Here is a 54,339-nt window from a genome sequence, read left to right on the forward strand (position 1 = left end):
ACCAGCTGACGGATCAACGTGCCCAAGTCATCACTCGAACCACGCGACTTCGACGTCAGACTCGACAGAACCTGCGCCCCCATATCGAACTTCATTCGCTTCCCCCTGCCATGCCGAGTGATCCCATAGGAGGCCATCCTCGCGAACCCGGCGCGCCCGTTCAACCGGCGATCCCGGCCGCGACCGACGCATGACACAGCCGCGCGTGATCAAAGGCGTGTGAAGCGGATATTCAGGCCATCGCGCGTTCGCGGGTTCGCGGGATCTCCAGAAGATCTTCGCGAGATCTCCGTCGGTCAGTGACGCCCCGCCAGCCGGTCCGCCGCCTTGGCGATGGGGTCGGTGCCGGCGCGGGGGGAGGTGAGTTCCCGGCGGTCCGCGGTGCGGTAGGCCGCGTACATGCCGTGGACGCCCATCCAGCGGAAGGGTTCCGGTTCCCAGCGGCGGACCTTGTGGTTGACCCAGGGGAGGGTCGTCAGGTCGGTGGGGCCCGACTGGCCGGAGTCCTGCTGGATCAGGTCGCGCAGGGTGCGGGCGGCGAGGTTGGTGGTGGCGACGCCGGAGCCGACGTAGCCGCCGGCCCAGCCCAGGCCGGTGGAGCGGTCGAGAGTGACGGTGGCGCACCAGTCGCGGGGGACGCCGAGGACGCCGGACCAGGCGTGGTCGATGCGGACACCCGCCGTGGTGGGGAAGAAGCGGACCAGGATGTCGCGGAGGGCCTCGATGGTGGCGGGCTGGGTGCGGCCGTCGTTGTCGGTGGCGGAGCCGTAGCGGTAGGGGACGCCGCGGCCGCCGAGTGCGATGCGGTCGTCGGCGGTGCGCTGGGCGTACATGTAGGCGTGGGCCATGTCGCCGAGGGTCTCGCGGCCGTCCCAGCCGATGGTGTCCCAGATCTCCTTGGGGAGCGGCTCGGTGGCGATCATCGAGGAGTTCATCGGGAGCCAGGTGCGCCGCTGGCCCTTGAGTCCCGAGGTGAAGCCTTCGGTGCAGCGCAGGATGTACGGGGCGCGGACGGTGCCGTACGGGGTGTGCGCGTGCTTGGGCTTGATCTCGGTGACTGGGGTCGATTCGTGGATGGTGACGCCGAGCGCTTCGACGGCGTCGGCGAGGCCCTTGACGAGTTTGACCGGGTGCAGGCGGGCGCCGTGCGGGGTCCAGGTGGAGCCGACGACTCCGGTGACGCGGATGCGTTCGGCGGTCTCGCGGGCGCCGCGCAGGACGCGGTCGGTCTCGCCGAAGGCGATCTCCACGGAGTGGAAGTCCTTGAGGCGGGCCAGCTGGGCGGGGGTGTAAGCGACTTCGAGGACGCCGCCCTGGTGGATGTCGGCGTCGATGTTCTCCTCGGCGGCGACGCGTACCACCTCGTCGACGGTGTCGTTCATCGCCTTCTGGAGGCGGACCGCGGCGTCGTGGCCGTGGAGTTTCGCGTAGCGGTCGCGGCCCGCGATGCCGTTGTAGAGCCAGCCGCCGTTGCGCCCGGAGGCGCCGTAGCCACAGAACTTGGCTTCCAGAACGGTGATGTTGAGGAAGGGGACGGCCTTCTTGAGGTAGTAGGCGGTCCACAGGCCGGTGTATCCGCCGCCGACGATGCAGACGTCGGCCGTGCTGTCGCCGGGCAGGGGTTCGCGGGCTGTGGGGGTGCCCTGATCCGCGTACCAGAACGATATTCCGCCGTTGACCGTGCTGACGGTGCTCATGTTGCCCCTGCTTGTCCGGTGTGAAGCCGAGTCCGTGAAGCCCGGGGCCGTGTGAAGCCCGAGTTCCTGTGTGGCGGGACGTTACTGGGCGAGGGGTGGTTTCGTCGTCCCCCGGGTGAGCGGGTAGCAGGCGAGACCGATGAGTGCGGCGGTGAAGTGACCGAGGTCGGTGAAGGTGCGGCCGGTGATCAGGGGGACGCCGTAGACGACGAGGACGGCGAAGAGGTACACCAGCCGCCAGGGCCGGGGGACGTGGTACGTGAGGACGGCGACCACACCCGCGAGTGCGTAACTGACCCCGACATCCAAGGTGTTGACCGCGGACACGGGGGCCTGCCCGTGGCGGACGGCCCAGGCGAGGACGCCTTCGCTGACGAGCGTGGCCAGGACGTGCGCGAGCGCGGCGACCGCGAACCACCGCAGCGTGCCGAGCCAGCGTTCGGTGGGGGCGTGGAAGACCGTGAAAAGGAAGGCGTACGTGAGCCAGTGTCCGCCTTCGATCCAGAAGGCGCTGGAGATGAGGACGCGCACCGGGTCGCGGACGAGTTCGTGGATGTTGGTCGAGCGCTGGCGCAGGAAGTCCTCTTCGAAGTCGGGTGACATCTGGTGCACGACGAAGGTCGTGGCGAAGAGGATCGTCAGCCAGATGTAGGTGCCGGGGGCGCTGCGGATCCAGGCGCCGACGGCGCGGACGGCTCGCGCGGGAGCCGGGCGTGCGGGTGGGGAGGGACTGCTCGGGGCCATAGTCGATTGATGCACGGTCCTACGATCGGGTGCGTGATTGACATTCCGGACGCGCTGATCGCCACCCAGTCCAAGTACAACGGGGAGGCCGGGCGGGCGTTTCTGGCCGCGCTGCCCGGGCTCGCGGACCGGTTCCTGGGGGAGTGGGGGCTGCGACGGGACGGGGCCGCGATGTACGGGGTGTGTGCGCTGGTGCTGCCGGTGGTGCGCGCGTCGGACGACCGGCGGGCGGCGCTGAAGCTTCAGGCGCAGGACGAGGAGACAGCGGGGGAGCCGGTCGCGCTGCGGGCCTGGGGCGAGGCGGGTGCGGGAGCGGTGGGGCTGCTCGACCATGACCCCGGGACCGGCACGATGCTGCTGGAACGGCTGGACGAGCGACGGCCGCTGTCGGAGGTGGCCGATGAGCGGGCGGCGGTCGAGGTGCTCGCCGGGCTGCTGGCCCGGCTGACGTCCGTACCTGCGCCGGACGGACTGCGCCGGCTCGGGGATGCCGCGGAGCGGATGCTGGACGGGGTGGCGCGGGCCGTGGCCGGGCTGGCGGACGCTGACGAACGGCGGCTGCTGAGGGACTGCGCCGCGGCGGTACGGGAGGTGGCGGGCGAACCGGGGGACCGGCTGATCCACTGGGACCTGCACTACGACAACATCCTGGCCGGCCGGGCCGACGAGGGCCGGGCGCACGAGTGGATCGCACTGGACCCGAAGCCGCTGGCCGGGGACCCCGGGTTCGATCTGATGCCCGCCCTGGCCAACCGGTTCGACGCGGCGGCGGTGCGGTGGCGGTTCGATCTGATGACGGAGGTGCTGGGGCTGGACCGGGAGCGGGCGCGGGCCTGGACGCTGGGGCGGGCGCTGCAGAACGGCCTCTGGGGTGTGGCGGAGGGCGAACACCGGCTGCCGCCGGACCAGGTGGAGATCGCCCGGCAGCTGCTGGGGCGGGGTGAGTGAGGGAGGGGCAGGGGCGAGCAGCTCACAGGACGGACGCGTGTTTACGCTGCCCTCATGATTCGTACTGCTACCGCTGCCGATGTCCCTGTCATTCACGCGATGGTCCGCGAGCTCGCCGACTACGAGAAGGCGCTCCATGAGGCGAACGCCACCGAGGAGCAGCTGCGCGAGGCACTTTTCGGTGAGCGGCGCGCAGCGTACGCGCACATCGCCGAGTCCGACGAGGACGGCGAGATCGTCGGCTTCGCGCTGTGGTTCCTGAACTTCTCGACGTGGCGCGGGGTGCACGGCATCTACCTGGAGGACCTGTACGTACGACCGGACCGGCGCGGTGGCGGGCACGGGAAGGCGCTGCTGACGGAGCTGGCGCGGATCTGTGTGGAGCGTGGTTACGAGCGGCTGGAGTGGTCGGTGCTGGACTGGAACGCCCCGTCCATCGCCTTCTACGAGTCGCTGGGTGCGCAGCCGCAGGACGAGTGGACGGTGTACCGGCTGACGGACGGGGCACTGGCGGAGCTCGGCGGCTGACCTCTGCCGGACACCTCCTACGGCACGAGGACGACCTTGCCCATCGTGCCGCGCGTCTCCAGGGCGCGGTGGGCCGCGGCAGCTGCGGCGAGGGGGAAGCGCTGGACGGCGGGGCGCAGCCGTCCGGCGGCGGCTTCGGCGAGCGCGCGTTCTTCGAGGACGCGCAGGCCGCCCGCCTTCTGCGTCATCGCCGGTCCGAGGACGCTCTGCGATGTGATGCCGCGTTCGGCGAGTTCCTCGTCGGTGAAGGTGAGCGGGGACCCGTTGTGGAGTCCTTCGCCGGACCAGCCGAAGACGATGTGCTGCCCGCCCTTGCCGAGGAGGTCGACGGCCGCGCGGCCGGTGACGCCGCCCACGGAGTCGTAGACGACGGTGGCGCGGCGGCCGAGACCGTCCAGGTGGGCGCGGACCCGCCGGGGCCAGTCGGGGAGGGTGTAGTCGACGGCGAGGTCGGCGCCGTTGGCCCTGACCGCGGCAGTCTTGGCGGGGCCGCCGGCCAGGCCTATGACGGTGGCCCCGGCGTTCTTGGCGTACTGCACGAGCAGGGTGCCGATGCCGCCCGCGGCGGCCGGGACCAGGGCGATGGAGTCGGGGCCGAGGTCGGTGAACTGCAGGATGCCGAGTGTGGTGCGGCCGGTGCCGATCATGGCGACGGCTTCGGCTTCGTCGAGGCCGGGCGGGATCCGGTGGAGCCTGTCGGCGTCGGTGACGGCGAGTTCGGCGTAACCGCCGGGGACCGTGCCGAGATGGGCGACGACGCGCTTGCCGAGCAGTCCGGGGTCGGTGGACCCGCCGAGCATGTCGACCGTTCCGGCGACTTCCCGGCCGGGGACGGTGGGCAGTTCGGCGGGGGCCGGGAAGGGGCCTGTCATGCCCTCGCGCAGGGCGGTGTCCAGGAGGTGCACGCCCGCCGAGGCGACGGCGATACGGACCTGGCCGGGGCCGGGTACGGGGTCGTCGGTCGTCTCGTACGTGAGGTTCTCGGCGGGGCCGAAGGTGTGGAGGCGGACGGCGTGCATGGCGGGCTCCCCGGGTCGAATGGCTGTGGGAGCTCACCCTCCGACCTCAACTCTGCTTGAGGTCAAGTGGCCGACCGGTCGGCCGTGGCTGTTCGCTCGCTCCGAGTGCGAGCACGGCGGCCTCCATTCCGCTGTTGAACGACACCTCGCTGAGCAGTCCGGGCGCCGCGACCTGGTCGCCCGCGAGGTAGATGCCGTTGCCGCGGTCGATGGCGGGCCGGTCCCGCCAGGTGGTGCCGGGGCGGTCGACCGCGCCCGTACGGCCGGTGGCGAGGGCCTCGCGCCGCCACTCGACGCGGTCGCGCCAGCCCGGGAAGCCGAGGTCGAGGAGGTCTTCGGCCCGTGCGATGCCGGCCGCCTTCGACTCGCCGGGGGCGACGGGAATCTGGCCCTGGACGAGCTGTCGGCCCGCCGGGGCGAGGGTGCGGTCCTGGGCACTGAAGCGTTCCGTCCAGCCGGGGGCGTCCAGGTCGGAGACGGCGAACGCGTCGCCGCGCCGGGTACGCAGCGCCAGGTCGATCAGGGCGGTCCTTCCGCTGTCCCACGTCAGAGTGGGGTCGCGGAGCAGGCCGCGGGCGGCGTCGAGGGAGGTGGCGACGACGACCGGGCCGCTGCGGGCCAGGCCGTCGAGGGCGCTCGGGTCGATCCGCGTCGCCGTCTCGATCCGGACGCTCAGGTTCCAGGCGCGCGCGGCCATCCGGTCGATGACCTGCGCCCAGCCGCCGACCGGGTAGCGGGCCTCGGGCGGCAGTGCGGCGGCGCGGCGCAGCCGCTCCTGGACGAACGCGGCGGAGAGCGAACCGGGGTCGTGGTGGTACAGCGCGACAGCGGCGAAATGCGCGGCCGTGCGGGCGCCCACCTCGCCGACCTGAGCGGTGGCCCAGGTGCGGAAATCGGTGTCGACGGGGGCGTGTTCGGCACGGCGGCGGGTCAGCCGGAGGAGGGCGAGGGGCGGGGTCCTGCGCAGGGCGCCGCCCAGCCGGAAGCGGAGTTTGCCGGCCTGGCGCAGCGGCACGGCAGCGGTCGGGCCGAGGAGGCCGCGCTGCGCGAGCCAGGTCCAGTGCGGTCCACGGCGGTAGAGGGCGTGGGGGCCGTCATTGGTGCGATACGGGCCTTCGGCGGTCCTGGCGCGGCCGCCGAGGGTGTGGTGGGCCTCGTGGACGGTCACCAGGGCACCGGACTCGGCGGCCGTGATCGCTGCGGTGAACCCGGCGAGGCCGCCGCCGATGATGTGGATGCGCTGCATGTCTTCCGGTCCCTTCGGTCGAAAGAAGGCGTCATGGAGGGGACGGCCGGAAGCACCGATGTGTGACATCGGTGCGGGGCGTTGTCAGTGGCGTGGGTCACGATGGGGCCCATGGCACGTAACAGCAGGAGTGACGGCGGGGGCGGGAAGGGCGTCGTGGCGGCGGCGCGGCGGCCGGAGGTGCGGCTGCCGCCGCTCGTTCCGTACGACGGGGAGGGACTGGAGCCGGACGGCGACTACGACGGTGTGCGGTTCGAGGGGGTGGATCTCGCGGACGGGTCGGGGCCGGGCGCGCGGTTCATGGACTGCGCGCTGGAGGGGTGCGGTCTCGACCGGACTCAGCTGGTCAGGGCCCGTTTCATCGACTCGGTGCTGACGGGGGTGCGGGGTGTCGGCACCGACCTCGCGGGGGCGTCGCTGCGCGATGTCGAGGTGGTGGACGCACGGCTGGGCGGGGTGCAGCTGCACGGTGCGGTGCTGGAGCGGGTGCATGTGCGCGGCGGGAAGATCGACTACCTGAATCTGCGGAAGGCGCGGCTGACGGACGTGGTCTTCGAGGGCTGTGTGCTGTCCGAGCCGGACTTCGGGGACGCGCAGCTGGTGCGGGTGGAGTTCCGGGACTGTGTGCTGAAGCGGGCCGACTTCAGCTCCGCGCGGATGGACGCGGTGGATCTGCGGACGGCCGCCGAGCTGGACATCGCACGGGGGGTGGAGCGGCTGGCGGGGGCGGTGATCAGCCCGCTGCAGCTGATGGAGCTGGCGCCGGCCTTCGCGGCACAGATCGGGGTGCGGGTGGAGGTGTAGAAGGTTGCTGCGGTCCTCCGGGGCAGGTCAGACGCGAGGGAAGCGGGCCTGGAGGTCCCAGATCACGGGGTTGTCGGCGAGCCCCTCGTGCATGTCCGCGAGGTCCGCGATCAGGTCGTGCAGGAAGTCGCGGGCCTCGCGGCGCAGGAGGGAGTGGCTGAAGGTGAGCGGGGGCTCGTCGCCAGGCATCCAGTCGGCCTCGACGTCGACCCAGCCGAAGCGGCGCTCGAAGAGCATCCGGTCGGACGATTCGGTGAAGTCGAGCTCGGCGAACTGCCGCCGGTGCGAGCGGCTGCCGCGGGGGTCCTGGTCGATCTGCTCGACGATGTCGCAGAGTGCCCAGGCGAAGTCGAGTACGGGAACCCATCCCCAGGCTGTGGATACTTCGCGGTCCGCCTTGGTGTCCGCGAGGTAGACGTCCCCGGAGAAGAGATCGTGCCGCAGGGCGCGGGCGTCCGCGCGGCGGTAGTCGGTCTGCGGGGGATCGGGGAAGCGTCGGGAGAGGGAGTAGCCGATGTCGAGCACAGTTCGATGGTGTCATGCCCGGGGGTGCGTCGACGCCGGAGCGGTGGGTGCACCACTGCCCCGGGACTGCGGGCGCCAGGGCGCTGCGGCGGTCCTCACCGCGGGCGGCCCGGCTCACGGCAGCAGCCGCTGCTCCTTCGCCACGGACACGGCGCCCGCACGGGTGTCGACGCCGAGCTCCTCGCCGTGCACGGCGACCACGTCCAAGTCGCGCGGCTGCTCGTCGAGGCGGGTGCGGATCCCGATGCGCAGGACCGGCGCGAGGACAGTCCCTGGCCGGCGACCGGCGTCACCGGCAGCGTCGCGATGCTGCACACCCTGCTGCCGGCCGGTCCCGACCTGAAGCTCCGTAATCGGTTCGGCGGCATCCCGCTGATCCCGGCGAGCGAGCGTGGCCACGTCGGTTACGTACGGGAGCTGCTCCGCGTCACGGACATCGACGTCGACCACGTCGACCGGCTCGGCTGGACCGCCCTGCTGGAGGCCGTGATCCTGGGCGACGGCGGCCGGGCGCACCAGGAGATCGTCGAACTGCTGCTGGCGGCGGGGCGCGACTCCCGGTCTGCCGGACGGCGACGGGGTGACGGCGCTGGAACATGCGGAGCGGCGCGGGTTCGCGGAAATCGCGGTGCTGCTGCGGAGCCGGGACCCGAGGTGAGCATCCGCCGATCCGTCAGACCGACATTCCGCACATAGGATCGATGTGTGCGCCCCACCGCCCTGTTCCTGGCCTTCGTCGCCGCCACCGTCGTCTCCCTCGCCGCCGGCTGCACCGGCGGGATCGGTGGTGTGGAGGGCACTCCCGGCGCCGCCGGTCTGCGCGACCCGTACTTCCCGAAGGCCGGCAACGGCGGGTACGACGTCACGCACTACGACCTCACCTTCGACGTCGACCCGACCGCCCGGCGGATCCGCTCCACCGCCGTGATCACCGCGCGCGCCACCCAGGACCTCAGCGCCTTCAACCTCGACCTGGCCGGGCTGACCGTCGAGTCCGCGCAGGTCGAGGGGCGTCCGGCCGCCGTCAACCGGGCGGGCCGCGAGCTGACGCTGCGCCCCGCAGCCGAGGTGGAGAGCCATCTGCGCAAGGGCAGGACCTTCCGTACGGTCGTCCACTACTCCGGTTCCCCGCTGACCCTCACCGACCCGGACGGGTCGAAGGAGGGCTGGCTGAGGACGGCGGACGGATCGGTCGCGCTCGGTGAGCCGGTCGGTTCGATGGCCTGGTTCCCCGGCAACGACCACCCGAGCGACAAGGCGACGTACGACCTCACGGCCACCGTCCCCCGAGGTCTGGCGGCCGTCTCCAACGGCGAACTGACGTCCCGGAAGGCCTCCGGCGCCACCGCCACGTACCACTGGCACACCGCCGAACCCATGGCGAGCTATCTCGCGACGCTCGCCGTCGGCCGCTTCGACACGAAGGCGTCGACGACCCCCGACGGCATCAAGGTGTTCACGGCCGTGGACCCGAAGGCGGCCGCGGCGAGCGCCCGGACCCTCGCCAGGATCCCCGAGGTCGTGCGGTGGGAGGCCGAGCGCTTCGGCCCGTACCCGTTCTCGTCGACCGGCGCGATCGTCGACCGCCTGCATGACTCCGGGTATTCGCTGGAGACCCAGAACCGGCCGTACTTCCCCGGGCCGCCGACCGTCGGACTCCTCGTCCACGAGATGGCCCACCAGTGGTTCGGGGACTCCGTGACGCCCGCCAGCTGGCGCGACATGTGGCTCAACGAGGGCTTCGCGACATACGCGGAGTGGCTGTGGAAGGCGGACAAGGAGGGCGTTCCCGTCCGGCGCAGTTTCGACGCCGCATTCGCGAGCGATGCCAACTGGGCGTTCCCGCCTGCCCATCCGCCGACGGCCGCGGACATTTCCCGGCCCCCGGTGTACGAGCGCGGGGCGATGGTGATCCACAAGATCCGGCAGGCGGTCGACGACGACCGGCGGTTCCTCGCGCTCGTCGCGGGCTGGACGAAGGCCCATCGGTACGGCACCGCGTCGACGGCCGACTTCACCGCGTATGTGGAGAGGACGACGGGGAAGGACCTGACGGATCTGTGGAACACCTGGCTGTACGGCGACGGCCGGCCCGCCCCGGAAAGGAGCTGACCGGCCCCGGGAACCCGCCGGGAACTACTTCACGTTGACGCCCGACCAGGCGGCGTCCACGGCCGCGAGCTCCGGGCTGCCCGCCCCGTACAGGTCGGTCGCCGCCTTCTCCGTGGCCGTGCGCGCGGCCGCGTAGTCGGTGGACGAGGTCATGTACGCGGAGAGCGCCTTGTACCAGATCTGGACTGCCTTGTCCCGGCCGATGCCGGTGACGGTCGAGCCGTCGGCGGTCGGGGAGTCGTAGTCCACCCCGTTGATGGTCTTCGGGCCGCTGCCCTCGGACAGCAGGTAGAAGAAGTGGTTGGCGACGCCGGAGGAGTAGTGGACGTCGAGGTCGCCGACGCCGGCGCTCCAGTAGTCCGCCGAACCGCCGTCCTTGCTCGGCTTGTCCATGTAGCGCAGCGGGGTGCCGTCGCCGTTGATGTCGATCTTCTCGCCGATGAGGTAGTCGCCGGCGTCGCTGCTGCTGTCGGCGAAGAACTCGACCGAGGTGCCGAGGATGTCGCTGGTCGCCTCGTTGAGGCCGCCGGACTCGCCTGCGTAGTCGAGCTTGGCAGTCGCCGCGGTCAGGCCGTGGCTCATCTCGTGGCCCGCGACGTCGAGGCTGGTGAGGGCGCTCTTGTTGTCGGCGCCGTCGCCGTACGTCATGCAGAAGCAGCTGTCGTCCCAGAACGCGTTGACGTACGCGTTGCCGTAGTGGACCCGGGAGTAGGCGGCCTTGCCGTCGCCGGCGATGCCGTTGCGGCCCAGCGCGGACTTGTAGAAGTCCCAGGTCATGGCGGCGCCGTAGTGGGCGTCGACCGCGGCGGTCTGCCGGTCGTTGCCGGTGCCGTCGCCCCAGGTGTCGTCGTCGTCGGTGACGAGCGCGCCGGTGCCGTTCTCGCCCTGGTTCAGGTCGTACGTCTTGTGACCGCCGCGGTCGCCGTCGGTCAGCTCGAAGCCGGAGCCGCTCGCGGTGGTCGACAGGGTGACCTTGCCGCTGTACTGGCTGTTGCCGACGCCGGTCTCGATCGCCTCGTAGCTGTGCAGCGTCCTGCCGGTGACGGCGTCCGTGATGAGGTGACGCCTGCTGGGCGTGCCGTCCTTCTGCACGCCGGTCCGCACCGTCTCGAAGGCGAGGACGGGCTTGCCGCTGCCCGCCCAGACGACCTTGCGGGCGCTCGCCGCGGTCTTCACCTTCGGCGTCGTGGACGGCACCGTTATCCGGGCGTTGTTCGCCTTGGTGACGCTCTTGAGCTTTCCGCTGCCGGTGGTGTGGGTGACGAGGTCGCCGCCGAGGACCGGCAGTCCGGCGTAGGTGCGCTCGTAGCGGGTGTGGACGGTGCCGTCGGCGTCCTTGATCACATCGCGGGCGATCAGCTTTTCCTGGCTGCCGAGCCCGAGCGCGTCGGCCGTCGAAGAGGCGTCCGACTGGGCCGACTTGATCGCGGCGGTCCGCTCCGACGCGGTGTTCGGGTCGATCGCGGTCTTCGCGCCGGACGTGCCGGTGGTACGGGTGGCGGAGGCGCCGTCGTGGGCGTTGCCCGGGGCTGCGGTCGCCGCACCGGACTGCACGCCGACGACGACCATCGCGGCCACGGCGGCCAGGGCTGCGGCGCGACGGGTGTTCATGTGGAGGGTCATGCGTTCTCCGTTGTTCGTTCCGTGGGGGGTTACGAGCGCAGAGCGTGCCACCGCATGACCGAATTTGACGGTGTGCCGACAATTACCTCACATTAATTTGACCACTTCTTGTCCGACTGGGATGCTCTCGTGTCCGTTATTCGGCAGGCTTCAGCGGCTTGCGCAACACCGCGCAGGGGCGGCCCAGTTGGCGGTCGCGCCGGTGGCCTATGACCTCGTAGCCGAGCGCTGTCCAGAAGGCGAGCGCCTTGGGGTTGTTGTCCAGGACGGCCAGCCGGATTCCGTCCCGCCCGACTGCCCGGAACCGCCCCTCGACGAGCCCGGCCAGCTGTCGCCCGTAACCGGAGCGGTGCTGCCGTGCGTGGACCATGAGCAGCCCGATCCACGGGTCGGGGTCGGCCGGGTCCGGATGGCGCGCGAGGGTGATGGCCACGCCGACCAACCGCCCCTGCGACCGGGCGAGCAGCACCTCGGTGTCCGGGTTCGCCAGCTCCTCGGTGAGCGAGGCCGCGACCTGTTCCGACCGGATGTCGTGGGGGTCCGGGAAGTCGCCGCTGATCTGCTGGAACGTCGGATCGGACGCGTAGAGCGCGGTGAGTTCGGCGAGCAGCGGGCCGGGAAGCGCGCCGGCCACCGGCAGCAGCGGTTCGATGATCATGCGGCGCAGCCTATGCGGGCGCGCGGTGCCGCCGTGCGCTGCCGCGCGCACGGCCACCCGTAGGGCGGCCACCCTCAGGGCGACCGGCCGTGGAACGGCCGGACGACGCGCCGAGTCGGACGGGCGCGCGTCAATTGTTCGATCGGGTCCGGTCCGTCGGTGAGGTCATGCTGTCGTCCGTTGTGCGCATGCGGTCGGACGTGGTCGTCTGACGGCATGACAGACGGGAGCCCCCGGCCGAAGGAATCGACCGGGGGCACCCGTCCGTCAGGTCAGGCCATGAACCCTCTTGCGTCAGAGGTTGACGCCGAAGTCCTGGGCGATGCCGCGCAGGCCCGAGGCGTAGCCCTGGCCCACGGCGCGGAACTTCCACTCCGCGCCGTTGCGGTACAGCTCGCCGAAGACCATCGCGGTCTCGGTGGCGGCGTCCTCGCTCAGGTCGTAGCGGGCGATCTCGGTGCCGCCGGCCTGGTTGATGATGCGGATGAACGCGTTGCGCACCTGACCGAAGTTCTGGCTGCGGGTCTCGGCGTCGTAGATCGAGACCGGGAAGACGATCTTGTCGACGTCGGCCGGCAGGCCCGCCAGGTTGACGTTGATCTGCTCGTCGTCGCCCTCGCCCGCGCCCGTAACGTTGTCACCGGTGTGGACGATGGTCTGGTCCGGGGTCGCCTTGTTGTTGAAGAAGACGAAGTGGCCGTCGGAGACGACCTTCCCTCCCGGGTTCACCGCGATCGCCGAGGCGTCGAGGTCGAAGTCGGTGCCGGTGGTGGTGCGGACGTCCCAGCCGAGGCCGACCGTGACGGCGGTCAGGCCCGGGGCCTCCTTGGTGAGCGAGACGTTGCCGCCCTTGGACAGGCTTACTGCCATGGGAAGTCCCTTTCATCGTCGTGTGCGGGCTTCGTGCCATCACGAAGCTACCGTCACACGTCATAACGCAGGCAGAGGACCGGGAGGTTCCTGCTCCCTTTACTTTCTTTACCGAACCGTCGGCCGAACGGGTGACCGGATGCGGCAAAAGGAGGTGACGGGAGGGGCGGCGGCCAGGGAACATGGGTGTCATGTCCGGGCCCTATGTCATCCGCGGTTCGGTCTCCCTGCCGGAGGCCGAGCTCATGTGGCGATTCTCGCGGTCCTCCGGGCCCGGCGGTCAGCACGTCAACACCAGTGACTCCCAGGTGGAGCTCCGCTTCGACCTCGCGGCGACCGACGCGCTTCCCGAGGTGTGGAAGGACCGGGCACTCCAGCGGCTGGAGAGCCGGCTGGTGGGCGGCGTGGTCACGGTGCGGGCGTCGGAGCACCGCTCCCAGTGGCGCAACCGCGAGACCGCCCTCGTCCGCCTCGCCTCCCTGCTGGCCGAAGCCACGGCGCCGCCCCCCAAGCCGCGCCGCAAGACCAGGATCCCGCGCGGGATCAACGAACGCCGGCTGCGCGAGAAGAAGCAGCGCGGCGACACGAAGCGCGGCCGCTCCGGCCGCGATTGGTGAACCCGGACGCCGGGGTTCAGCCCAGCTGCCGGTAGCGCCCCTGGAAGTACGTCAGCGGCCCGCCGTCCGCGCTCGGCAGTGCCGCGCTCAGCACCCGTCCGATCACCAGCGTGTGGTCGCCCGCGGGCACCCGCTGCTCCGTGCGGCACTCCAGGCTGGCGAGCGCCCCGCCGACCAGCGGTGAGCTCGACACCTCTCCCCTTACATAGGGGATGTCCTGGAACAGCAGCCGGTCGCTGATCCGGCCCTTCATCGCGAACCGTCCCGCGATGTGCCGCTGGCTCTCCGACAGCACGGAGACCGCCCACAGCGGCTGTTCGTCGAGCAGGTCGTCCATCCGGGAGCCGTTGCGCAGGCTCACCAGGACGAGCGGCGGGTCCAGCGACACGGACATGAAGGCGGTCGCCGTCATGCCGACGTCCTCGCCGCGCCCGTTCTCGTCGAGCGGCGGCTCCTGGGCGGTGATCAGGACCACGCCGGCGGCCAGCCGGGCGAGGGCGCCGCGGAACTCGTCGTTGCTCACCCCCTCAGCATGGGGGATGGGCTCGGACCGCGGGGTGGGGGGCTTCGTCTGCAACACAACGGGAACGCTAGCCGCGGGTCGCGGGCCACCGCATCGGGCCAGGGGACCAGAGGGGTCCTAGGACTGCGGGCCGATGGGACATGCCGGGACGGCGCGGTGCAACGTACTGCAACGTACAGATTTGCGTTCAAGAAACGGACGGGTCACCTCGGTGCGCTGCTCACAACCCTTCATCATCTGTTGTGACTTGAGTCACAGGGCGCAATATTTGTTGACCCTGTGTACCGGGTGCACAGCTCACTGTGATTCAGTGGCGGTGACACTGCGAACAAGTACGTCGATATGAAACCTGGAGTGCTGTCGAGGTCTCGGGGAGTGCGCGCAATGGAGGCCGAGTCGGAGCCGTACGTCCGTCTAGCGACGATGCGGCAGCTGCATCAGGCCGTCGCCGATCTCAATACGGCGCGGAGCCTGGCCGACACACTGCAGACCGTGGCCGACGGAATCGTCGCCGGTCTCGGATACGAGCTGGCCTGCGTCAACCTCGTCCGTCCCGACGGTGATCTCGTCGTCGCCGCCTTCGCGGGCAACTCCGCCGCCGAAGCCCTGATCACCGGCCGCGTCGGCTCCCGCACCTCGTGGGATCGCCGCCTGGCCATGGGGGAGTGCTGGGACGGGCTCCGCTTCATACCGCACACCGACGGCTGGGTCCTGCTCGACGACGACGTGCCGCAGTGGCACACCGAGGGGCCGGAACCCCGCTTCGAGGACGAGTGGCACCCGCAGGACCGGCTGTACGCCCCGATGTACGCGTCCGGGGGCGGTCAGGACCTCCTCGGCGTCATCTCCGTCGACCGCCCGCGCAACGGCCGCCGCCCCGGCGCGTGGGGCCGCGAGGCTCTCCAGATGTACACGTCGCAGGCGGCCATTGCGATCGGTAACGCCCGACTCCGAGCAAACATGCAGCGCGCCCTGGTCCGGCTCGAACGCGAACAGCAGGCGCTGAGGGCCAGCGAGGAGTCGTTCCGCCAGGCCTTCGAGTACGCCCCCAGCGGCATGGCCATCGCCGAGATGGGGGGTGACCAGCACGGCAGGCTGCTGCGCACCAACGACGCCCTGTGCCGGCTGCTCGGCCGCCCCGCCTCCGTGCTGCGCCGCTACTCCTTCGCCGACCTGGTCCACCCCGAGGACGTCGGCACCCTGCTGCGGACGTCCGCCGAAGGCGGCCGCGCGGAGCTGCGGCTCGGACGCCGGGACGGCTCGTACCTCTGGGTGTCGCTGCGCAACTCCGTCGTCGCGGACACCGCCGACGGCCCGCGTTTCCTCCTCACCCACGTGGAGGACATAGAGGAGCGCAAGCGCCACGAGCTGCATCTGGCGCACCGCGCCTCGCACGACGCGCTGACCGGACTGCCCAACAGCGCCGAGCTGCGCGCGCGGCTCAGTGCCCGGCTGTGCGAGCGTCCGCACGCGGCGGCCACCACCGCCGTGGAGGCGCTGGACGCGGCGTACGGCGACGTCGAGGACGCGGAGGGCCGCGTGCACGGCTTCCGTGCCGACGGCTTCGAGGCCGACGCGGTGGCCGGCGGCCCGTACGACCACCATGTGCACGCCGTGGCACCCGACGGCGAGAGCGACGACGGGGCGAAGGGGCTCGCGGTCCTCTTCTGCGACCTCGACGGCTTCAAGTCGATCAACGACCGTTTCGGGCACCACACAGGTGACGCCGTCCTGATCGAGGTCGCCCGCCGGCTCACCACCTGTGTGCGCGACGGCGACACCGTCGCGCGGCTCGGGGGTGACGAATTCGTCGTCCTCGCGGACGGGCTCGGTGCCGCAGACGCCGCGGATCTGGCGGTACGTCTGCGAAACGCCATTATTCCGCCCATTCGGGTGGATGGCCGCGCGGTGCGGGTCGGGGCGAGCTTCGGGATCGGCTGGGCCGGCTGCGGCATGACCGTCGAAGAGGTGCTGCGCTCCGCCGATCAGCGGATGTACGTGGAAAAACGGTCCCGGTCGAAGGTTCACCGCAGGGCCGGCTGACGTTCACGACAGGTCCGTTCCGGCATCCGTTGTCGTACCCCCGCCACGGTCCGTGAGTGGCCCCGGAGGCCGACGGCAATTCTTGGTGTGCTCCGTTCGAGGTAGGCTCGGCCGGTCGGCCACGGCTGGCGATTTTCGGCGACGGCTGGCGACATGGTGAGGAGTGACCCAGGGATGACGGCCGGGAACAACGGCGCAAGCACACCCGAGGACGACGATCCGTTCGGCTACCTGTACGAGGACGGACAGGCGGCCGGCGCCCAGGCGCCACGGCAGGGCGGATACGGCTACCCGGGTCCGGCCTCGCAGCCGGGCGTGCCGAGGACCTCGTACAACCAGGTGCGGACCGTCGGCGAGCGCCAGTACGGGCAGCAGGTGCCGCAGCAGCAGCCGTACGGTCAGCCGCAGGCACCGTACGGTCAGCCCCAGGCGCCCTACGGCGGGCCGAACGCGCAGTACGCCGCCCCCGAGACCTACCCCGGCGGCGCGCCCACCGCACCGGTCGCGGCGCAGGGCGGCCACGGCCGGACCGGTGGCACCGGCAAGGGCGGTCCGAACAACAGGGGTCTGCTGATCGGTGCGGTCGCCGTCGTCGCGGTCGTGGTCATCGGCATCGGTGCCGCGCTGATCACCGGCGACAGCAACGACGACAAGAAGAACGAGGCCGCCACCTCGGCCGGTGCCGCCGGTCAGGTCGACGAGTCCCCGAACCCGGAGGACACCGGCGCGGCCTCCGAAGCTCCCGTGGAGCTGCCGAAGCAGGACGCGGCGACGCTGAAGCTGGGTGGCACGGCCACCGTCGAGAAGACCATCAAGGGCGCCGAGGGCGCGGACGGCGTGTACGTCACCGGCTTCAACCAGCCGGGGTCCTCGGTGACCTGGAAGGCGTCCATGAAGACGGCGGGGTCCTACCGGCTGACTGTGCGGTACGCCATCCCGGCCAAGGACGCCAACGCCACGCTGACGGTCAACGGCAAGGCCAACAGCCAGCCCATCGGTCTGAAGAACTTCGTGAAGTCCTCGGACCCGAACTGGGAGAAGAACTGGCAGACCACGTGGGCGCCGGTGACGTTGAACCAGGGCGACAACGAGATCAAGATCTCGTGCGAGACCGGCAACCAGTGCGACGTGATTCTCGACTGGCTCGAGGTCACGTCGGCGAAGGGCTGAGCACTCCCGGAACCGATCTGCCCTACGCCTTCTTCCGAACCACGACGGTTCGGACAAGGACGTAGGGCAGTTTCTTCTGTGCCGGCTCTTCCGTACCGGCCGCCTCGTGGCTCCTCAGCCCATCAGCGCCAGGAATCCCGCCACCGTCGCGGCCATCGCCTCGCGGCCCGGGACGAGGTACTTGCGCGGGTCGACGCCCGTCGGGTTCTCGTCCAGGTAGGCGCGTACCGCGCCCGTGAAGGCCGTGTTCAGGGCCGTGCCCACATTGATCTTGCGCATGCCGGACGCGACCGCCTGGCGGATCTCGTCGTCCGGGACGCCGCTGGAGCCGTGCAGCACCAGCGGGACCGTGACCGCGTCGCGCAGCTGCCCGATCAAGGCGTGGTCCAGGGCGGCGGTGCGTTCCGTCATGGCGTGCGAGGAGCCGACCGCGACGGCCAGCGCGTCCACCCCGGTCGCCGCGACATAGGCGGCGGCCTCGGCCGGGTCCGTGCGGACGCCGGGGGCGTGGGCGTCGAGCGGGGCCTCGCCCTCCTTGCCGCCGACCTTGCCGAGTTCCGCCTCGATCCAGATGCCGTGCTCGTGACCCCAGGCCACCGCGTCGGCCGTGACCTGCACGTTCTCCTCGTACGGGAGCTTCGAGGCGTCGAACATCACCGAGCCGAAGCCCTCCGCGTGCGCCTGGTGCAGCAGGTCGACGGACTCGACGTGGTCGAGGTGGAGGGCCAGCGGCGCGCTGGAGGCGCGGGCGACCGCGGCCGCCGCGGCGGCGACGGCGGAGAGCCGGCCGCCGTGGAACTTCACGGCGTTCTCGGAGATCTGCAGGATGGCGGGCGCCCCGGCGCGCTCCGCGCCCGCGGCGATGGCCTCCGCGTGCTCCAGCGTGATGACGTTGAAGGCGGCGATCCCGCGGTGGTCGGCCTGGGCCGCCGAGACGAGTTCACCGGTGCTGACGAGCGGCATGCTGCCCCCTGAGACTTCTGATGGTGCGGGATGGTGCGGGATGGTGCCGGGCGGTTCCGCGGCTCAGGCCGTCGTCGGTGCGTACTCCTCGACATCGACGCGCGACAGCAGCTCCTCGTACGCCGCCCGGTCGAACTCCCCGGCCGCGGGGGCCAGCACCGTCGCCGTTGACAGTGCCACCGCCCTGCGCAGCCGGTCCGGCCAGCTCAGGCCCTCGACGAGCCCGGACAGCAGCCCGGCCACCGCGGAGTCGCCCGCTCCGGTCGGGTTGCCCGCGACCCGGGAGGGCGGTGCGGCCCGCCAGGTGCCGTCGGGTGTGACGGCGAGCATGCCGTCCGCGCCGAGCGAGGCTATGACGCCGTGCGCGCCGCGGCGACGGGCGTCGCGGGTGGCGCGCAGCGGTTCGCGGGAGCCGGTGAGCTGGGCCAGTTCGTCGGCGTTCGGCTTGATCAGGTCGGGGCGGGCGGCGATGCCCCGGCGCAGTGGTTCGCCGCTGGTGTCGAGGAGGACGGGGACGCCGGCGGTGCGGGCCAGGCGGACCAGTTCGGCGTATGCGCCGACGTGGATGCCCGGCGGCAGGCTGCCGCAGAGGGCGACCGCGTCGGCTTCGGCGAGGAGCTTTCGGTACGTGGTGAGGAAGGCGGCCCATTCGCCGGCGGTGACGAGCGGGCCCGGTTCGTTGAGCTGGGTGGTGTCGCCGGTGGACGCGTCGACGACGGCGATCGTGCGGCGGGTGTTCCCGGCGACGGCGACGAGTGCGTCGCGCGGCGGGAGGCCGGCCAGCAGGTCCCGGAGGACGGCTCCGGTGGCGCCTCCGGCGAAGCCGGTGACCACGGTCTCGTGGCCGAGCGCGGAGAGCACCCGGGCCACGTTGAGGCCCTTACCGCCGGGACGTTCGGAGATGTCGCCGACGCGGTGGCTGGTGTGCGGGACCAACGCCGGTACGCCGTAAGTCAGGTCGAGTGCCGTGTTCAGCGTGACCGTGAGGATCACCTCGGTCACCCCTTCGATCCGTGCCGGAGCGCGGATCCCTTGCCAGAACGCGCTTTCCCTGCTGTTTACGAAGCGATCATGCCAAAGAGACGGCGGTCGGCCCAGACCTCGGGGCCAACCGCCTTCTCTTCGTTACGTATTCGACCGGTCGTCAATAATGGGCCGAATCACCCAAGATGGGGCTCAATGATCCAATCGCCCTTGCGCATGACGCCCTTCAGTGTGAAGTCCGCGTCCAGAACGACCAGGTCGGCGTCCTTGCCCGGCTCCAGCGAGCCGACCTTGTCGTAGACGCCGAGCAGGCGCGCCGGGTTGGCGGAGATGGACTGCACGACGTCGTCGACCGGGATCCTGTCGAGGGTGACGGCCCGGCGGAACGCGGTGTCCAGGGTGAGCGTGGAGCCCGCGATCGAGCCGCCCTCGACGAGCCGGGCGACGCCGTCCTTGACCTCGACGGCGAGCGGGCCCAGCTGGTACTGACCGTCACCGAAGCCGGCCGCGTCCATCGCGTCCGTGATCAGCGCGACGCGGGCGGCGCCCGCGTGGCGGTAGGCCAGCTCCAGGGCGGCCGGGTGCAGGTGCGTACCGTCGTCGATCAGCTCGACGGTGATCCGCTCGTCCTCCAGGAGCGCGGCGATCGGGCCGGGCTCGCGGTGGGCGAGCGGCGGCATCGCGTTGAACAGGTGGGTCGCGACGGTGGCGCCCGCGTCGATCGCCTCGACGGTCTGCTCATACGTCGCGTCGGTGTGCCCGATCGCGGCGATCACCCCGTGCTCGGCGAGCAGCCGTACCGACTCGATGCCGCCCGGCAGTTCGGTGGCCAGGGTGAACATCTTCGCGGTGCCGCGAGCCGCGTCCAGCAGCTTGCGGACCTCGGCCGGGTCCGGGTGGCGCAGCAGCTTCTCGCTGTGCGCGCCCTTGCGGCACGGCGAGATGAACGGGCCCTCGAAGTGGATTCCGGCCAGATCGCCCTGCTCGACGAGCTCGGAGAGGATGCCGGCCCGCTGGGCGAGGAAGTCCATCTCGCCGGTGACGGTGGAGGCGACCAGGGTGGTGGTGCCGTGCTCGCGGTGGGTGCGGACGCCGGTGAGGACCTCGTCCACGGTGCCGGAGGTGAAGGACGCGCCGCCGCCGCCGTGGTTGTGCATGTCGATGAAGCCGGGCACGACCCAGTGGCCGGTCAGATCGACGGTCCGGGCGCCTTCGTGTGCACTGCCGACGATCCGGGTGCCCTCGACGATCACCCGCCCGTTCTCGACGGTCCCGGTGGGAAGAACCACCCTGGCCCCTGCGAGAACCGTGCTGTCTGCGCGTCCGGCCATCAGGCGGATACCTCCGTGGAGAGAAGATCCCAGGCGAGCAGCCCTGCGCCCAGGCATCCGGCGGTGTCCCCGAGGGCCGCCGGGACGATGTGGGGCAGTTTCTGGAACGTGACGCGTTCCTCGACGGCCGCACGGAGTGGTACGAACAAGGTTTCCCCCGCCTCGGCGAGCCCGCCACCGATGATCAGCGTGCGCGGGTCGAGCAGGGTGAGCGCGGTGACCAGCCCGGCGGCGAGCGCGTCGACCGCGTTCCGCCAGACCCGCACGGCCGCGGGATCGCCCGACTCGACGGCCTTCGCGCAGTCCGCCGCATCGGCCTCCGGGTCGCCGGACGCTGCGGCCCAGGCCCGGCTGACCGCGGAGGCGGACGCCAGGGTCTCCAGGCAGCCGCGCTGTCCGCAGCCGCAGTCCGGCCCGTCCGGCCGGACCACGATGTGCCCGATCTCGCCCGCGTACCCGTGCGCGCCCGCCTCGATGCTGCCCGCGATGCCGATGGCCCCGGCGATACCGGTGCCCAGCGGCACGAAGAGGAAGCGGTCGGCGCCCTTGCCCGCGCCGATCCGGCCCTCGGCGAGGCCGCCGGTCCTGACGTCGTGGCCGAGCGCGACGGGCACCCCGCCGAGCCGCTCGCCGAGCTTGTCCCGCATCGGTACGTCGCGCCAGCCGAGGTTCGAGGCGTAGACCGCGATCCCGTTCTCCGCGTCGACGATGCCGGGTACGGCGACACCGGCCGCGGCGGCACTCTCGCCGAGCTGTTCCTCGCCGTGGGCGCGCAGCTCCGCGGCGAAGGCGAGGATGGACTCCACGACGGCGTCGGGTCCGCGCTCCCGGCCGGTCGCGCGCCGGGCCTCGTGCAGCAGGGTGCCGTCGGCCCCGACCAGGGCGGCCTTCATTCCGGTGCCGCCCACATCGAGGGCGATGACGTGTTTCACGGAAAACAGTTTCGCCCGCCGGACCCCGATAGGTCTAGTCCACTATCGCTGTTTGTTGCGCATCCATACAAAGTGACGCGGGCGGTCGGCGCGGCCGACGGCTCAGGGCGTGAGGATCACGCTGCGGGAAAGATTGCGCGGGTGGTCCGGGTCGTACCCCTTCGACTCCGCGATCTCGACCGCGAGCCGCTGGGCCCGGATCAGGTCGGCCATCGGGTCGGCCGTGGCATGGGCCACCAGCGTGCCGCCGACCCCCGCGACCTCGCCCGCGAGCCCCTCGGGCAGTGCACCGAACACCCACGCGACCCGGTTCGGCCCGGTGATCGAGATCGGTCCGTGGCGGTACTCCATCGCCGGGTACGACTCGGTCCAGGCGCCCGCTGCCTCGCGCATCTTGAGCCCGGCCTCCTGGGCCAGCCCGTACGTCCAGCCGCGCCCCAGGAATGTCCACTGCTCGGCCGCGACGACCGCCTCCGCCAGCGGTTCCGTCACCGCGAGCTCCGCGTCGACCGCTGCCTCGGCGACCGTCTTCACCCCCGCCGGAAGCGGACCCGCCGCCTCCAGGCCGGCCCGCAGGAAGGCCAGCGCGGTGGTGGCGAACCGGGTCTGGACGACCGACTCCTCGTCCGCCCAGTCCAGTACGGCCACGGCGTCGGCGGCATCCATCACGGGCGTCCTCGGGTCGGCGGTCAGCGCGACGGTGGCCACCTTGCCGCGCAGCTCACCGAGGAGGTCGAGGACCTCGGTCGTCGTGCCGGAGCGGGTGATCGCCACGACCCGGTCGTACGGACGCCCCGCGGGGAACTCCGAGGAGGCGAACGCATCGGTCTCGCCCTGCCCGGCCGCCTCGCGCAGCGCCGCGTACGCGATCGCCATGAACCAGGAGGTGCCGCACCCGGTGACGGCGACCCGCTCACCCGGCCGCGGCAGTCCGTCGAACTCGGCCCCCGCCTCCGCGGCGCGTCGCCAGCAGCCGGGCTGGGTGGCAATCTCTGATGCGGTACGGGACATGCTGGACGGCTCCTCGGTGCGTGGGGGAACGATAACGACGGGGCGGTGCAGAACAGCCGGCACGGAAAGGTACGGACCATGAAGTGCCGTGTGCCGAGATGTACTTAACAGCGGGTCCCGTTCCCGTGCAATGACACCCCGGACCATCCGGACACAGGTCCGGTTACGTTGCAGAAGCGATACTTCTCTGGTGTAGACCTCCCTTGGCGACATGGGTAAAAATCGCAGCTCATCCGGACGGTCGGGTGGTCACCGAATCGATGAGGATGGACTGGCTGTGCAGCGGCACTACTTGGGACTGACCGCGGCGGTAGCCGCACTCGGCATGGCGGCGACGTTGTCGGGCTGTGGCACCGGCAGCGCAGCGGGGGACGTCACCCTCAAACTCGTCGCGGCCGACTACGGCAACAGCGCGGCGAACAGCTCCAAGAAGTACTGGGACGAACTCGCCAGGAACTTCGAGGCGTCCCACGAGGGCATCAAGGTCGACGTCGACGTCTATTCCTGGAAGGACGTCGACCGCAAGGTCGCCGACATGGTGAAGAAGGGGCAGGCCCCGGACATCGCGCAGATCGGTGCCTACGCGGACTACGCCAAGGCCGGGAAGCTCTACAGCGCCGACGACATGCTCGCCATCCGCACGCAGGCGAACTTCCTGCCGCGGCTGGCCGATGCGGGCCAGTACAACCAGACCCAGTACGGACTGCCGTTCGTCGCCAGCACCCGGCTGCTCTTCTACAACAAGAAGTACTTCAGCCGGGCGGGCCTGGACGCCCCGAAGACCTGGGACGACATCCGTGACGACGCCGTGGTGCTCAAGCAGCGTGGCGTCACCTACCCGTTCGCGCTGCCGCTCGGCCAGGAGGAGTCCCAGGCCGAGACCATGATGTGGCTGCTCAGTGGAGGCGGCGGCTACACGGACGACGTCGGCTCGTACGACATCGACTCGCCCGAGAACGTCAAGACGTTCGACTGGCTGAAGACGAACCTGGTCGACAAGGGGCTGGTCGGCCCCGTGGCCCCCGGAAAGCTGGACCGGGCGCAGGCGTTCGACGCGTTCACGAGCGGCAAGGTGGGGATGCTCAACGGGCACCCCACGCTGATGCAGGAGGCCGAGAAGAAGGGCGTCCAGGTCGGCATGGTGCCGCTGCCCGGCATCAACGGCCCGACCGAGGGGTCGATGGGCGTCGCCGACTGGATCATGGGCTTCAAGCAGAACAACCACCACGAGGCCATCGGCAAATTCTTCGACTACATGTTCGAGGACAAGAATGTGGTGGCCTTCGCCGACGAGTACGACCTGCTCCCGGTCACCGACAGCGCGTCCGAGTTGATGGAGACGGACGCCAAGCACAAGCCGCTTCGGAAGTTCCTGGAGGCGCTGCCGAACTCGGAGTTCTACCCCGTCGGCAAGACGTCGTGGGCGCGGACGAGCGAACTGGTCAAGCAGGACATCGGTAAGGCGGTGGAGCCGGGCGGCAGTCCGGCGGGTGTGCTGGCCGAGATCGCCCGGGGGGCGGCGACGGCGGAAGAGGCGGAGTAGCGGGATGAGGCGCGGGCGTTATGTTGGCTGATATGACCGCCTCCGAGAACGACTCCGCCGGTGCGGAGACCCCGGACACGACGCAGCCGGGGCTCTCCGAGCGGGAGCGTGCGGTGCTGGCCGTGGAACGGCGGTCGTGGCCCGGGCCAGGGGCGAAGGAGCGGGAGATCCGCGAGGGGCTGGGGATTTCGCCGACGCGCTACTACCAGCTGCTGAACGCGTTGCTGGACGACCGGCGGGCACTGGAGGCGGACCCGGTGACGGTCAACCGGCTGCGGCGAGTGCGGGAGGCCCGGCGGGCGAGGCGGTAGCCGGGGCGCTGCCCCGGAAAGCCCGGCCCCTGTGGTGTTCGAGGAGCGGGGGTCCGGGGCGGAGCCGCGGGTTTCGGACAGGGGCGGGGGCCGGACGACAGGCCCGCCGCAGGCGCACCCGTAGCCGCGCTCCGGCACCCCCGATAGGCTCGGCACATGGGCAGCAACCCAGAGCAACCCCTCCCCACCCCCACCACGCCGGCCGGCCGCGAAGGCCTCGCCGCCATCCTGGCCCGCCCCGACCGCGCCTTGGTCGCCCTCGATTTCGACGGCACCCTCGCCGACATAGTCCCGGACCCGGAGCAGGCCCGCGCCCACCCCGGCACCGTCCCGGCCATCGCCGCGCTCGCCCCGAAGGTCGCCTCCGTCGCCGTGATCACCGGCCGCCCGGCCGGTGTCGCAGTCCGGCACGGAGGTTTCGCGGGTGTCCCGGGCCTCGACCACCTCGTCGTCCTCGGTCACTACGGCGCCGAACGCTGGGACGCCGTCTCCAGCACCGTTCACGCGCCCGCCCCGCACCCCGGTGTGGCGGCGGTCCGCGCCGAACTCCCGGGCGTGCTGGACCGGTTCGACTCATGGCACGGCACATGGATCGAGGAGAAGGGTCAGGCGCTCGCCGTCCACACGCGCCGCGCCGCCGACCCGCAGGCCGCCTTCGACGCGCTGCGTGGCCCGCTGGGTGAGCTCGCGGCCCGGCACGGACTGATCGTCGAGCCGGGGCGCCTCGTCCTGGAACTGCGTCCGCCCGGCATGGACAAGGGCGTGGCGCTCGCGAAGTACGTACGGGAGACGGACGCCGAGTCCGTCCTGTACGCCGGGGACGACCTGGGCGACCTCGCCGCGTACGCCGCGGTGGAGAAGCTCCGCACGGAGGGCCCCGAGGGCATCCCGGGGCTGCTGGTGTGCAGCGGAAGCGCCGAAGTGCCGGAACTGGCCGAGCGGGCGGACCTGTTGCTGTCGGGTCCGGCGGCCGTGGTCGACTTCCTCGCGGCCCTCGCCCGGCGCCTCTGAACGATCGCCGCCGGACGGTCAGTCCCGCCGCAGCGCCTCCAACTGTTCCAGGAACCACCGCTGCGGCGGCAACGCGGTCGCCGCCGCAGCCAGCCGCTTCGATCGCTCCGCCCGCTCCCCGTCCGGCATCGTCAGCGCCTCGTGCAGCGCGACGGCCGTCGCCGACACGTCGTACGGGTTCACCACGATCGCGTCCGCGCCCAGCTCCTCGTACGCCCCCGCCTCCCGCGACAGCACCAGCGCGCAGCCCTGGTCGGAGACCACCGGAACCTCCTTCGCGACCAGGTTCATGCCGTCGCGGATCGGGTTGACGAGCGCCACGTCCGCCAGCCGGTACGCCCCCAGCGAGCGCGCGAAGTCGTCGTTCACATGCAGCAGGACCGGGGTCCAATCGGGCGTTCCGTACGCCTCGTTGATGTCGTCCGCCAGCCGCTGCACCTCGGCCGTGTACTCCCGGTACACCGCCAGGTCCTGCCGCGACGGGTACGCGAACGCCACATGCACCACCCGCTCGCGCCACTGCGGGCGGGTGTTCAGCAGCTCCCGGTACGCCAGCAGCCCGCGGACGATGTTCTTGGACAGTTCCGTACGGTCGACCCGCACGATCGTCTTCCGGCCGGGGCCGCCCACCTGCTCCCGCAGGATCGCCATCCGCTCGTCCACGTCCGCCTCGTGCGCGCGGCGGCGCAGGAAGTCCGCGTCCGCGCCCAGACCGTGCACGCCGATCCTCGTCCGGCCGGTGCCGCCCAGGACCTCCGTGCAGCAGGCGGTGAACGCGTCCGCCCACCGCCGGGTCAGGAAGCCCGCCCGGTCCGCGCCGAGCATGCCGCGCAGCAGCTGCTCCGCGATGTCGTCGGGCAGCAGGCGGAAGTAGTCGACCGGGGCCCACGGGGTGTGCGAGAAGTGGCCGATCCGCAGGTCGGGGCGGAGGTCGCGGAGCATGCCGGGGACCAGGGCCAGGTGGTAGTCCTGCACCAGCACCGCCGCGCCCTCGCCCGCCTCCTCGGCGAGCGCCTGCGCGAAGGCCAGGTTGTATGCCTCGAACGATGCCCACTGCCGGCGGAACTCCGCGTCGAAGACCGGCTCCAGCGGCGTCTGGTACAGCATGTGGTGGACGAACCAGAGCACCGAGTTCGCGATGCCGTTGTACGCGTCGGCGTGCACATCGGCGTCGATGTCGAGCATCCGTACGCCCGGCTCGGCGATCCCGCGCCGGACCGCCTCCCTGTCCCCGTCGCCGAGCGCCGCGCAGACCCACAGCTTGTCCTCGACGGCGCTCAGCCCGGAGACGAGTCCGCCGCCGCCCCGTTTGGCGCTGATCGAACCGTCCTCGCTCAGTGCGTACGAGACCGGGCCGCGGTTGGACGCGACGAGTACCTGGGCAGCAGACGTGATCACGTGCTCGGAGACCATGTTGCGGAATCTAGCCCGATCGCGAACCGCCCAAACGTGCGAAGTCAGACCACCTCAGGCGGCGCGGCGCGAAACGTACTCCCTGATCTCCTGCATCGGCGGCCGCTCCTCGGTGTCCACGGCGTGCGTGCGCGGTACGAAGCCGGTCTCGCCGCGTTCGAACTGGGTGAGGGATGGTCGTACCAAGTGGCCGCGCGAGAGGCGCAGTTGCGCCGTCCGGTAGATCGCCGCCGCCATCCGGCCCAGTGCCTGCCCGTCCTGATGGCGGTGCTTCCTGACCCCCACATCGACCTGTGCCAGCGCGTCCAGCCCCACGGTGTGCAGCGCATCCACGAGCAGGCCCAGTTCCACTCCGTAACCGACCGGGAACGGCAGCCGCTCCAGCAGCGAGCGCCGCACCGCGTACTCGCCGCCCAGCGGCTGGACGAAGCCGGCCAGCTGCGGCCAGTGCAGATTGAGCAGCGGGCGGGCCACCAGTTCCGTGACGCGACCCCCCTGGCCTGCTGTGTCTCCGAGCGGGCGGTCGTACATCGCCTTCACGAACTGCACCTCGGGATCGGTGAGCAGCGGGCCGATGATGCCGGAGACGAAGTCCGCGGAGAAGTCCTTCAGGTCGGCGTCTATGAAGCAGACGATGTCACCTTCGGTGACCAGGAGTGATCGCCAGAGAACCTCGCCCTTGCCGGGCACGGCGGGTATCCGCGGGAGTATGTCGTCACGGTGCACCACCCGGGCGCCCGCCTTCCGGGCGACCTCTGAGGTGGCGTCCGTCGACCCGGAGTCGATCACCAGCAGCTCGTCGACCAGCTGGACCTTCTCCATCAGCTCGACCCGAATCGTCTCGACGATCGCGCCGACCGTCGCCTCCTCGTTGAGGGCGGGCAGCACGACGCTCACACTTCCGCGCTGCGGATCCCTGGCCCTGGCGGCGACGAGCCGGTCCAGCGGGCGGTCGGCGGCCGACCAGGAGCGCCTGGTCAGCCAGCGTTCGACCTCTTCCAGCACGACCGATACTCCCTGTATGTGATCCATCTCGCGGTTCGGACGGCTATCTCAACCGTCCGATGCTTCGGTTACAGTCTTGAACAACGCGGATGACCCTCGCATGCCGGGGTCCTCCGCCGATAAATGCCTGGATCGATGATCCAGTGCCACAGCGCTCATCCAGAGGGACTGAGGGAACGGCCCGTTGAAGTCCCGGCAACCCTCCTGCCGACCGCGAGGTCAGGTGGGGAAGGTGCCAATTCCGTCTCGTGGCGAAATGCGTCGCGAGGAAGATGAGGAGAAAGGGCCTCGCCATCATGGCTACGCAGACCGTTGCAGTGAGCACCAATTCTTCCGCCGACGCTGTCGACCTCGGTCCCGCCGCGGCACTTTCCTGCCGCGAGTGCGGAGAGCGTTTCGAGCTCGGTCCCATTTTCGCCTGCGCGACCTGTTTCGGGCCGCTCGAAGTGGCGTACGACCTGCCGAGCGGCTCCCCGGACGAGCTGAAGAAGCGCATCGAGGCCGGCCCGAACAACATCTGGCGTTACGCGCCGCTGCTGCCGGTCCCCGCCGATGTCGCGGACAAGCCCAACATCAACCCCGGCTTCACCAAGCTGGTCAAGGCCGACAACCTCGCCCGCGAACTGGGCGTCACCGGCGGCCTGTACGTCAAGGACGACTCCGGCAATCCGACGCACTCCTTCAAGGACCGCGTCGTCGCGATCGCCGTCGAGGCCGCCCGCGCCTTCGGTTTCACCACTCTCTCCTGCTCCTCCACCGGCAACCTCGCCGGCGCCGTGGGCGCGGCCGCGGCCCGGGCCGGCCTGCGGTCCTGCGTGTTCATCCCGCACGACCTGGAGCAGGGCAAGGTCGTCATGGCCGCGGTGTACGGCGGTGAACTGGTCGGCATCGAGGGCAATTACGACGACGTCAACCGCTTCTGCTCGGAGCTCATCGGTGACCCGCTCGGCGAGGGCTGGGGCTTCGTCAACGTCAACCTGCGCCCGTACTACGGCGAGGGCTCCAAGACGCTCGCGTACGAGATCTGCGAGCAGCTCGGCTGGCGGCTGCCGGACCAGCTCGTCATCCCGATCGCGTCCGGCTCGCAGCTCACGAAGATCGACAAGGGTCTGCAGGAGCTGATCAAGCTCGGTCTCGTCGAGGACAAGCCGTACAAGATCTTCGGCGCCCAGGCCGAGGGCTGCTCCCCGGTCTCCACCGCCTTCAAGGCCGGTCACGACGTCGTACGCCCCCAGAAGCCGAACACGATCGCCAAGTCGCTGGCGATCGGCAACCCGGCCGACGGCCCCTATGTCCTGGACATCGCCCGCCGGACCGGCGGCGCCGTCGAGGACGTCGACGACGAGCAGGTCGTCGACGCGATCAAGCTGCTGGCACGCACCGAGGGCATCTTCGCGGAGACGGCCGGCGGGGTGACGGTCGGTGTGACGAAGAAGCTGATCGAGGCCGGCCTGCTGGACCCGACGCTCACCACCGTCGTCCTCAACACCGGTGACGGTCTGAAGACGCTGGACGCGGTCGCCCCGACCACCGGTCCGACGGCGACCATCCGGCCCAGCCTCGACGCGTTCCGCGCCGCCGGCCTGGCCCGCAGCTGACCCGACCACCGGGACGTCCATCCGTGACGTCCACCCGAGACGCAAGGAAGGCACCCACATGAGCGTCAAGGTCCGTATCCCCACCATCCTGCGCACCTACACGGGCGGTCAGGCCGAGGTCCCGGCCGAGGGCGCGACCCTCTCCCAGGTGATCGAGTCGCTGGAGCAGAACCACCCGGGTATCGCCGCGCGCGTCCTGGACGATCAGGGCAAGCTGCGGCGGTTCGTGAACGTGTACGTCAACGACGACGACGTGCGCTTCGAGGGTGGCCTGGAGGCGGCCACCCCGGACGGCGCCGGCATCTCGATCATCCCGGCCGTCGCGGGCGGCTGCTGACCCTCCGTCGCCCCGGCGCGGACTCTCCGTGGCCCCCGCGGCCGACTTCACAGCGTCACCGGAATTGCCCCCTCTGCGAGGTAAGCGGAGGGGGCAATTCTGCATGGTTAAGCGCGGTACAGTTGGGAAGTCCCCTCCGCTGCCCGTGCCGACCGCATATGAGAATGCGCCCGCCCGCGACAAGATGCAGCCAAAGTGTTCGAACTCCTTGTGTCATAAGTGGCCTTTGCCCGGCCCGAGTTGCCCTGGAATCGCATAAATTCCGCATATTCGGGCGTTCGGTGCTGCCCAGAATTCTCGTCCGATTGACCTGTTGCAGAGGGCAGTTGGGCAGATACATTCGGCCGCGGTCGACGCGTTCCGGCGCACGCACCCTCTCCTGTCGGAGGGTGAGTTCTGACCCGGGCCCGCGAAGTGCGGTCCTGTGCAAGGGCCAGTAATAGGGGAGTTAGGCATGGCTCAGGGCACCGTCAAGTGGTTCAACGCGGAGAAGGGGTACGGCTTCATCGCGGTCGACGGTGGTGCGGATGTTTTCGTCCACTACAGCGCGATCCAGATGGACGGGTACCGCACCCTCGAAGAGGGTCAGCGAGTTGAATTCGAGATCTCGCAGGGCCAGAAGGGGCCGCAGGCGGACATGGTCAAGCTCGCCGTCGGCTGAGCTCGGCGCGGTCGGCCAACGACACCACTCACGCATGTAGGGCCCGTACCCCCAGGGGGACGGGCCCTTCACGCGTCGTGCCGGCCGTCACCCCGCGTGGCATCCCCACGACATCCCACGCGGCGTCGCCCGGTCGGCGCCTTGTCCACAACCGCCGGGGGCGCTTGCACTCGTGGGGGTCGAGTGCTAATCATTGGCGTTAGCACTCTCCAGGTGAGAGTGACAGAACTTGGACCGGGCCGGTGAGGCCCGCAGGCCCGGTGGGGCAAGGAACCACCGGGCAGGCAGGCCGTCCGTCGCGGGCGCCACTCGGTCCGGAGAAATCCACCCCTGTCCGGGAGGACCACTTCACATGGCCAAGATCATCGCGTTCGACGAGGAGGCACGGCGCGGTCTCGAGCGCGGGATGAACCAGCTCGCCGACGCCGTCAAGGTCACCCTTGGCCCCAAGGGCCGCAACGTCGTCCTCGAGAAGAAGTGGGGCGCGCCCACGATCACCAACGATGGTGTTTCCATCGCCAAGGAGATCGAGCTCGAGGACCCGTACGAGAAGATCGGCGCAGAGCTGGTCAAGGAAGTCGCCAAGAAGACGGACGACGTCGCCGGCGACGGTACGACCACCGCCACCGTTCTCGCCCAGGCGCTCGTCCGTGAGGGCCTTCGCAACGTAGCCGCGGGTGCAAACCCGATGGCCCTCAAGCGGGGCATCGAGAAGGCCGTCGAGGCCGTCTCCGCCGCTCTGCTGGAGCAGGCCAAGGACGTGGAGACCAAGGAGCAGATCGCTTCGACGGCCTCCATCTCCGCCGCCGACACCCAGATCGGCGAGCTCATCGCCGAGGCGATGGACAAGGTCGGCAAGGAAGGCGTCATCACCGTCGAGGAGTCCCAGACCTTCGGTCTGGAGCTCGAGCTCACCGAGGGTATGCGCTTCGACAAGGGCTACATCTCGGCGTACTTCGCCACCGACATGGAGCGCATGGAGTCGTCCCTGGACGACCCGTACATCCTGATCGTCAACTCCAAGGTCAGCAACGTGAAGGACCTCCTTCCGCTGCTGGAGAAGGTCATGCAGTCCGGCAAGGCACTGCTGATCATCGCCGAGGACGTCGAGGGCGAGGCTCTGTCGACCCTGGTCGTCAACAAGATCCGTGGCACCTTCAAGTCCGTTGCCGTCAAGGCCCCGGGCTTCGGTGACCGCCGCAAGGCCATGCTCGGCGACATCGCCATCCTCACCGGTGGCACGGTCATCTCCGAGGAGGTCGGTCTCAAGCTCGAGAACGCCGGCCTGGACCTGCTGGGCCGCGCCCGCAAGGTCGTCATCACCAAGGACGAGACCACGATCGTCGACGGTTCCGGTGACAGCGACCAGGTTCAGGGTCGCGTCAACCAGATCCGTGCCGAGATCGAGAACTCGGACTCGGACTACGACCGCGAGAAGCTCCAGGAGCGCCTGGCGAAGCTGGCCGGCGGCGTGGCCGTCATCAAGGCCGGTGCCGCCACCGAGGTCGAGCTCAAGGAGCGCAAGCACCGCATCGAGGACGCCGTTCGCAACGCGAAGGCGGCCGTCGAGGAGGGCATCGTCGCCGGTGGTGGCGTGGCGCTGCTGCAGGCCTCCGCCGTCTTCGAGAAGCTGGAGCTCTCGGGTGACGAGGCGACCGGTGCCAACGCCGTCAAGCTGGCGCTGGAGGCCCCGCTCAAGCAGATCGCCGTCAACGGTGGTCTCGAGGGTGGCGTCGTCGTCGAGAAGGTGCGCAACCTGCCGATCGGTCACGGTCTGAACGCCGCGACCGGCGAGTACGTCGACATGATCGCCGAGGGCATTCTCGACCCGGCGAAGGTCACGCGCTCCGCTCTGCAGAACGCCGCGTCGATCGCCGCGCTGTTCCTGACCACCGAGGCCGTCATCGCCGACAAGCCGGAGAAGGCCTCTGCGGGCGCTCCGGGCGGTATGCCGGGCGGTGACATGGACTTCTGATCCTGACGGATCAGTAGTTTCGGTCGCACATCGGCCCCCGGGACCTGTACAGGTCCCGGGGGCCGATGCCATGTCCGCGGCGGTGACGGCCGGTCAGCGGTCAGGAGAGCTTGCCGTCGTAGTCCGGGAGCTTGAACGTCCGCTCGGCGTGGCCGCCGACCAGGTCGCTTTCGTTGTTGCCGATGTTGGCGATGATCGTGTAGCCCCGGGCCTCGATCTCGGCACGCTTGGCGGTCTTGTACGTGCTGACTTCGTCGAAGAGGTCGGGCAGGTCGCGGACGTAGAGGCCGGTCACCGGGTAGCCGACCGCGGTGAGGTTGTGCTGCGTCAGCGAGGCGATGATGCCCGGGCGGGCGGTGACGAAGAAGATGGCGACGCCTTGGGAGTCGGCGTACCGGACCAGATCGCGGACCTGGGCGATCGCGGGGGTCGGGAACGTCCAGAAGTAGTGGAAGTCCGTCTCCAGCGACGAGTTGTCGATGTCGAGGACGATCGCCGGTTTCTGGCCCGCGGGGGTCTGCGCGATGCGCTGTTGGATGTAGGGGCGGGCCACGTCGATGACCGCGGCGACATCACGCTGCCAGGTGCCGTAGTCGATGCCCAGGATGGCGGCATTGCCGCCGGGGGCCCAGGACGTGGCGGTTGCCCCGGCGGTGGGCGACGACACGGGGGCGGCCTGGGCGGCTGTGGCGGGCGCGACGAGGGCGAGAACGGCGGCCGCGGCGGCGACGCCCGCCGTACGGGCGAACCGGGTACGGCTTCGGCTCATGAGGGTGTCTCCTGGGTCGATGTTGACATGCACGCGTTCAACACTCGGTGAGGCCGAGCCTCATGTCTACCGGCCGGTAGGAAACTTTTCATGGACGCTGCCGGCGGCTGATGGTCATCAGGCGCTCACCGCAATCGTGTAGGTCGGACGCCACGTGATGACGCCCCTGAGTCGGGGGTCCCACGGCCGCGTCCAGGGTGTGTGGCATTCCTCACAGCGAAAGTGCAGGGAGTGAAAGCAACTGCACCCATTCGTCTCTTCTGTCTGTCCCGGTGTGGTGGTGTGGGCCGGAGCGGGTGAAAAACTCGTGACGGTATACGGCTGCCCCGGTCATACGATCACCTCAAGTCGCATATGCGTGTCCCATTCCGCTGCGACCCTTCTTCTCTTTTCGGACCCCGAAGGGCTCTTGTGAAGATTCGCCGGATTCTTGCCACAGCTGTTGCCGCCGCAGTGACCACGCCTGCCCTCCTGCTGTCGGTCACCCCCGCGTTCGCCGACGACAAGCCGGCAGCGCAGACGCAGGAGAAGCCGTCCATCGCGGAGTTGGAAAAGGCCGCCGAGGCAGCGCAGGCGGCGTACGACGACGCCGTAGCGGCCCAGAGTGCCGCCTACGCGGCTCTGGAAGCGGTCCTGTCCGACACCGCTCCGCTGGCCGTTGCGGCCGAGGCGGCCGAGGCCGCGGCAGCCGACGCCGCCACCGCGAAGACCGATGCCGACCAGGCGGTCGTCGACGCCAAGGCGGCGGTCGACGCCCTCCCGGAGACGGCCACCGAGGAGGAGAAGGCCGCGGCGGCGACGACCCTCACCGAGGCGGAGGCCGCCGCCGCAGCAGCCGCCGATGCCAAGACCGCCGCGGATGCCAAGGTCGTGGAAGCCCTGGACGCGCGTGACGACGAGCGGGTCGCCGCAGCCCGGACGCTGAACCAGGCGCAGAAGGCCACCGAGGCGGCGCTCGCCGACAAGACCGCCGCCGACGAGGCGCTGGCCAAGGCGAAGGAGGAGGCGGGTGAGGGCGGCGAGGACTGCGTCCCCGAGGCCAAGCTCACCACGGTCGTCACGGGTCTGCCGTCCACGGTCGTCGCCGGCACGAAGGTCAACTTCGATCTCCGGGTGACCAACGGCACCGACAAGACGATGGACGAGGTGCTTCCGTTCGCCTACGTCCACGCGACCGACAAGAGCGGGCTCAAGGACATCGACGACCTGGTGCACCTGCAGTGGTCGTCCGCCTCGTCCTCGACGTGGAAGACCGTCGACAACGAGCACTACATGGACGCCATCAGCCCGCTGAAGGCCGGCGCCCACGCCGACGTCAAGATGCGCCTCACGGTCGACGCCTCGGCCCCCGCCGGCAACGGCGTCACCTTCGTCGCCGGTGACTACTTCAACGACAACGGCACCTGCGGCGGGAACCCGGACCTCGAGGGCTACGAGTTCCTGATCGCCGCCGCGGGCAGCAAGCCCGGCAAGGTCGACGACGCCAAGCCGAGCACGACCGAGCCGAACACGTCGGACCTCACGCCGCAGGGCGGCGCGTCGGCCAGTCCCGTGAGCGGCAGCCTCGCCGCCACGGGCACGTCCTCCGCGACGTCGCAGCTCGCCCTCGCGAGCGGCGCAGCTCTGGCGATCGGCGCGGGCGCGGTGTTCGTCGCACGCCGTCGCAAGGCCGGCGCCCACGCCTGACGCATGAGACGGGGTGCCGATCCGGCACCCCGGCCCACGCGCTGACCGCCCAACGGGCCCGACACCGAGCGGTGTCGGGCCCGCTGCGGTGACACGGCCGCCCTGATGACCACGCGGCGCTCATCGCAATCGCGCAACTCGGGCGTCAGGTGATTGCGCCCTGCCTCTTGGGGCGGGGGCCATCGCGGCCCGCACCTCGGCCATCCGGTCGCTGACTCCGTCAGCCGGGATCCCGCGGCTGCTCGCCGGTACGGAGGTCTGCTCACCCCGGCATGGCCCGCACTCGCCGCCGGGCAGCGTCTCCGCCCGGCCCGGTGTGCCGCATTTCGCGCACTCCAGGACCCGCAGCGCGGCGGACGGTGTGGGCGGAGCGACCCGTTCGGGTGGCATCTTGGTGGTCAGGCGGCTGCGGACCAGTGCCGCCGCGTGATGCACCGGGACCGGCAACCCGTCGGTCAGTGCGTGCAGCAGCTGTACTTCGGTGGCGCCCCGGTCGAACCACGCCGTGACGTACGGTTCCAGCGCTGTGCAGTCCGTCGATGACAGGCTCAGCGCGGGTGCGCTGCGGCCGAGTGCGGCCAGCAGGACGAATGCCCGGGAGCGGGTCGGCCGCCGTTGCTCCGGCGGTACGTCGCCCCTGGTGAACGCCGCCCACCAGCTGTCGTCGCGAGGCGTGCGGGAGAAGAACGTACGCGTCACCCAGCGCGCGCTGCCCGAGCCGATGACGTGCTCGCTGCCCCGGCGCAGATGCCCGGCCCGCTGGAGGTTGTTCAGCGCGGTCCGCAGCGCGCACTGCCCGTACGGCAAGACCTTGGCCAGCGTCTTCACGGCGATGTCGGCGCCGTCCGGCAGCCGGTCGACATAGGCGGCGACGGCGGCCTCACGCGGCGGAAGGTGTGCGAAGTCGTGCGCGGTACGAGGGCGTTGGCCGGAGGCGGACCGCTTGCCGTAGCCAGGGTTGGCCATCGGGTGCGGCGGCGTGTGCGGGCTGTGCGGGGGTACGTGCGGTGCGCACGAGGCAGCACTAAGCTGGCTGTCAGCCATGGGATCGCTCTTTTCGATCTTGCTGGTCAGACCCCTGTTCGGTGTTCCAGCACCGGCAGGGGTCGTTCGTTGTTCGGAACGCTAGAGCGTCCGCACCATGCGTGGCAAGCCGGTCACGAAAAGTGAACTTGCCTGCTGGGGAGGGTGGGTGGGTTGAGGCCCGCCACCCATTCCTTGAAAGAGCGCTCGGAGTACGGGGCTTGAGCCCCGGAGCACACAGCCCCTGACTTCACCCCGCATGAACCATCGACCGGCGAACATCCCGGTCGGCTTCGGCGGCCACCACCGGACCGCCGTGGACGGGCGTGGGCCAAGGCGCTGTTCGGCGCGGCAACGCCGGGTTTTGCCGTGACTTGAGGGAATCTTGTGGCGATCAAGGTGCGGGGTTTCCCGACAAGAGGGGACGCGTCGGTTACGGTGCGAAACGCCCCGGACGCCAGGGGTCGCACGCCTTCTCTCGGTGTGGTGGATGGGCGTCGTGTCAGGGGCTCAACTTTCTTTGGTTCGCACGTCACGCATGCCGTGGCGCGTCTCATGAATGGGGTGGGGATGTCCAAGCACCGGATATCGAAGAAGGGCCGTTACATCGCCTGGGCGACGGCAGGCGCCGCCGTGGTGGCCGGAGCCGGGATCGCCGCGCAGACCTCGATGGCCGCCACGACGTGGCCCGCGCAGAAGACGTACACCGGCCGCGCCTTCGACACCTGCGCCGCGCCCTCCCTGTCCGCGATGAAGGCCTGGCACGGCGGGCTCTACGGCGCCGCCGCCGTCTACATAGGTGGCAAGAACCGCGGCTGCAGCCAGCCCAACCTCACCGCATCCTGGGTGAAGTCGGTCAGCACGGTCGGCTGGAAGCTCATCCCGTTGTACGTCGGCGCCCAGCCGAGCTGCCAGACCGGCTCGAGCCCCGAGAAACTCACCGCTTCCACCGCCGCCTCGCTCGGCGCCACCGACGGTGCGGACGCGGTGACCAAGGCGTCGGCTCTCGGCATGAAGGCCGGCAGCCCGATCTACCTGGACATGGAGTCGTACGACATCACCAACACGGCGTGCAACAAAGCGGTATTGACGTACGTACGCGCCTTCGACAAGGCGCTGCACGCCAAGACCTACCGGACCGGGTACTACGGCTTCACCAGCTCCAGCGCCAAGGCCATCGCGACCGCGACCGACAAGACCGACCTGCCGGGCAATCTCTGGTACGCCCTGTGGGACAAGACGAACACCACGACCACGGATTGGCCGTGGGGTTCCACGCAGTTCACCAACCACAGCCGCGCCCACCAGTACATGGTCAACAGCAAGGAGACGCGGAACGGTTTCACGATCACCGTGGACCGCGACGCGTGGGATGCGCCGGTCGCCATCACTGGCTGAGCCGACCGATACAGGACGACCTGCTGCTGATCCTGACGTCGATGTCCACCGCCCATTCCCGTGCGCCCTGCCGGGTCTCCTCCTCGACGGCCTCGGCCAGTTGGCCGTCGAGGTCGGCGGCGTCGGTCTCGATCTGTGACTCGGCCAGGATCTGCTGCCGCTGCGCATCTGCCAGTTCGTGTCGCCGCACCATGGAAGGCTGCTGCCCGGCAAACCCCGAAACGGCCTAAATGCGCTTGAGGCTCGCGACGAAGGACGACCACGCCGCCGTCTGGAACAGCAGCGCCGGGCCGTCCGGGACCTTGGAGTCGCGGACGGGGACGATGCCGGGGTGGCCGTCGGCGACCTCGAGGCAGTCGCCACCGCTTGCGCCGCTGTACGAGGACTTGTGCCAGGTTGCTGTGGTCAGGTCGTAGTCAGAACTGCTGAGCTTCATGCGCGTAATCCTCCGCCGCTGACTCGATCAGGGCCAGGGACGCTTCCGGTGACAATGCGCTGGCCGCCACCAGATCGTAAGTCAGTTCGTAGTGTCTGACGGTTGCGAGATCGTCGTATAACTTCCCTGTGCCCAGGCCCTGAAGGTAGGCGAGCGGGGGAGCGTCATCGAAGGACATCAGTTTGAGCTGACCTTCCATGGCCATGTGGGCGCCCGCGTTGAACGGCAGTACCTGCACGATGATCCGGTGTTCACGTGCCAGCTTCAGGACGTGGTTGAGCGCCTCTGCCATCACTGTCATTCCGCCGACCTTCCGACGTAAAACCGCTTCATCCAGCACCGACCACAACAAGGGCGTTGTTGGATCGGAAAGCAGCTGCGCGCGATCCAGCCTCACCATGGTCAGGTCGTCGACTACGCTCTCCGCGGCCATCGGCAGTCCGCCCCGGAAGACTGCGCGTGCGTACGCCTCCGTCTGCAAGAGCCCAGGGATCAGCTGTGGCGCGTACTCCTTGATGGTTTTCGCGACGGCCTCCGCCTCCGCCGCCTCCACGAAGTGGTCCGGGTACTTCGACTTCTTCAGAGCGGTGCAGTTCCGCACGAAGAACCCGTCCGCATGCAGGATCTCGTCGAACTTCTGGGCCTGGTCCCACTGCATCCGGCGCGTACCGGACTCCAGTTGGCCGATGAACGAGCCGCTGACGAAGAGCGGGAGGCCGAGCTCTTCCTGGGAGAGGCCGGCCCGGTCCCTTCGGTGGCGAAGTTCCGCGCCCAGGAGGGCGCGTGGAGACGAGGACGGGTCGAGCTTCTTGGGGCTCGGCATGGCAACTCCCTGTGACACAACTGCGGTTGTTGGACCTGCGCCACTTCCAGGCTAGCCGGGCTTCGGACACGCTGGGTATGCATCGTGATTACCGAGCGTGGAAGGTGTGCAGGATGACCACTACGGAGCGACGACGGGTTGCCGCCGGAAGAGTGCGGGAGGCGGAGGACGCGGTGGAGACGCTGAGGCAGGGGTTGAAGGGCGTGGGGCTCACGCTGCCGTCGTTGCGGATCGATCCGGTGTCGTGCGCGGGGAACGAGCCCGCGCCGCTGGTGGATCTCGGGCGCTGCAACATCGACACGGCGCTGCGGCTGAGCGCCGTACTAGAGAAGAAGTGCGACGGGAAGGCCGGTCATGACGGGTGAGGGACTCGAACCGTGTACGCCGGAGCCCGGGACGTACGCGGTGGACTCGCGGGACGGTCGGGTGGGGCGCGTGATGGGGTGCGTCGGACCGTACGTGCAGCTGCGGCCGCCGGGCGGTGGGGCGGAGTGGGACTGCCCACCGGAATCGGTGCAACCGGCGCCGCCCGGCGTGGTGCTGCGGGCGCGGGTCACGGAGGCCAACCGGGAGGGGCGGTGGCCGAGATGAGGCGGCGTTGTCACTGGTGGGTGGGACGGTGAGGTATGGCGCTTTCGATTCGTTTCAGCCGTGACGAGTCCACCGGCCGGTGGACGGCGGTGGCCGATGACGGCAGCGGGAGGGCCACCGTGACCGCGGATACACACGATGAGGCCTCGGCGTTGGCGCACGAGGCCTTCGGCCTCGATGCGTACCGCCCACCGCCGCCCCTACCGGCAGGGTGGCACCGATTCACGCTCGCCCACTGCCCGGTGGCGGAGTATCCACATGCGGATGATCCCCGCTACGACGGAATCAGGGCGCGCCCACCCGAGGGGTGCGCAGTGGAGGACCTCGGTTCGTATTTCGGGCTCAGATGTGAGCGCCCCGCGGCCACGCTGCTCGAGGCCGTCGCCGACGTGTGCGCCGAGATCAGGGCCGAACATGGGCTGCTGATGACCGACCTGGGGATCGAGAAGCTCTGGGAGTGGGCCTCGGACGGCAGCGACGGGTGGGGCGCCGAGATCGTCGGTCAGCTGCTGCTCATGGCGGCGGAACGTGGGCCGAAACTCGGTTACAGCACGGACGACTTGGAGCGGTTCCTGCGTACTGCGGCCGGGGAAGCGTGAGAGGGCGGCACCCGTGCGGGTGCCGCCCTCTGTCGCGTCACGGGATCAGGCGCGGGCCGGCTCCCGTGCCGGGTCGGTGACCGGGGCGGCCGGGGTGCCGGTTGCGGCGACCGCGGAAGCCGCCGGCTCCTGCGACACGTTGAACTCCGCCAGCAGGTCCTTGCTGAAGCCGAAGAAGTACGTGGCGACGAAGCCCGCCAGGTAGCCGACCAACAGGCCGCCCGCGTAGATCGCGATCGTCGTGCCCAGGCCGTGGTTGCCGTCCAGGAGCGGGAACAGGGCCCAGCCGGATGGGCCGATCGCCGTGGAGCCGACCGCGCTGCCCAGCTGGTTGAAGAAGCCGACGAACGCTCCGCCGAACGCACCGCCCACGCACGCCGTGATGAACGGGCGGCCGAGCGGGAGCGAGACACCGTAGATCAGGGGCTCACCCACGCCCAGCAGACCGGCCGGGAGAGCCGACTTGATCGTCCTGCGGATCGACTCGTTGCGGGGGAGACGGAGGTAGACCGCGAGGGCCGCGCCGACCTGGCCCGCACCCGCCATGGCGAGGATCGGGAGGAGGACCGTGTAGCCCTGCTGCTCGATCAGGGTGGTGTGGATCGGGATCAGCGCCTGGTGCAGACCCAGCATGACCAGGGGGAGGAAGAAGCCGCCGAGGACCAGACCCGCGCCCGCACCGCCGTTGGACAGCATCCAGTTGGCGAAGTCGCCGATCGCGGTGGAGACCTCACCGGCCACGTACATCAGGCCGAAGATCGTCACCAGGCCGGAGATCAGCACCGTCAGCGTCGGGGTGACCAGGACGTCCAGTGCCTCCGGGACCCAGCGGCGGCACCACTTCTCCACGTACACCGCGAGGACCGCCGCGCCGAGCGCGCCCAGCACACCGCCCTGGCCGGGGGAGAGCTTCTGGCCGAACGCCGTGATGTCCGCGACGCCGGGGAAGACGATGATCGCGGCGACCGCACCGCCGAGGATCGGCGTGCCGCCGAACTCCTTCGCCGTGTTGTAGCCGACGAAGACGGCGATCAGCGCCATGAAGCCGGACGCCATTGCGCCGAGCGCGGGCGTCACCGACGTCAGCCAGCCCAGGTTCTTCAGCAGGCCGTTGAGACCGGCGATGATGCCGCAGCCGATGAGGGCCGGGATCAGCGGGACGAAGATGTTCGCGATCTTCCGGAGGAAGAGCTTGAACGGGGTGGCGTTCTTCGCCTTCCGCGCCGCCTTGATCGCGGCGCCCTGGGCGGCGAGTTCGGCCGCGGTGGTGGTGTCGGTGGCGGTGGCCGGTTCGGGGGCGGCTTCGCGGCCCTCCCGCACCAGCTGCTCGAACTCCGGGGTGACCCGGGCGACGGTGCCCGGACCGAGGACGATCTGGTACGTGTCGTCCTCGACCACACCCATGACGGCGGGGAGCGCCTTCAGGGCCTCGTCGTCGACGAGTGAGCGGTCGTGCAGGCCCAGCCGGAGCCGGGTCATGCAGTGGACGACGGAGCTGACGTTCGCGGCGCCACCGACGAGCGGAAGGATCGCGGCGGCAGTGGCGCGGTTCTTGTCTTCTGTAGCCATGGTGCGTGGTGCCTTGCTGTGCGGGGGGTGCGGAGCAGTTCCCCGGATGGGGTCAGGTGGTGGTGCGTGGTGCGGCCGCGAGGGCGGCGCGAAGGTGGCCGTCGGACGCGGACAGGAGGGTGGCGGCGGTGGGACCGTCGACCTGGCCGAGGATGGTGAGGATCGCGTTCTTCACCTCGCCGTCGGTGGCGGCGAGCGCGGCCTCGATCTCCTCGTCGGAGGCGCCGGTGGCGAGGGCGACGATCCGGCGGGAGCGGGCGCGCAGCTTCTCGTTGGAGGCGCGGACGTCGACCATGAGGTTTCCGTACGTCTTGCCGAGCCGGATCATCGTGATCGTCGACAGCATGTTGAGGACGAGCTTCTGCGCCGTACCGGCCTTCAGCCGGGTCGAGCCGGTGAGCAGCTCGGGACCGACGACGATCTCGATGGGGTGCTCGGCCGCGGCGCCGAGCGCCGAGTCCGCGTTGCAGGACAGGCCGATGGTCAGCGCGCCCTTGGCGCGGGCGTGCTCGACGGCCCCGATCGCGTACGGCGTACGGCCGGAGGCGGAGATGCCGACCACCGTGTCGTCGGGGGTGAGGCCCAGGGCGTCGAGGTCGGCGGCGGCCAGCTCCGTGCTGTCCTCGGCACCCTCGACGGCCGTGATGATCGCGGACGGTCCGCCCGCGATCAGGCCGATGACCTCGGACGGGTCGGTGTTGAACGTGGGCGGGCACTCGCTGGCGTCCAGGATGCCCAGCCGGCCCGGGGTACCCGCGCCCGCGTAGATCAGCCGGCCGCCGCGGGCCATGCGAGCGGCCGTGCCGTCGATCGCCGCTGCGATCTCGGGCAGCCGGGCGGCGACGGAGGTCGGGACGGTCCGGTCCTCGCCGTTCATGATGCGGGCAATCTCCAGCGTGCCCAGCCGGTCGATCTCGGCGAGCTCGGGCCGGAACGCCTCGGTGGTGAGGGTGGCGAGCTCGGCGCGCAGCTCCCCGTACTCGGAGTCCCGGCCGGGCGTCGCGGCGTTGGCATCGGTGGTGGAGGTCATGGACAGCGGCTCTGCTTTCTCGATCTCGTGTCTCGTGCGGTTCAGCGGGTACGGCGTGGTGGTCAGCGGGTGCTGCGAGGGGTATGTCGGTGGGCGAGCGCCTCGTAGGAGGCGGCCAGCGCCGGGGCGGCCGTCTCGTACGTCCGCTGGGCGACGCCTATGAACAGGCAGTCCACGACGAGCAGCTGACTCGTACGACTCGACATCGCGGCGGGGCGCAGTTCGCTCTCACGGGCGGTGGACGTCGTCAGCACGTGGTCCGCGTACTGCGTCACCGGACCGTCGGGGCGGCCGGTGATCGCGATCGTCGTCGCCCCTTGGTCGAAGGCCACCCGGAGCGGTTCGATCACATCGACGGTGGAGCCGGAGTGGGTGATCGCGATCGCCACATCGCCGGAGCGGAGCTGCACGGCGTTGGTCACCGCCAGGTGCGGGTCCATGTGGGCGTGCGCGATCAGGCCGATCCGGAGCAGCTTCTGCCCCAGGTCCTGGGCGACGAGGGAGGAGGCGCCGGCGCCGTAGATGTCGATCCGGCGGGCGGTCGACGCGGCGGCGACGGCGGCACCGAGCTGCACCGTGTCGAGCCCGGCGGCGGTGTCGGCGAGGGTCTGCTGCTCGTCGAAGGCGAGCTTGGCGACCACATCGGCGATCGGGTCGTCGACTGCTATGTCCGCCGTGACGGCGGGGGCGCGGCCGGACTGCTGGTGGGCGGCGAGCCCGGCCAGGGCGAGGCGCAGATCCCGGTAGCCGGGGTAGCCGAGGAGGCGGGCCGTGCGGACCACGGTCGCCTCGCTGGTGCCGGTGAGCTCGGCGAGACCGGTGACCGTCAGGGCGGCGCAGCCGGCGGGGTCGCCGGCGACGGCTTCGGCGACCCGCTGCATGGAGCGGGTCATGGACGGCGCGAGTGTCCGCACCTTGGCCGCGAGGGCGGCCGGTGCGGGCGGGGAATCACCGCTGAAACTTTCCTTCAGGTCATTGGTCACCTTTGAAAGATATTTTCAACCCTGTGGCCCGTCAACCCCCCTTTGGTCCCGACCTCTGGCGGAACCGAGAATCTGTCGGTGCCGAAGGTCTTCCTACGGCGAAGGCCGGTCGGGTACGGGGTGAGAATGGCTCCATGGAGCTGAACCGCCTGGAGCAGGCGCTGCATACCGCCCGCGCGCTGGTGATGGCCGATCTCACTGCCGGCGACGTCGCCGAGGCCGAAATCGTCTCCCTCGTCGAGGACGCGGTGACGCACCGGCGCTGGTGGGTCGAACAGTGGCCGGACGGCGTGGAGTACCTGGTCGGCCTGGTCGCCCAGGACGTCCAGGACGCGCTGCTGGAGCGTTACGGCCGGTGGCCGCTCTGCCCGGTCTGCGACGCCGGCGACCCGCACGCCCTCGACGTCGAACCGGAACTGGGGCCAGACCCGCGCTGGGTATGCACCAAGGCGACCGTGATGGTGGCGCGCGTCGGCGCGCTGAGCGGGGTGCTGCGCCGGTGACGGTCTATATCGACCCGCCGGACTGGCCGGGTCACGGACGCCTCTGGTCGCATCTGGTCAGCGATGTCTCGTTCGAGGAGCTGCACGCCTTCGCCGCCTCGATCGGCTGCCCGCCGAAGGCCTTCGAGCGCGACCACTACGACGTACCGGAAACCCGGTACGCGGACGCGGTGCGGGCCGGGGCCCGGCAGATCGGCTCCAAGGAACTGGTGCGACGGCTGACGGACGCCGGACTGCGACGCCCCAAGGGACGCCCGGTTCCCGGCAGCTGAACGGATGCGGCCGACCCGGCTGCCGGGGTCACACCGCCGGGGCAGCCGCTTCCGCGGACGCCTCCGAGGAAGACGCCGCCGCTGCGGGCGAGCCGGCCACCCGGCGCGACCTGCCGCCGCCCTGCAGCCGTAGCGACCACACCACCCCCACCAGCGCCAGCACCGTCATCGCCGCGCCCGCCCAGGCCGTCGCCGCGAACCCGAAGTCCGCGTCGATCACCGTGCCGCCCAGCCAGGGGCCGCCCGTGTTGCCCAGATTGAACGCGGCAGTCGTCGTCGCACCCGCCAGGGTCGGGGCCGCACCCGCGATGTTGAACATCCGGGCGTTCAGCGCCGGGGCCGTGTAGAACGCCGACAGGCCCAGCAGGAACGCGAGCCCGACCGCGGCGACCTGGTTCGAGGCGAACAGCGCCAGCGCGACCAGGAAGACCGTCGACGCCGCGATGCCGCTCATCAGCACCCCGAAGAGGTGCGCGTCCGCGACCCGGCCGCCGATCGTCGTACCGATCAGCGCACCGACCCCGAACAGCGCGAGGACCGTCGGCACCCAGCCCGAGTCCAGCCCGGCGACATCCGTCAGCAGCGGCGCGAGATAGCTGAACGCGCAGAAGACCCCGCCCGCCGCCAGCGCCGTGACCGAGATCGACAGCCACACCTGACGGTCACGGTAGATGGACATCTCCCGCTTGAGCTGCGGCTTCTCCGCAGGGAGCGGGATGCGGGGGATCAGCGTCGCCACACCGGCCAGAGCCACCGCCGACGCTGCGCCGACCGCCCAGAACGCCGACCGCCAGCCGAGGTTCTCACCGAGAAACGCCCCCAGCGGTACGCCGAGGACGTTCGCGATCGACAGCCCGCCGATCATCACGGCCATCGCTCTGGCCCGCGCGTTCACCGGCACCATCGCGATGGCGACCGCCGCACCGACCGCCCAGAACCCGGCGCACGCGAAGGCGCTCACCACACGGGACGCGAAGAGCACCTCGTACGTCGGAGCAAGCGCACCCGCGACCTGCCCGAGGCCGAAGACCGAGATCAGTGTGATGAGGGTGGTCCGGCGCGGCAGCCGGAGCGTGGCCACGGCGAGCAGGGGTGCACCGATCACCATGCCGATGGCGAAGGCGGATATCAGGAGCCCGGCCCGCGGGATCGACACGTTCATGTCGTCGGCGATCGGCGGCAGCAGCCCGGAGAGCATGAACTCGCTCGTACCGAGGGCGAAAACCGAAAGGCCCAGAATGTATACGGCCAAAGGCATACGGGTGCGATCACGAACGGCAGAGTCGGGCATGACAGGTGCCAACGACGATGTAGGCCGTTACATTCCCGTATCGGCGGATCGTGCCGACTGTCTCAACGGGTGAGCAGCTCGAGCTCCGTCAGCAGGTTCTGCCGGGCGCGCGGCTCCCACTCCGCGATCCCGTGCGGCGTACGGAACAGTCTCGGCAGCCCCAGCAGTTGACGCAGTACGGCTGCCCGGCCGTCCCGGAACGCGTCGTCGGGGACGAAGCCGTACTCCTCCCGTACCTGTGCCGCGTACTCCGCGTACTCCTTGGGGGCGGCCGCCAGGATCGCCAGATCCGCGTCGCACAGCACCTCGCCGTTGGTGTCGCCGGCCACCGGGTCGTGGGTGACGGTGAGCCGGACCAGCCGCGCCACTTCGGCGCTGATGTCGTCCGGGACACCGGCCTCGGGCAGGGCGCGCTCGGCCAGAGCGGCGCTGCGCTCCTCGTTCTCGGAGCGGTCGGGGCGGTACACCGCGTCGTGGAACCACGCGGCGAGGCGGACGGCGTCCGGGTCGGCGGCGTGCCCGGCGAGTGTGTCGATGCGGTCGAGGACCGCCGTCAGATGGGCGGTGGTGTGGTAGCGGCGCTGCGGTTCGGCCCAGCGGATCAGCAAGTTGTCGGCGTACGGCACGGGGTCAGGACCGTCGGCGCCGCCCCGGGCGCCGGCGAGTGCTTCCTGCCAGCGGCGCCGGAGGACGTCGGCGGCTTCGTGAACGCTGCCCGCCTCGTGGGCGGCCCCGGAGGCACTGCTTTCGCGCGAGCTGTCGGTCATGGGACGACCCTAATTGCCGGCCGGCCGCCTGAGGACCGGGTCGGGCGTCGCCGGGACCGGAGCGGACCGTCGAGGGCCGCCCCGGTCGTTGTGCGGTGTGCGGTGTGCCGGACCGGTCAGTGGCCGGGCGGGGTGTCCAGGGCCAGTGCGGCGAAGGTGGCCAGCCAGTGGTCCGTGCTGAAGTCACCGGAGGAGACCGACGGCAGGCCGACGGCGAGATGAGCCTCGGCCGAAGCGGTCAGAGCGGTGTGGGCGGGGCCCTCGCCCAGCGCGTCGGCGATCGTACGGAGGGCCGCCGCACGGCTCATGGTGAGGCCCAGGAGGTGGCCGATCTGCGGGTCCGAGTGGTCGGAGATCACGGGCGGGGTGAGCAGCGGAGAGTCCGTCAGCCCCGGCAGGAACCCGGCCAGCCAGGCCCGGAACTCCGCGACGGGGAGCACTCGGCGCATCGCGTCCGCCTCGGTCAGGGCGGGGGAGAGGAAGTCCTGCCCGGACGGCTCCCAGTGGGCGGGGGCGTCATGGTCCTCGGCGAACCAGGTGCGCAGCCGTTCCGCCACCGCGTCGAGCACCGGGCGGGGCAGGCCGGCGCGCTCACCGGCGTCCAGAACCATGCCCAGGCCGAAGGCGCTGTTGGGGTGGATACCGTGCCTGATCGGGTACGTCGCCTTGGGCAGCCAGGCGGTGAGGAGTTCGCCGACCGTCTGCACGGCGGGGGCGAGGGCGTCGGCCCAACGGTCGCCCTCGGGGGTGGCGAGCGCACGGCACTCCGCCGCCAGCGCCACCAGCCACGCCCAGCCGTAGGGGCGTTCGAAGTGCGGGCGCTTGCGGAGATACGCCGCCTCGACGGCGAGGTTCTCCGGGGTGAGGTGGGAGTTCAGTACCTCGTGCACACGGGTGGTGACCGTGGCCGGGAGGTCCCCGGTGGTGGAGAAGCGGCGCAGCAGGCGGACGAGCAGCCAGTGCATGTGCACGGTGGAGTGCCAGTCGTACCCCCCGTAGAAGGCGGGGTGCAGGGTGCGGGGCGCGACCAGCTCCTCGGGGCCGGTGTACAGGTGGGCAGGGGCGTTGGGGTACTCGCGTACGACGTTGGCGAGGGCCAGTTCGGCGAAGGGGACGGCGTACGTGGCAGGGAGCGCGGGGGACATCGGGGTCACTCCAGAGGGGTGGGCGAGCGGCTCGGGTCAAGGGGCGGCTCGGGCCAGGGGGGCAGAAGGGGAGGGGGCTCGGGTCAGGGGCGGTCCGGGTCAGAAGGCGAAGAGGGCCATGATTGCGACGTTGCAGACCAGCAGGGCCGCCGCCGTGGGGAGTTGGGCCTTGATCGGGCCGTACTGGTCCTTGAGTTCGAGCAGCGCGGCGGGAACCAGGTTGAAGTTGGCGGCCATCGGGGTGACGAGGGTGCCGCAGAAGCCGCAGAGCATGCCGATCGCGAGGATCGCGGGCGCGTTGCCGTTCATCTGCTGGATGAGGACGGGCCAGCCGATCGCGGCGGTCATCACCGGGAACGCGGCGAAGGCATTGCCCATGACGATGGTGAACAGCGCCATGCCGCAGCAGTAGACGGCCACGGCCACGAACTTCTGGCCGTCCGGCAGCACCGCCTCAGTGATCCTTCCGACCTGCTCGCCGACACCGGCGGACTGGAAGATCGAGCCGAGGACTGCGAGCAGCTGAGGCAGGATCAGCGCCCAGCCCATCGATTCCAGCATGTTGCGGCCGGAGTGCAGTGGTACGGAGATTTTCCGCTCGCGCAACAGCACCATGCCCACGATCAGCGCGGCGATGGCGCCGACGCCGAGGCCGAGGATGGTCTCGTACCCCGGTTCCAGGACCGGTTCGCCACCGATCTTCCAGTTCTTCACGAGCGTCGCGCAGATCATCGCGACGACGGGGATGGTGAGAGCCGGAAGGAACAGTTTGTTGCCGAAGCGGGCGGCCGAGGCTGCGCGCTTCTCGCGGGGAGGAGTGTGTGATGCGCCCTTGCCGGTGAGACCGCAGCCGCCCAGGACGATCAGGATCAGGACGGCGACGCCCAGCGGTTCGGCGGGGAGGGACTTGTCGACGACTCCGGTGGAGTAGAAGAACGCGGCGCCCAGCAGACCCCAGAACCCGGCCGATCCGAAGCGCTTGGGGTTGCTGCGGTCCATGACCATCTGCGCGGCCATGACGAGGAACACCGCGCCGACCAGCCAGAAGAAGTACTCGGACTTGATCACTTGGCGTCCTCCGTCCGGAGCCCGGCGCGTGTCGTCAGGTCGTTCTCGGCGGCGGCGACGGCGAGTTCGCGCTCCAGCTGCCGGTCCAGGTTGAGCAGGCGGGCCCCGTGGATCAGGAAGGCGCAGATCGCGGAGGGGATCGCCCACAGGGCCAGGTGCAAGGGTTCGAGGTGCTGGTCGTACGTGGAGTTGACGAAGCCGGTGATCAGCAGGATCGATCCGATGGCGATGAAGCAGTCCTCGCCGAAGAACACTCCGATGGTGTCGGCGCCGGACGCGTGCGAGCGGACCTTCTCGCGCAGCTTCTGCGGCAGCGGACGACCTGCCTTGGCCTCGGCGGCGGCCTCGGCCATCGGGGCGATCAGCGGCCGCACACTCTGCGCGGGGCCGCCGATGCTGGTGAGGCCGACGGAGGCGGTGAGCTGCCGTATCAGCAGATAGAGCGCCAGGAAGCGGCCGGTGGTCAGCCTCCCCAGCTTGCCGATGAGCGTACGGGCCTGCTCCTGGAGTCCGTACCGCTCGAGAAGCCCGATGACGGGCAGGGTGATGACGAAGACGGTCACGGAGCGCGCGGAGGCGAAGCTGGTGCCGAATGTGGCCAGCACCTCCTGCGGGGAGAGCTTGCCGAGCAGCCCTGTGACGATGCCTGCGACACCCACCACGAGGAGGGGATTGCGGCGGGTGGCGAATCCGAGGATCACCACGAGCACGCCGAGGAGAACGATCACGCGTCGGCCTTCTTCCGCGCATGGACGTGCAGGCATGCCTGCACGATCCAGATCGGACGGGGGTAGTGCGCGAGACATTAAGCGATTGTTCAACAAACCCACAAGGGTGTGGGCTGCATGGATAGCAAAGTGTGAGGTGGGGCCGGGGTGGGCGGGGCGCGTTCGGCCGGTACGGGCGACAGATGGTGCGATTTGGCCCTGATCTGCAGTTTCGCCCGGAAGGAGTCCGGCGCGTGGCGTGAGGGATGAGGTTCGGGGGATGGCGCGGATTGTGGAACGTTCCATGCGCGACTCGGTCCGGCGCGGGGTGGATCGCCGGGCCGTACGGAGTGGGGTCGCCGTGCGGCGGGTGTCCGGAGCGGGGCTATCGCGCGGTCAGGCGCTCCGCGTACGCCTCCGCCAGCTGGCGCCGTGAGTCCTCCAGGTAGAAGGCCAGCATCCGCTCGGCTCCCGCCGCGTCGCCCTCGGCGAGTCTGTCCGCGATCTCCCGGTTCCGGGTGAGGTAGGGCTCGTGGAACCGGCGCGGGTCGGCCATCACGTGGAAGGCCAGCCGCAGTTCGGCGAGGACGTTGCGCATGAGCTCGTCCGTGCGGGGGCTGTTCGCGAGACCGGCCAGGGCCTGGTGGAAGCGGATGTTGGCGGTCGAGCAGCCCGGCCAGTCGCCCGCCAGCGCCGCCTGCTCGCCCGTCGAGACGGCCGCCTCGACGGCCGTCAGGTCGTACGGCGGCTCGCCCAGTGTCCGCAGGGCGGCGCACTCGACGAGCAGCCGGACCCGGTAGATGTCCACCAGGTCGTCGACGGCGAGGACGCGGACGAAGACGCCCTTGTTGAGCCGGTGTTCCAGGAGGCGTTCGTGCGACAGCAGGCGGAACGCCTCGCGCAGGGTGTTCCGGGACACCGCGAGGGCTCCGCTGATGCTCTCCTCGGAGAGCCGGCTGCCCGGGGGGAAGTAGCCTTCGGTGATCCGGTCCCGCAGGATGGCGGCGACCCGCTCGGCGGTGCCGGACCGGGCCAGGGAGGCACTGTCCGCCGCCAGTTCCGAGAGATCCGGAGAAGTCCGGCCGCCCGCATTCCCCGCCATGCCCCGTCCTCCGCCTGTTGCCGTGCGCGTCGTCCGGTGCGCACTCTGTGCCCAGTGAACCGTACGGGCGTCTCGCTCCCCAAGCCAGGTCTTGTCAGATTGTTGAACAATCGCTAGCGTGCGCCCGTGATGGATCTGACGAACCCGACGAACCCGGCGAGCCCGACGAACCCGATGGATCTCAACGCGGATCTCGGCGAAGGGTTCGGGCACTGGACCCTCACCGATGACGACGCGCTGCTCGACTGCGTCACCAGCGCCAATGTGGCCTGCGGGTTCCACGCGGGCGACGCCTCCGTGATGCGGCGGGTCTGCGACATCGCGGCCGCCAGGGGCGTCCGGATCGGCGCCCAGGTCGCCTACCGCGATCTGGCCGGCTTCGGGCGTCGCTCCATGGATGTGCCACCCGCCGAACTCACCGCCGAGATCGCCTACCAGATCGGCGCCCTGCGGGTCTTCGCCGAAGCGGCCGGCTCCACGGTCGCGTACGTCAAACCGCACGGCGCCCTCTACAACCGCGCCGTCTGGGACGACGACCAGGCCGCAGCCGTGGTCGAGGGCGTCAGGCTGGCCGGCGGGGACCTGGCGGTGCTCGGGCTCCCCGGGTCGCGCCTGCTCGACCACGCCCGGGCCGTGGGTCTCACCGCCGTCGAGGAGGCCTTCGCCGACCGCGCGTACACCCCGCAGGGCACGCTGGTCCCACGGAGCGAGCCCGGCGCGGTGCTGCACGACGAGGACGAAGTCGTACGCCGCAGTGTCGGGATGGCGGTGGACCGGGGCGTCACCGGCGCGGACGGCAGCCGGATACCCGTCGCGGCACGCTCGCTGTGCGTGCACGGGGACACCCCGGGCGCGGCGGCGCTGGCACGCAGGATCAGAGCGGCGCTCGAAGAAGCGGGCGTGGCCGTGCGGGCATTCGCATGAGCGCGGGCGCCGGCGCCGCGCGTGGCGTCACGGCCGAGCGGAGCGTCCTCACGGGACGGTCCCGTGACGCGCGTACGTCCGGGGCGCCGGGGACGAGCGCCCGCCCGTCCCGCGACGCGAGCACCCCGGCCGGCATCCGCGTTCTTCCCGCCGGGGCCGGAGCACTGCTCGTCGAGCTGTCCTCCGGTGAGCACGCCGAGGCCTTTCATGCCGAACTGCTGCGGCGTCGCGCACGCGGTGAACTGCCCGCCGTACGCGAGATCGTTCCCGGTGCCCGGACCGTCCTGCTCGACGGCATCGCGGACCGCACCCCGGACGGCAGCGCGCGGCTCGCCCGGGAACTCGTCTCCTGGGAGGTGCCGCCGCTGCGGCGCGACACCGGGGAGGCCGTCGAGATCCCCGTCGTCTACGACGGCCCGGACCTCGCCGACGTCGCAGCGGCCTGGGGCGTCACCGTCGCCGACGTGCCCCGCATCCACGCCGGGACCGAATTCCGCGTGGCTTTCTGCGGGTTCGCCCCCGGTTTCGGCTACCTCACCGGCCTCCCCGAGCATCTGCACATGCCGCGCCGCGCGACTCCGCGCACCAGGGTTCCGGCCGGCGCGCTGGCCCTCGCGGGGGCGTACACCGGGGTGTACCCGCGCCCGTCGCCCGGCGGCTGGCAGATCATCGGGCGGATGCCCGAGCCGGGCGAACTGTGGAACCCGGCCCGCGAACCGGCCGCCCTGCTGAGCCCCGGGGCGCGGGTGCGCTTCGTCGCGGCGGAGGTGCGGCCATGACCGGTGCCATCGAGGTGGTCAGGGCCGGAGCCCTGACCACCGTTCAGGACGCGGGCCGTATCGGCTGGGCGCACCTCGGGGTGCCGCGCGCCGGCGCCCTGGACGCCCCCTCCCGCCGCCTCGCCAACCGGCTGGCCGGAAACCCCGCGGACGCGGCGCTGCTGGAGACGACCGCCACCGGCTGCGCGGTCCGCCCGGACCGGCCGGTGGTCGCCGTCGTCGGCGGTGCGCCCTGCCAGGTCTCGGTCGACGGCCGGCCCGTGGCCTGGGGGACACCCGTGCACGTACCGGCGGGCGCGGTGCTCGACGCCGGCCCCGCGGTGCAGGGGCTGCGCAGCTATCTCGCGTTCGGGGGCGGCCTCCTGCCGGAACCGGTACTGGGCAGCAGGTCCGCGGACCTGCTCTCCGGGCTCGGCCCGGCCCCGCTGCGGGACGGCGACGTACTGCCGCTGGGGCAAGGGGCGTCGCGGCCCGCGGCCCCCGACGCCGTGCCCTGGCCGGGCGCGCCCGCCGAGCTCGTTCTCCCGGTACGCCTCGGCCCCCGCCACACCTGGTTCACGGATCAGGCGCTGCGCACGCTCACCACGGCCACGTACCGGGTCTCGCCGCACAGCAACCGGATCGGCCTGCGCACGGAGGGACCGGCTCTGGCACGCGCCCACGAGGGCGAACTGCCCAGCGAGGGGATGGTGCTCGGCGCCATTCAGGTGCCGCCGGACGGCCGCCCGGTGGTGTTCCTCAACGACCATCCGACAACCGGGGGTTATCCGGTCGTCGGGGTCGTGGACGAGACCGCACTCGCGGGGGCGGCACAGGCGGTGCCGGGCACCCGGGTGCGGTTCGTGAGCGCGGGCTGAGCACCGGCCCCGTCGGGCCGGTCCTACGCCGCCGCGCGGAACCCCCGCAGCCGCAACGAGTTGCCCACCACGAACACCGACGAGAACGCCATCGCCGCCCCCGCGATCATCGGGTTGAGCAGCCCCGCCGCGGCCAGCGGCAGCGCCGCCACGTTGTACGCGAACGCCCAGAACAGGTTCGTACGGATCGTCCCCAGCGTCTTCCGCGACAGCCGGATCGCGTCCGCCGCCGCCCGCAGGTCCCCGCGGACCAGGGTCAGGTCGCCGGCCTCGATGGCCGCGTCCGTGCCCGTGCCCATCGCCAGGCCCAGGTCCGCCTGGGCCAGCGCCGCCGCGTCGTTGACACCGTCGCCGACCATCGCGACCGAACGGCCCTGCTTCTGCAGCCGCTTGACGACATCGACCTTCTCCTCGGGCATGACCTGCGCGTACACGTCGTCCCGGTCGATCCCGACCTCCGCCGCGACCGACTCCGCCACCGCCAGGTTGTCCCCGGTGAGGAGGAGGGGTGTCAGGCCCAGGGCCCGCAGCCACGCGATCGCCTCGGCGCTGGTGTCCTTCACCTCGTCGGCGACCTCCAGGACCGCCCGCGCCTCGCCGTCCCAGGCCACCGCGACGGCCGTCCGTCCGGCCGCTTCCGCCGCCGCCTTCTTCCGGGCCAGCTCATCGGGCAGGTGGATCTCCCACTCGGCGAGCAGCTGCTCACGGCCGACGAGGACGGCGTGGCCCTCGACAACACCCTGGACGCCGAGGCCCGCGATGCTGGTGAACTCCTCGGGGACGGGCAGTGCCGCCCGGGTCCGTTCGCGGGCGCCGGTGGCGACCGCTTGGGCGATGGGGTGTTCGGAGGCGTGCTCCAGGGCGCCTGCCAGCCGCAGCACCTGTGATGCGTCGGTGCCTGCCGCCGTGTGGGTGTCCTGGAGGGTCATCCGGCCGGTGGTGACGGTACCGGTCTTGTCGAGGACGATCGTGTCGATACGGCGTGTGGTCTCCAGGACCTCGGGTCCCTTGATCAGGATGCCGAGCTGTGCGCCGCGCCCTGTGCCGACCATGAGGGCGGTGGGTGTGGCGAGGCCGAGGGCGCAGGGGCAGGCGATGATCAGTACGGCGACGGCGGCGGTGAACGAGGCCGTCACGTCGTCGGTGAGAAGCAGCCAGACGACGAGAGTGGCCAGCGCGATCAGCAGGACGACCGGGACGAACACCGCCGAGATCCGGTCGGCGAGGCGCTGCACCTCGGCCTTCCCGTTCTGGGCGTCCTCGACGAGCCTGGCCATCCGTGCCAGCTGGGTGTCGGCGCCGACCCGGGTCGCCTCGACGACGAGCCGGCCGCCCGCGTTGAGCGTGGCACCGGTGACGGCGTCACCGACCCCGACCTCGACCGGCACCGATTCGCCGGTGAGCATGGACGCGTCCACCGCCGAGGCGCCCTCGGTGACGGTGCCGTCGGTCGCGATCTTCTCGCCCGGACGGACCAGGAACCGGTTCCCGACCTGCAGATCGGCCGTCGGCACGGTCACCTCGCGGCCGCCCCTCAGCACGGTGACCTCCTTCGCACCCAGCTCCAGGAGCGTCTTGAGCGCTGCGCCTGCCTTCCGCTTGGAGCGGGCCTCGAACCAGCGGCCGGCCAGGATGAACGCGGTGACTCCGGCCGCGGCCTCCAGGTAGATGTTCCCGGCGCCGTCGCTGCGGCCGATGGTCAGCTCGAAGGGGTGCGTCATGCCCGGCATCCCGGCCGTGCCGAAGAACAGTGCCCACACGGACCACAGGAACGCGGCCGATGTGCCGACGGAGATCAGTGTGTCCATCGTCGCC

Annotated in this window: 55 protein-coding genes, 1 pseudogene and 1 riboswitch (1 of these 57 only partly in view); of the genes and pseudogenes, 25 read left to right on the forward strand and 31 right to left on the reverse strand. The window is 70.7% G+C overall.

Annotation, left to right across the window (positions count from 1 at the left end; translation table 11 throughout):
- Window positions 1–296: 296 nt before the first annotated feature.
- On the reverse strand, window positions 297–1,697 hold the full coding sequence (locus ACIA8E_RS26275; RefSeq protein ID WP_399301767.1) for an NAD(P)/FAD-dependent oxidoreductase: 1,401 nt from the start codon (window positions 1,695–1,697) through the stop codon (window positions 297–299).
- Window positions 1,698–1,778: 81 nt separating this feature from the next.
- Entirely contained in the window at window positions 1,779–2,441 is a 663-nt protein-coding gene (locus tag ACIA8E_RS26280) for a rhomboid-like protein (protein WP_399301768.1), read from the reverse strand.
- A 9-nt stretch (window positions 2,442–2,450) separates the two neighbouring features.
- Between ACIA8E_RS26280 and ACIA8E_RS26285 the strand changes: the two genes are divergently transcribed.
- Together ACIA8E_RS26285 and ACIA8E_RS26290 are read left to right on the forward strand one after the other, a co-directional pair.
- Window positions 2,451–3,389 carry an aminoglycoside phosphotransferase family protein gene (locus ACIA8E_RS26285; protein WP_399301769.1) on the forward strand — a complete coding sequence of 313 codons (939 nt, stop codon included), beginning with the start codon at window positions 2,451–2,453 and terminating at the stop codon, window positions 3,387–3,389.
- A gap of 54 nt (window positions 3,390–3,443) precedes the next feature.
- A complete protein-coding gene (locus ACIA8E_RS26290; RefSeq protein ID WP_399301770.1) occupies window positions 3,444–3,917 on the forward strand; it encodes a GNAT family N-acetyltransferase in 474 nt (157 codons plus the stop codon).
- Window positions 3,918–3,934: 17 nt separating this feature from the next.
- Here ACIA8E_RS26290 and ACIA8E_RS26295 read toward each other — a convergent pair whose 3' ends face one another.
- Entirely contained in the window at window positions 3,935–4,936 is a 1,002-nt protein-coding gene (locus ACIA8E_RS26295) for a zinc-binding dehydrogenase (RefSeq protein ID WP_399301771.1), read from the reverse strand.
- Window positions 4,937–4,982: 46 nt separating this feature from the next.
- Window positions 4,983–6,182 (reverse strand): NAD(P)-binding protein, encoded by a 1,200-nt coding sequence (locus ACIA8E_RS26300; RefSeq protein ID WP_399301772.1) that lies wholly within the window; start codon window positions 6,180–6,182, stop codon window positions 4,983–4,985.
- 102 nt (window positions 6,183–6,284) lie between these two features.
- On the opposite strand from ACIA8E_RS26300, the gene ACIA8E_RS26305 reads away from it, so the two are divergent.
- Window positions 6,285–6,986 (forward strand): pentapeptide repeat-containing protein, encoded by a 702-nt coding sequence (locus tag ACIA8E_RS26305; protein ID WP_399301773.1) that lies wholly within the window; start codon window positions 6,285–6,287, stop codon window positions 6,984–6,986.
- Window positions 6,987–7,013: 27 nt separating this feature from the next.
- On the opposite strand, the gene ACIA8E_RS26310 is transcribed toward ACIA8E_RS26305, so the two are convergent.
- Entirely contained in the window at window positions 7,014–7,511 is a 498-nt protein-coding gene (locus tag ACIA8E_RS26310) for a hypothetical protein (protein ID WP_399301774.1), read from the reverse strand.
- A gap of 6 nt (window positions 7,512–7,517) precedes the next feature.
- On the opposite strand from ACIA8E_RS26310, the pseudogene ACIA8E_RS26315 reads away from it, so the two are divergent.
- Window positions 7,518–8,169: pseudogene (locus tag ACIA8E_RS26315) on the forward strand (ankyrin repeat domain-containing protein).
- A 47-nt stretch (window positions 8,170–8,216) separates the two neighbouring features.
- The gene (locus tag ACIA8E_RS26320) at window positions 8,217–9,623 is read left to right on the forward strand and encodes a M1 family metallopeptidase (RefSeq protein ID WP_399301775.1); all 1,407 of its coding nucleotides are present in this window, start codon (window positions 8,217–8,219) and stop codon (window positions 9,621–9,623) included.
- Between the two features lie 24 nt (window positions 9,624–9,647).
- Here the strand turns inward: ACIA8E_RS26320 and ACIA8E_RS26325 are convergent, their stop codons facing one another.
- The 3 genes from ACIA8E_RS26325 to ACIA8E_RS26335 all read right to left on the reverse strand — a co-directional run bounded on the left by ACIA8E_RS26325 (window position 9,648) and on the right by ACIA8E_RS26335 (window position 12,774).
- Entirely contained in the window at window positions 9,648–11,246 is a 1,599-nt protein-coding gene (locus ACIA8E_RS26325) for a M4 family metallopeptidase (RefSeq protein ID WP_399301776.1), read from the reverse strand.
- 136 nt (window positions 11,247–11,382) lie between these two features.
- Window positions 11,383–11,904 (reverse strand): GNAT family N-acetyltransferase, encoded by a 522-nt coding sequence (locus ACIA8E_RS26330; RefSeq protein ID WP_399301777.1) that lies wholly within the window; start codon window positions 11,902–11,904, stop codon window positions 11,383–11,385.
- 294 nt (window positions 11,905–12,198) lie between these two features.
- On the reverse strand, window positions 12,199–12,774 hold the full coding sequence (locus tag ACIA8E_RS26335) for a TerD family protein (RefSeq protein ID WP_399301778.1): 576 nt from the start codon (window positions 12,772–12,774) through the stop codon (window positions 12,199–12,201).
- A 191-nt stretch (window positions 12,775–12,965) separates the two neighbouring features.
- Between ACIA8E_RS26335 and arfB the strand changes: the two genes are divergently transcribed.
- Window positions 12,966–13,391 (forward strand): alternative ribosome rescue aminoacyl-tRNA hydrolase ArfB, encoded by a 426-nt coding sequence (arfB, locus tag ACIA8E_RS26340; protein WP_030979457.1) that lies wholly within the window; start codon window positions 12,966–12,968, stop codon window positions 13,389–13,391.
- A 16-nt stretch (window positions 13,392–13,407) separates the two neighbouring features.
- Here the strand turns inward: arfB and ACIA8E_RS26345 are convergent, their stop codons facing one another.
- Entirely contained in the window at window positions 13,408–13,914 is a 507-nt protein-coding gene (locus ACIA8E_RS26345; RefSeq protein ID WP_399301779.1) for a flavin reductase family protein, read from the reverse strand.
- Between the two features lie 384 nt (window positions 13,915–14,298).
- Between ACIA8E_RS26345 and cdgB the strand changes: the two genes are divergently transcribed.
- Entirely contained in the window at window positions 14,299–15,957 is a 1,659-nt protein-coding gene (cdgB, locus tag ACIA8E_RS26350) for a diguanylate cyclase CdgB (protein WP_399301780.1), read from the forward strand.
- Between the two features lie 174 nt (window positions 15,958–16,131).
- Window positions 16,132–17,127, forward strand: coding sequence for a CBM35 domain-containing protein (locus ACIA8E_RS26355; RefSeq protein WP_399301781.1), 996 nt, complete (start codon window positions 16,132–16,134; stop codon window positions 17,125–17,127).
- A gap of 114 nt (window positions 17,128–17,241) precedes the next feature.
- On the opposite strand, the gene ACIA8E_RS26360 is transcribed toward ACIA8E_RS26355, so the two are convergent.
- From ACIA8E_RS26360 to ACIA8E_RS26380, 5 genes are all read right to left on the reverse strand, one after another.
- Window positions 17,242–18,090: a ketose-bisphosphate aldolase gene (locus tag ACIA8E_RS26360; protein WP_399301782.1), complete on the reverse strand. Its 849-nt coding sequence runs from the start codon at window positions 18,088–18,090 to the stop codon at window positions 17,242–17,244.
- A gap of 63 nt (window positions 18,091–18,153) precedes the next feature.
- Entirely contained in the window at window positions 18,154–19,083 is a 930-nt protein-coding gene (locus tag ACIA8E_RS26365; RefSeq protein ID WP_399301895.1) for a 1-phosphofructokinase family hexose kinase, read from the reverse strand.
- Between the two features lie 167 nt (window positions 19,084–19,250).
- Window positions 19,251–20,405, reverse strand: coding sequence for an N-acetylglucosamine-6-phosphate deacetylase (gene nagA, locus ACIA8E_RS26370; protein WP_399301783.1), 1,155 nt, complete (start codon window positions 20,403–20,405; stop codon window positions 19,251–19,253).
- Entirely contained in the window at window positions 20,405–21,337 is a 933-nt protein-coding gene (locus tag ACIA8E_RS26375; RefSeq protein WP_399301784.1) for an ROK family protein, read from the reverse strand. Before ACIA8E_RS26375 ends, nagA begins: the two co-directional genes overlap by 1 nt.
- A 102-nt stretch (window positions 21,338–21,439) precedes the next feature.
- Complete coding sequence (locus ACIA8E_RS26380; protein ID WP_399301785.1) at window positions 21,440–22,348, reverse strand: SIS domain-containing protein; 909 nt, start codon at window positions 22,346–22,348, stop codon at window positions 21,440–21,442.
- Between the two features lie 325 nt (window positions 22,349–22,673).
- Between ACIA8E_RS26380 and ACIA8E_RS26385 the strand changes: the two genes are divergently transcribed.
- The 3 genes from ACIA8E_RS26385 to otsB all read left to right on the forward strand — a co-directional run bounded on the left by ACIA8E_RS26385 (window position 22,674) and on the right by otsB (window position 25,213).
- Window positions 22,674–23,891 (forward strand): ABC transporter substrate-binding protein, encoded by a 1,218-nt coding sequence (locus ACIA8E_RS26385; RefSeq protein ID WP_399301896.1) that lies wholly within the window; start codon window positions 22,674–22,676, stop codon window positions 23,889–23,891.
- Window positions 23,892–23,923: 32 nt separating this feature from the next.
- A complete protein-coding gene (locus ACIA8E_RS26390) occupies window positions 23,924–24,202 on the forward strand; it encodes a DUF3263 domain-containing protein (protein ID WP_399301786.1) in 279 nt (92 codons plus the stop codon).
- Between the two features lie 156 nt (window positions 24,203–24,358).
- Complete coding sequence (otsB, locus tag ACIA8E_RS26395; protein WP_399301787.1) at window positions 24,359–25,213, forward strand: trehalose-phosphatase; 855 nt, start codon at window positions 24,359–24,361, stop codon at window positions 25,211–25,213.
- Window positions 25,214–25,231: 18 nt separating this feature from the next.
- Here otsB and ACIA8E_RS26400 read toward each other — a convergent pair whose 3' ends face one another.
- Both ACIA8E_RS26400 and ACIA8E_RS26405 read right to left on the reverse strand, forming a co-directional pair.
- Complete coding sequence (locus tag ACIA8E_RS26400; protein ID WP_399301788.1) at window positions 25,232–26,626, reverse strand: trehalose-6-phosphate synthase; 1,395 nt, start codon at window positions 26,624–26,626, stop codon at window positions 25,232–25,234.
- 54 nt (window positions 26,627–26,680) lie between these two features.
- Entirely contained in the window at window positions 26,681–27,631 is a 951-nt protein-coding gene (locus ACIA8E_RS26405) for a glucosyl-3-phosphoglycerate synthase (RefSeq protein WP_399301789.1), read from the reverse strand.
- Between the two features lie 152 nt (window positions 27,632–27,783).
- A riboswitch (SAM riboswitch) is annotated at window positions 27,784–27,910 on the forward strand.
- Window positions 27,911–27,927: 17 nt separating this feature from the next.
- Here ACIA8E_RS26405 and thrC point away from each other — a divergent pair.
- The 4 genes from thrC to groL all read left to right on the forward strand — a co-directional run bounded on the left by thrC (window position 27,928) and on the right by groL (window position 32,202).
- A complete protein-coding gene (thrC, locus tag ACIA8E_RS26410; RefSeq protein WP_030933081.1) occupies window positions 27,928–29,229 on the forward strand; it encodes a threonine synthase in 1,302 nt (433 codons plus the stop codon).
- Window positions 29,230–29,287: 58 nt separating this feature from the next.
- Window positions 29,288–29,566, forward strand: a complete 279-nt coding sequence (locus ACIA8E_RS26415; protein WP_030933077.1) for a MoaD/ThiS family protein — start codon at window positions 29,288–29,290, stop codon at window positions 29,564–29,566.
- Window positions 29,567–30,020: 454 nt separating this feature from the next.
- A complete protein-coding gene (locus tag ACIA8E_RS26420) occupies window positions 30,021–30,227 on the forward strand; it encodes a cold-shock protein (RefSeq protein WP_003967346.1) in 207 nt (68 codons plus the stop codon).
- 352 nt (window positions 30,228–30,579) lie between these two features.
- Window positions 30,580–32,202, forward strand: coding sequence for a chaperonin GroEL (groL, locus tag ACIA8E_RS26425; protein WP_399301790.1), 1,623 nt, complete (start codon window positions 30,580–30,582; stop codon window positions 32,200–32,202).
- Window positions 32,203–32,302: 100 nt separating this feature from the next.
- Here groL and ACIA8E_RS26430 read toward each other — a convergent pair whose 3' ends face one another.
- Window positions 32,303–32,971: an HAD family acid phosphatase gene (locus ACIA8E_RS26430; RefSeq protein WP_399301791.1), complete on the reverse strand. Its 669-nt coding sequence runs from the start codon at window positions 32,969–32,971 to the stop codon at window positions 32,303–32,305.
- Between the two features lie 411 nt (window positions 32,972–33,382).
- Here ACIA8E_RS26430 and ACIA8E_RS26435 point away from each other — a divergent pair, with 411 nt between their 5' ends.
- Window positions 33,383–34,657, forward strand: a complete 1,275-nt coding sequence (locus tag ACIA8E_RS26435) for a peptidase (RefSeq protein WP_399301792.1) — start codon at window positions 33,383–33,385, stop codon at window positions 34,655–34,657.
- A 120-nt stretch (window positions 34,658–34,777) separates the two neighbouring features.
- Here ACIA8E_RS26435 and ACIA8E_RS26440 read toward each other — a convergent pair whose 3' ends face one another.
- A complete protein-coding gene (locus ACIA8E_RS26440; protein ID WP_399301793.1) occupies window positions 34,778–35,701 on the reverse strand; it encodes a hypothetical protein in 924 nt (307 codons plus the stop codon).
- 549 nt (window positions 35,702–36,250) lie between these two features.
- Between ACIA8E_RS26440 and ACIA8E_RS26445 the strand changes: the two genes are divergently transcribed.
- Window positions 36,251–37,078, forward strand: a complete 828-nt coding sequence (locus ACIA8E_RS26445) for a glycoside hydrolase domain-containing protein (protein WP_399301794.1) — start codon at window positions 36,251–36,253, stop codon at window positions 37,076–37,078.
- Here ACIA8E_RS26445 and ACIA8E_RS26450 read toward each other — a convergent pair.
- Genes ACIA8E_RS26450 through ACIA8E_RS26460 form a run of 3 tightly spaced genes read right to left on the reverse strand, consistent with a single transcriptional unit; the run spans window position 37,068 to window position 38,337 of the window.
- On the reverse strand, window positions 37,068–37,271 hold the full coding sequence (locus tag ACIA8E_RS26450) for a hypothetical protein (protein ID WP_399301795.1): 204 nt from the start codon (window positions 37,269–37,271) through the stop codon (window positions 37,068–37,070). The two genes, ACIA8E_RS26445 and ACIA8E_RS26450, sit on opposite strands and share 11 nt — an antisense overlap.
- 33 nt (window positions 37,272–37,304) lie before the next feature.
- A complete protein-coding gene (locus tag ACIA8E_RS26455) occupies window positions 37,305–37,514 on the reverse strand; it encodes a DUF397 domain-containing protein (protein ID WP_399301796.1) in 210 nt (69 codons plus the stop codon).
- Entirely contained in the window at window positions 37,495–38,337 is an 843-nt protein-coding gene (locus tag ACIA8E_RS26460; protein WP_399301797.1) for a helix-turn-helix domain-containing protein, read from the reverse strand. Before ACIA8E_RS26460 ends, ACIA8E_RS26455 begins: the two co-directional genes overlap by 20 nt.
- A 113-nt stretch (window positions 38,338–38,450) precedes the next feature.
- Here ACIA8E_RS26460 and ACIA8E_RS26465 point away from each other — a divergent pair, with 113 nt between their 5' ends.
- From ACIA8E_RS26465 to ACIA8E_RS26475, 3 genes are read left to right on the forward strand one after another with little or no spacing between them, the layout of a single operon-like run.
- A complete protein-coding gene (locus tag ACIA8E_RS26465) occupies window positions 38,451–38,702 on the forward strand; it encodes a hypothetical protein (protein WP_399301798.1) in 252 nt (83 codons plus the stop codon).
- Window positions 38,692–38,928 carry a hypothetical protein gene (locus ACIA8E_RS26470; RefSeq protein WP_399301799.1) on the forward strand — a complete coding sequence of 79 codons (237 nt, stop codon included), beginning with the start codon at window positions 38,692–38,694 and terminating at the stop codon, window positions 38,926–38,928. The genes ACIA8E_RS26465 and ACIA8E_RS26470 overlap by 11 nt, the downstream gene beginning before the upstream one ends.
- 35 nt (window positions 38,929–38,963) lie before the next feature.
- On the forward strand, window positions 38,964–39,527 hold the full coding sequence (locus ACIA8E_RS26475; protein ID WP_399301800.1) for a hypothetical protein: 564 nt from the start codon (window positions 38,964–38,966) through the stop codon (window positions 39,525–39,527).
- A gap of 45 nt (window positions 39,528–39,572) precedes the next feature.
- Here the strand turns inward: ACIA8E_RS26475 and ACIA8E_RS26480 are convergent, their stop codons facing one another.
- The 3 genes from ACIA8E_RS26480 to ACIA8E_RS26490 all read right to left on the reverse strand — a co-directional run bounded on the left by ACIA8E_RS26480 (window position 39,573) and on the right by ACIA8E_RS26490 (window position 43,109).
- Window positions 39,573–41,096, reverse strand: a complete 1,524-nt coding sequence (locus ACIA8E_RS26480; protein WP_399301801.1) for a PTS transporter subunit EIIC — start codon at window positions 41,094–41,096, stop codon at window positions 39,573–39,575.
- A 52-nt stretch (window positions 41,097–41,148) separates the two neighbouring features.
- Window positions 41,149–42,126 (reverse strand): N-acetylmuramic acid 6-phosphate etherase, encoded by a 978-nt coding sequence (gene murQ, locus ACIA8E_RS26485; RefSeq protein WP_399301802.1) that lies wholly within the window; start codon window positions 42,124–42,126, stop codon window positions 41,149–41,151.
- A 62-nt stretch (window positions 42,127–42,188) separates the two neighbouring features.
- Window positions 42,189–43,109: a MurR/RpiR family transcriptional regulator gene (locus tag ACIA8E_RS26490; protein WP_399301803.1), complete on the reverse strand. Its 921-nt coding sequence runs from the start codon at window positions 43,107–43,109 to the stop codon at window positions 42,189–42,191.
- Between the two features lie 134 nt (window positions 43,110–43,243).
- Between ACIA8E_RS26490 and ACIA8E_RS26495 the strand changes: the two genes are divergently transcribed.
- A complete protein-coding gene (locus ACIA8E_RS26495) occupies window positions 43,244–43,612 on the forward strand; it encodes a hypothetical protein (protein WP_030933043.1) in 369 nt (122 codons plus the stop codon).
- Window positions 43,609–43,884 carry a DUF4031 domain-containing protein gene (locus ACIA8E_RS26500; RefSeq protein WP_399301804.1) on the forward strand — a complete coding sequence of 92 codons (276 nt, stop codon included), beginning with the start codon at window positions 43,609–43,611 and terminating at the stop codon, window positions 43,882–43,884. Before ACIA8E_RS26495 ends, ACIA8E_RS26500 begins: the two co-directional genes overlap by 4 nt.
- Before the next feature lie 28 nt (window positions 43,885–43,912).
- Here ACIA8E_RS26500 and ACIA8E_RS26505 read toward each other — a convergent pair whose 3' ends face one another.
- The 6 genes from ACIA8E_RS26505 to ACIA8E_RS26530 form a co-directional block, all read right to left on the reverse strand.
- Window positions 43,913–45,142: a Cmx/CmrA family chloramphenicol efflux MFS transporter gene (locus tag ACIA8E_RS26505; protein WP_399301805.1), complete on the reverse strand. Its 1,230-nt coding sequence runs from the start codon at window positions 45,140–45,142 to the stop codon at window positions 43,913–43,915.
- Between the two features lie 95 nt (window positions 45,143–45,237).
- A complete protein-coding gene (locus ACIA8E_RS26510; protein ID WP_399301806.1) occupies window positions 45,238–45,942 on the reverse strand; it encodes a hypothetical protein in 705 nt (234 codons plus the stop codon).
- Window positions 45,943–46,058: 116 nt separating this feature from the next.
- Window positions 46,059–47,087: a DUF2891 domain-containing protein gene (locus ACIA8E_RS26515; RefSeq protein ID WP_399301807.1), complete on the reverse strand. Its 1,029-nt coding sequence runs from the start codon at window positions 47,085–47,087 to the stop codon at window positions 46,059–46,061.
- A gap of 99 nt (window positions 47,088–47,186) precedes the next feature.
- Complete coding sequence (locus ACIA8E_RS26520; RefSeq protein WP_399301808.1) at window positions 47,187–48,155, reverse strand: DUF979 domain-containing protein; 969 nt, start codon at window positions 48,153–48,155, stop codon at window positions 47,187–47,189.
- Window positions 48,152–48,883 (reverse strand): DUF969 domain-containing protein, encoded by a 732-nt coding sequence (locus ACIA8E_RS26525; protein WP_399301809.1) that lies wholly within the window; start codon window positions 48,881–48,883, stop codon window positions 48,152–48,154. The genes ACIA8E_RS26520 and ACIA8E_RS26525 overlap by 4 nt, the downstream gene beginning before the upstream one ends.
- 364 nt (window positions 48,884–49,247) lie before the next feature.
- Window positions 49,248–49,964 carry a GntR family transcriptional regulator gene (locus ACIA8E_RS26530; RefSeq protein WP_313938545.1) on the reverse strand — a complete coding sequence of 239 codons (717 nt, stop codon included), beginning with the start codon at window positions 49,962–49,964 and terminating at the stop codon, window positions 49,248–49,250.
- Window positions 49,965–50,138: 174 nt separating this feature from the next.
- Here ACIA8E_RS26530 and ACIA8E_RS26535 point away from each other — a divergent pair, with 174 nt between their 5' ends.
- The 3 genes from ACIA8E_RS26535 to ACIA8E_RS26545 are packed head-to-tail and all read left to right on the forward strand — an operon-like array spanning window position 50,139 to window position 52,524.
- On the forward strand, window positions 50,139–50,888 hold the full coding sequence (locus tag ACIA8E_RS26535; RefSeq protein ID WP_399301897.1) for a LamB/YcsF family protein: 750 nt from the start codon (window positions 50,139–50,141) through the stop codon (window positions 50,886–50,888).
- Window positions 50,885–51,667 carry an allophanate hydrolase subunit 1 gene (locus ACIA8E_RS26540; protein WP_399301810.1) on the forward strand — a complete coding sequence of 261 codons (783 nt, stop codon included), beginning with the start codon at window positions 50,885–50,887 and terminating at the stop codon, window positions 51,665–51,667. Before ACIA8E_RS26535 ends, ACIA8E_RS26540 begins: the two co-directional genes overlap by 4 nt.
- On the forward strand, window positions 51,664–52,524 hold the full coding sequence (locus ACIA8E_RS26545; protein ID WP_399301811.1) for a biotin-dependent carboxyltransferase family protein: 861 nt from the start codon (window positions 51,664–51,666) through the stop codon (window positions 52,522–52,524). Before ACIA8E_RS26540 ends, ACIA8E_RS26545 begins: the two co-directional genes overlap by 4 nt.
- A gap of 23 nt (window positions 52,525–52,547) precedes the next feature.
- Here the strand turns inward: ACIA8E_RS26545 and ACIA8E_RS26550 are convergent, their stop codons facing one another.
- Window positions 52,548–54,339, reverse strand: the 3' portion of a protein-coding gene (locus tag ACIA8E_RS26550) for a heavy metal translocating P-type ATPase (protein WP_399301812.1). It continues 488 nt past the right edge of the window; only the last 1,792 of its 2,280 coding nucleotides appear in the window; the start codon falls outside the window, past its right edge — the gene reads right to left on this strand; the stop codon is at window positions 52,548–52,550.

Origin of the sequence: Streptomyces sp. NPDC051664 (assembly GCF_044453545.1) — a bacterium.
GTDB lineage: Bacteria > Actinomycetota > Actinomycetes > Streptomycetales > Streptomycetaceae > Streptomyces.

Excerpts from the sequence above, each read along its gene's own strand:
- ACIA8E_RS26285 (WP_399301769.1), top strand. The coding sequence starts at position 2,451 with ATGCACGGTCCTACGATCGGGTGCGTGATTGACATTCCGGACGCGCTG.
- ACIA8E_RS26475 (WP_399301800.1), top strand. The coding sequence starts at position 38,964 with ATGGCGCTTTCGATTCGTTTCAGCCGTGACGAGTCCACCGGCCGGTGG.
- ACIA8E_RS26400 (WP_399301788.1), bottom strand. The coding sequence starts at position 26,626 with ATGGTCTCCGAGCACGTGATCACGTCTGCTGCCCAGGTACTCGTCGCG.
- ACIA8E_RS26385 (WP_399301896.1), top strand. The coding sequence starts at position 22,674 with ATGGCGGCGACGTTGTCGGGCTGTGGCACCGGCAGCGCAGCGGGGGAC.
- ACIA8E_RS26505 (WP_399301805.1), bottom strand. The coding sequence starts at position 45,142 with ATGCCTTTGGCCGTATACATTCTGGGCCTTTCGGTTTTCGCCCTCGGT.
- ACIA8E_RS26420 (WP_003967346.1), top strand. The coding sequence starts at position 30,021 with ATGGCTCAGGGCACCGTCAAGTGGTTCAACGCGGAGAAGGGGTACGGC.
- ACIA8E_RS26295 (WP_399301771.1), bottom strand. The coding sequence starts at position 4,936 with ATGCACGCCGTCCGCCTCCACACCTTCGGCCCCGCCGAGAACCTCACG.
- arfB (WP_030979457.1), top strand. The coding sequence starts at position 12,966 with ATGTCCGGGCCCTATGTCATCCGCGGTTCGGTCTCCCTGCCGGAGGCC.
- nagA (WP_399301783.1), bottom strand. The coding sequence starts at position 20,405 with ATGGCCGGACGCGCAGACAGCACGGTTCTCGCAGGGGCCAGGGTGGTT.
- ACIA8E_RS26440 (WP_399301793.1), bottom strand. The coding sequence starts at position 35,701 with ATGGCTGACAGCCAGCTTAGTGCTGCCTCGTGCGCACCGCACGTACCC.
- ACIA8E_RS26360 (WP_399301782.1), bottom strand. The coding sequence starts at position 18,090 with ATGCCGCTCGTCAGCACCGGTGAACTCGTCTCGGCGGCCCAGGCCGAC.
- ACIA8E_RS26515 (WP_399301807.1), bottom strand. The coding sequence starts at position 47,087 with ATGTCCCCCGCGCTCCCTGCCACGTACGCCGTCCCCTTCGCCGAACTG.
- ACIA8E_RS26335 (WP_399301778.1), bottom strand. The coding sequence starts at position 12,774 with ATGGCAGTAAGCCTGTCCAAGGGCGGCAACGTCTCGCTCACCAAGGAG.
- ACIA8E_RS26290 (WP_399301770.1), top strand. The coding sequence starts at position 3,444 with ATGATTCGTACTGCTACCGCTGCCGATGTCCCTGTCATTCACGCGATG.
- ACIA8E_RS26275 (WP_399301767.1), bottom strand. The coding sequence starts at position 1,697 with ATGAGCACCGTCAGCACGGTCAACGGCGGAATATCGTTCTGGTACGCG.
- ACIA8E_RS26480 (WP_399301801.1), bottom strand. The coding sequence starts at position 41,096 with ATGGCTACAGAAGACAAGAACCGCGCCACTGCCGCCGCGATCCTTCCG.
- ACIA8E_RS26470 (WP_399301799.1), top strand. The coding sequence starts at position 38,692 with ATGACGGGTGAGGGACTCGAACCGTGTACGCCGGAGCCCGGGACGTAC.
- otsB (WP_399301787.1), top strand. The coding sequence starts at position 24,359 with ATGGGCAGCAACCCAGAGCAACCCCTCCCCACCCCCACCACGCCGGCC.
- ACIA8E_RS26300 (WP_399301772.1), bottom strand. The coding sequence starts at position 6,182 with ATGCAGCGCATCCACATCATCGGCGGCGGCCTCGCCGGGTTCACCGCA.
- ACIA8E_RS26355 (WP_399301781.1), top strand. The coding sequence starts at position 16,132 with ATGACGGCCGGGAACAACGGCGCAAGCACACCCGAGGACGACGATCCG.
- ACIA8E_RS26530 (WP_313938545.1), bottom strand. The coding sequence starts at position 49,964 with ATGGCGGGGAATGCGGGCGGCCGGACTTCTCCGGATCTCTCGGAACTG.
- ACIA8E_RS26280 (WP_399301768.1), bottom strand. The coding sequence starts at position 2,441 with ATGGCCCCGAGCAGTCCCTCCCCACCCGCACGCCCGGCTCCCGCGCGA.
- groL (WP_399301790.1), top strand. The coding sequence starts at position 30,580 with ATGGCCAAGATCATCGCGTTCGACGAGGAGGCACGGCGCGGTCTCGAG.
- ACIA8E_RS26455 (WP_399301796.1), bottom strand. The coding sequence starts at position 37,514 with ATGAAGCTCAGCAGTTCTGACTACGACCTGACCACAGCAACCTGGCAC.
- ACIA8E_RS26495 (WP_030933043.1), top strand. The coding sequence starts at position 43,244 with ATGGAGCTGAACCGCCTGGAGCAGGCGCTGCATACCGCCCGCGCGCTG.
- ACIA8E_RS26465 (WP_399301798.1), top strand. The coding sequence starts at position 38,451 with ATGACCACTACGGAGCGACGACGGGTTGCCGCCGGAAGAGTGCGGGAG.
- ACIA8E_RS26330 (WP_399301777.1), bottom strand. The coding sequence starts at position 11,904 with ATGATCATCGAACCGCTGCTGCCGGTGGCCGGCGCGCTTCCCGGCCCG.
- ACIA8E_RS26540 (WP_399301810.1), top strand. The coding sequence starts at position 50,885 with ATGAGCGCGGGCGCCGGCGCCGCGCGTGGCGTCACGGCCGAGCGGAGC.
- ACIA8E_RS26325 (WP_399301776.1), bottom strand. The coding sequence starts at position 11,246 with ATGACCCTCCACATGAACACCCGTCGCGCCGCAGCCCTGGCCGCCGTG.
- ACIA8E_RS26305 (WP_399301773.1), top strand. The coding sequence starts at position 6,285 with ATGGGGCCCATGGCACGTAACAGCAGGAGTGACGGCGGGGGCGGGAAG.
- ACIA8E_RS26545 (WP_399301811.1), top strand. The coding sequence starts at position 51,664 with ATGACCGGTGCCATCGAGGTGGTCAGGGCCGGAGCCCTGACCACCGTT.
- ACIA8E_RS26450 (WP_399301795.1), bottom strand. The coding sequence starts at position 37,271 with ATGGTGCGGCGACACGAACTGGCAGATGCGCAGCGGCAGCAGATCCTG.
- thrC (WP_030933081.1), top strand. The coding sequence starts at position 27,928 with ATGGCTACGCAGACCGTTGCAGTGAGCACCAATTCTTCCGCCGACGCT.
- ACIA8E_RS26535 (WP_399301897.1), top strand. The coding sequence starts at position 50,139 with ATGGATCTCAACGCGGATCTCGGCGAAGGGTTCGGGCACTGGACCCTC.
- ACIA8E_RS26390 (WP_399301786.1), top strand. The coding sequence starts at position 23,924 with ATGACCGCCTCCGAGAACGACTCCGCCGGTGCGGAGACCCCGGACACG.
- murQ (WP_399301802.1), bottom strand. The coding sequence starts at position 42,126 with ATGACCTCCACCACCGATGCCAACGCCGCGACGCCCGGCCGGGACTCC.
- ACIA8E_RS26460 (WP_399301797.1), bottom strand. The coding sequence starts at position 38,337 with ATGCCGAGCCCCAAGAAGCTCGACCCGTCCTCGTCTCCACGCGCCCTC.
- cdgB (WP_399301780.1), top strand. The coding sequence starts at position 14,299 with ATGGAGGCCGAGTCGGAGCCGTACGTCCGTCTAGCGACGATGCGGCAG.
- ACIA8E_RS26430 (WP_399301791.1), bottom strand. The coding sequence starts at position 32,971 with ATGAGCCGAAGCCGTACCCGGTTCGCCCGTACGGCGGGCGTCGCCGCC.
- ACIA8E_RS26510 (WP_399301806.1), bottom strand. The coding sequence starts at position 45,942 with ATGACCGACAGCTCGCGCGAAAGCAGTGCCTCCGGGGCCGCCCACGAG.
- ACIA8E_RS26415 (WP_030933077.1), top strand. The coding sequence starts at position 29,288 with ATGAGCGTCAAGGTCCGTATCCCCACCATCCTGCGCACCTACACGGGC.
- ACIA8E_RS26380 (WP_399301785.1), bottom strand. The coding sequence starts at position 22,348 with ATGTCCCGTACCGCATCAGAGATTGCCACCCAGCCCGGCTGCTGGCGA.
- ACIA8E_RS26445 (WP_399301794.1), top strand. The coding sequence starts at position 36,251 with ATGTCCAAGCACCGGATATCGAAGAAGGGCCGTTACATCGCCTGGGCG.